Source organism: Caballeronia sordidicola (genome assembly GCF_000729995.1).
Classification (GTDB): Bacteria; Pseudomonadota; Gammaproteobacteria; order Burkholderiales; family Burkholderiaceae; genus Caballeronia; species Caballeronia sordidicola_A.
Window position 1 is genome coordinate 1 of record NZ_JNFG01000021.1, and the last position, 57,055, is coordinate 57,055.

Genomic DNA, 57,055 nt, shown 5'->3' on the forward strand with positions numbered 1-57,055 from the left:
ACCCCTCCCCAAGCGCGAGCGAAAACCCCCGCCCTAGGTGTTTAACCCGACGAAACTCCCCCGTCGTAATAACCCGCTATTACCTTCTTTTCTGTCAACGCTGCATACTGAAGCGACGCTATGACACGAGTTCCGGCATGACCAAATTCCTTCACCTCATGATTCGCGTTGAATCGCTGGATCCATCCATCGCGTTCTACCGAGACGCGTTCGGCATGCGCGAGTCTCATCGCCTCGACTTCGATACCTTCACGCTCGTTTATCTCCGCGATGCGGAGAGCGGCGCCGAGATAGAACTCACGTTGAACAAAGGCACGACCACGCCTTACACGCACGGCACGGGCTATGGCCACGTTGCATTCGCTGTCGACGACATCGAAGCATTCCGCGACCGTCTGCTAAGCCAGGGCATGCAACCAGGCGACCTGAAATCACTGAGCCACAACGGCGCCATCGCCGCACGCTTTTTCTTCATCACCGATCCCGACGGCTACAAGATCGAGGTGCTATCCAGGGAGGGTCACTACGTATGAACTGACGTTGGCGCTGTACACAATATAAAAGGAGACGAATCATGCCCAAGGCAATCCCCATTGCCATAGTCGCCGCCGAGACCGGCAATGCGACCCCCGTCATATCGTCTGCGCGCGTGAGCCGCAGACACTTCCTCCAAGGTTCCGTCGTGCTGACCGGTTTGCTCGTGGCCGGCACGCCCATCGCCCTGCTTGCGCCAAGCCGCGCCTGGGCGGTGGAACTTAGCCATATCGATCAGAACCAGGCCGACGCCATCATGGTGCTCGCGCGTACCCTCTACCCGCATAAGACGCTGCCGGATGCAGTCTACGCACTCGTGGCCAAGGACGTGGATGCAAAGGCCACCGACCCGAAGACCATCGATGTCATCAAGACCGGCGTGGCGAAACTGAACAATGCTGCGTCCGGTAAATGGAACGACACCGCAAGCCTCTCGGATGCGCAGCGAACCGCCATTGTCGAAGCCAACCAGACCGATCCGTTCGTCCTGCTCGTGCGTGGCCAGTGCGTCACCTCGCTCTATAACAACGAAATGGCGTTTGCCCATTTCGGCTACGAAGGTGAAGCGTTCAGCAAGGGCGGTTACGTGTATCGCGGCTTCAACGACCTGACCTGGCTGCCCAACCCACCCGCCGACGCAAGTCCGCCGGTCGCGTAAAAGTCGGGATAGTGGCGCACATCTGATACTGCCGAGGAGGCAAGCATGGCTAAGTTCGACTACAACGACGACTCCGTTGTCGTGATCGTCGGTTCGGGCGCGGGCGGCGGGACGCTGGCGAACGAGTTATGTCAGAAAGGGGTGAAAGTGGTCGTGCTGGAGGCGGGCAAGCGCCAGTCGTCGGCCACCTTCATCAACGACGAATGGAAGTCCTTCGGGCAACTCGCCTGGACCGATAAACGCACCACGTCAGGCAACTGGCGCGTGGCCAAGGACTTCCCTGAACTGCCGGCGTGGATCTGCAAGACCGTAGGCGGGACGACCACGCACTGGGCGGGCGCGTCGCTGCGGATTCATGAGCACGAGTTCAAGGCGCGTACGACCTATGGTTCCATCGATCAGGCGAACCTGCTCGACTGGCCGATCACGCTTGCCGATCTTGAGCCCTACTACGCACGCGCCGAAGACAAGATGGGCGTCACGCGCACGAACGGCGTTCCGGGTCTGCCGGGCAACAACAACTTCAAGATCTTCTACGACGGCGCAACGAAGGTCGGCTACAAGAACTGCAGTACCGGTCACATGGCGATCAACAGCCGGCCGCGCGCCGGGCGTGGCCGCTGCATGCAGCTCGGCTTCTGTTTCCAGGGCTGCAAGTCGGGCGCGAAATGGTCGACGCTCTATACGGAGATTCCCGCGGGCGAAGCCACGGGCAGGCTCGAATTGCGGCCGGAGTCGCATGTGATGCGCATTGAGACGAACGCGGCCGGCAAGGCCAGCGGCGTGGTCTACCTCGATGCCGACGGCAAACAGCAGCGTCAGCGCGCACGCGTGGTCTGCGTCGCGGGAAACTCGATAGAAACTCCACGCCTGTTATTGCTCTCGGAATCATCGAAGCATCCTGACGGCCTCGCTAACAGCTCGGGCCAGGTGGGACGCAATTACATGCGGCATACCACGGGCTCGGTGTTCGGTGTGTTCAAGGAACCCGTGCATTTTTATCGCGGCACGGTGATGGCCGGCATCGTCACGGACGAAGCCGAGTTCAATCCGAAGCGCGGTTTTGCGGGCGGTTATGAAATGGAGACCATCTCGCTCGGCTTGCCGTTCGCCGCCGCATTCCTGGATCCGGGCGCGTGGGGATCGGACTTCACTTACTATATGGATAACTACGTAAATACCGCCGGCATGTGGATTGTCGGCGAGGACATGCCGCGTGAGACCAACCGTGTCACGCTGAATCACGACGTGAAGGATCAGGTCGGGTTGCCGGTTGCCAACGTCCATTACGACGATCATCCCAATGACATCGCCATGCGCGATCATGCGTTCAAGCAAGGTGAGGCAATCTACGCGGCAGCCGGAGCGGTGAAGACGTTGCGCACGCCGCCCTACCCGTCCACGCACAATCTCGGCACATGCCGGATGAGCGCGAAGGCGAGTGACGGCGTCTGCAACAAGCACGGCCAGACCTTCGACGTACCGAACCTGTTTATCTCCGACGGCAGTCAGTTCACGACCAGCGCGGCCGAAAATCCGACACTGACAATCGTGTCGCTGGCGATCCGGCAATCGGATTACATCGCGGACCAGATGAAACGGCGTAGCATTTAGAGGCTTGCAAAATGAGCCGCAGGAGCCGCCGCCCGGCGGTTCCTTCTTCATTGTGAGGAGCTGTCCATGTGCAGGATTTACGCTCAAACCGATCCCATTCTCTATGAATGCCGCGCGCGCTCGGTGCGCATCAGCGGCGTGACGACAACCATCCGGCTGGAAAACCTGTTCTGGCAGACCTTGTCCGAACTCGCCGCCGACAACGACATGACGACCAACCAGCTCATCGCGAAGTTGCATGAAGAGATCACACAGCATTTGGGCGAAACGACGAATTTTGCGTCGTTCCTGCGCGTCACCTGTCTTCGATATCAAGGGCTGAGGGCGAACGCATCGATGGATTTTCGCAGCCACGTGGCAGCGGCGACGACTGACAAGGTGGCGGGCTGACTAATGACAAAACCGATGGCCGGACGAACATGGGCGATATGGTCTTGCGGGGTACTATTCGCGGCGGTTGGCTTGCCGGCGCAGGCGGCGCCGGACGCTGCGGCCGCCTTGTCGATCGTACAGAAGAATAACTGTCTCTCCTGTCATGCCGTGGATTCGCAGGTCGTCGGGCCGGCGTATCGAGAGATCGCGAAGAAGTATCACGGGGACGCTACGGCGCCCGACAAGCTGTTCGCCAAAGTCCGCAACGGCGGGGCCTTCGTCTGGGGAGAAGTCCCCATGCCGCCTAACCCTAATATCAGCGACGCTGACCTGCATACCGTGATCGCGTGGATTCTCGCCGGCGCGCCGGATAAGTAGGCCGCTGCATCAAGTTCAAGCGCGCTGCCTTTCCATGCAGCGCGCGATATTCCTCCCCTGTCTAGGTAAAACCCCTGATTTCGCGCGACCTCCTCACGCACTACTCTCGCGTCACCGTTAAACAGAACGTAGTTCTATTAGACAGAACGACGTCACGACACGAGACGCCCATAGGAGGGTTCAATGGCAAGCGTGCCAATCGATGCGACACACGGGTCGCCTAATTCAAGCACCGGCGTGGGCGATACGACGTTCGGCATCAATGCGCGCATCGACCGGCTGCCGGCGACGCGTTCCGTCTGGATGCTGGTGTTCCTGCTCTCCATCGGCGGCTGGTTCGAATTCTACGACCTGTTTTTCACCGCGTACGTGGGCCCGGGCCTCGTCAAAAGCGGCCTCTATTCCACGACAACAGCGTCCTTCTTCGGCGTCTCGGGACTCGGGGCGTTCGTGGCTGCATCGTTTGCGGGACTGTTCATCGGTACGTTCTTCCTCGCAGGCCTCGCCGATAAATACGGCCGCCGCACGGTCTTCACCGTCTCGCTGCTCTGGTACTCCGCGGCAACGCTGATCATGGCGCTGCAAACCACCGCGCCCTCAATCAACCTGTGGCGGCTGATTGCAGGCATCGGCGTGGGCGTCGAGTTGGTAACCATCGATACCTACGTGAGCGAGCTCGTCCCCAAACATCTGCGCGGCCGCGCCTTCGCGTTCGTGCACCTGGTTCAATATTCGGCGGTGCCCTCGGTCGCGTTTCTAGCGTGGTGGCTCGTGCCGCAAAAGCCCTTCGGTCTGGACGGGTGGCGCTGGGTGGTGATCATCGGCGCGCTGGGTGCGATCGTGGTCTGGGCGATCCGCCGGCGCGTGCCTGAAAGTCCGCGTTGGCTCGCGCAACAAGGCCGCACGGCGGAAGCGGAGACGGTGCTGCAAGCGATCGAGGCCAAGGTCGCTGCGCAGTACGGACGCGCGTTACCGACGCCGGTCGCAACCGTCGAGCCGGCGACAACGAAAGCCGCGTTCCGCGAAATCTGGCAGCCGCCGTATCGCAAGCGCGCGATCACGATGCTCGTCTTCAATTTCTTCCAGGCAATCGGGTTCTACGGCTTTGCATCCTGGGTGCCGACGCTGCTCGTCTCCAAGGGCGTCACGATCACGCATAGCTTGCTGTACTCGTTCGTCATCGCGATCTCGAATCCGTTTGGACCGCTCATCGGGATGGCGATTGCGGACCGGATCGAACGGAAGACGCTGATCGTGTTATCGGCGTTCGGCATCGTAGTGTTCGGCAGCTTGTTCGCCACCCAGACATCGCCGGTCATGCTGATGATCCTCGGCGTGCTGATCACGCTCTGCGGGACGTTGCTTTCCGTCGGGTATCACGCTTACCAGACCGAGCTGTTCCCCACGCGCCTGCGTGCTCGCGCCGTCGGTTTCGTCTATTCCATCTCGCGTCTTTCAGCCATGTTTTCCGGCTTCATGATCGCGTTCGCACTGCGCCACTTCGAAGTGACCGGCGTGTTCGCTCTGATCAGCGTATCGATGGTGATGGTGATGGGCGCGATCGGCATCTTCGGCCCGCGTACCAACAACCGCAATCTCGATGAAATTTCGCAATGAACATGAGGTTTTGACATGACGCTTCCGTTAACTGGCGTGCGGGTGCTGGATTTATCGAATGTATTGGCCGGGCCGTTCTGCGCGTATCAACTCGCGCTGCTCGGCGCGGAAGTGATCAAGGTCGAGCATCCGGAAGGCGGTGATCTGGCCAGACGCCTGGGCGCCGATAAAGACGCGTCGGCGCGCGACATGGGTGCGTCGTTCGTGGCCGTCAACGCAGGCAAGCAGTCGATCACGCTGAACCTGAAAGATGCGCGCGGCAAGGAGATCCTGCGCTCGCTCGTGAAGACGGCGGACGTGCTCGTGGAGAACTTCCGGCCCGGCGTGATGACGCGCTTGGATCTTGGTTACGAGGCCTTAAGCGAGATCAATCCAAAGCTCGTCTATTGCGCGATCTCTGGTTTTGGTAAGGATGGCGAATTTTCGAAGCGGCCGGCATACGACCAGATCATCCAGGGCATTTCCGGCGTGATGAGCGTAACGGGCGATGCCGAGAGCGCGCCTCTACGCGTGGGATATCCGGTCTCGGATACGGTCGGTGGCCTGACTGCAGCGTTCGGCATTTGCGCCGCGTTAGTCGATGCCCGCGCGAATGGTCGCGGCAGAATGCTCGATGTATCGATGCTCGAAGCCACGCTCTCCACCATGGGCTGGGTCGTGTCGAACTACCTGAACGCCGGTGTGACGCCCGCGCCGATGGGCAACGAGAACTTCACCGCCGCGCCATCGGGCACGTTCAAGACGGGCGACGGTTTGCTGAACATCGCGGCGAATGAAACGAAGCAGTTCGTGAGTTTGTGCCGCTTGATCGGGCGGCCGGATCTCTCCGATGATCCGCGCTTTTCCGAGCGCAACACGCGCAAGGTGAATCGTGCCGCGTTGAAGGCGGAGATTGAAGAAGCGTTGGCGACAGACAGCGCGATGAACTGGGATGCGAAGTTTACCGAGGCCGGCGTGCCGGTTGGGCGCGTGATGTCGGTGCCGGAAATCCTCGCGCATCCGCATCTGGTATCGCGTGAATTCGTGCACGAGTTCAACAGCGACGACGCCACGACCCGGCAACGCGTCACCCGTGCAGGCTTCCGTTTCTCCGATGCCGACACCGCGCCCTCCACCCCCGCACCGACCTTGTCCGCCAACACGCGCGAGCATCTTGCAACGCTCGGTTTCGACGACACACAGATCGACGCACTGCGCGCCGAAGGAGTGATCTGAACATGACGCAAACTTTTGACGCCGCCACGCTCGCTGCAGATTACTGGAGCACATCGATCATCGATATCCATCCGGGATCGATCAAAGTTCGCGGCTTTCCGATTCAGGAGCTGATCGGCGCGGTCAGCTTCCCGCAGATGATCTGGCTGATGCTGCGTGGCGAACTGCCGGATAAAGCGCAGGCGGCTTTGTTTGAAGCGGCGCTCGTGGCGTCGGTGGATCATGGCCCGCACGCGCCGTCCATCGCCATCTCGCGCATGGCGACGAGCTGCGGCTTGCCGCTGAATGGCGCGATGGCGTCGGCGATCAATGCACTCGACGATGTCCACGGTGGCGCGGGCCAGCAAGCGGTCGAGCTATACGATGCAATCGTCGCGCTCGAAGACTCAGGCGCCACGTTAAGCGACGCCGTGGCGCAAGGCGTGGATGCGTTCATCGAAACGAAGGGCAAGTATCTGCCTGGCTTCGGGCATCGTTTTCATCCCGTGGATCCGCGTGCGGTCAAGCTGCTCGCCCTGGTCGATGCCAGCGTCGAACAAGGCGCAATCAGCGGACGATACGCGGCGGTCGCACGCGCTATTGAAGCGTTACTGCATCAGCGGAAAAACAAGCCCGTGCCGATGAACATCGACGGCGCAACGGCCGTGATCTACGCGGAACTCGGCTTCGCGCCGGAGTTGGCGCGTGGGGTGTTTTGCTTATCGCGTGCGGTCGGGATCCTGTCGCATGCGTGGGAACAACGCGGGCGCAACGAGCGCAATAAAGGTCCGATGCCGCGTCAGATGGCCTACAAATATACGGGCAAGCCCGAGCGTCATTTGCCTTGAACCTCGGCCGTGTGGCGTTGCGCGTTGCGCAACGCGCGCGCGTCGCCGCCGAGTGCATCGGTTGCACGGGCGGCGCAGTCGAACAACGCGCCAAGGTTGCGCGCAACGAATGCCTGATCGATCCGTGAGCTCGGACCCGCGAGCGTCAACACGCCGCGCACGGTTTGGCGCACGCCGAAGACGGGCATCGACATGCCGGCTGTCTCGCGATCACGTTCGCCCATGGAGACACAGTAAAAGTCGTCGCGAATGCGCTCAAACACTTCGCCTTCAGCGCCGCCGAACGCGAGCAGCGCCAAACCTCCCGACCCGCTTTCCAGCGGCAGCACATCGCCTTCGCGCACGTGATAACGCACCGCATGCGTCGAATCCACACGATGCAAACACACGCGCACAGCTTCGTCACGCACATAGAACGACACGCTTTCGCCGCTGATTTCGGCGAGCTCGCGCATCAGCGGGACGAGGATATCGCCGAGATTTAGACTGCGTTGATACAACGCGCCAAGCATGAAAGTGGCTGCGCCGAGCTGATAGCGGCCGTCGTCGAGACGCAGCAGCAAGCGGTGCTGGATCAGCGCGCCTGCGAGGCGAAGCAGCGTGCTTTTATAGAGCCCGGTACGCGCCGCGAGCTCGGCGAGCGTCAGCGACCCATCGTCCGGCTTGAACGCGAACAGGATCGCGCAAGCACGGTCGATGACGGCAACGCCTTCGCTCTCTTTCGGGCCAGCTTTGATCTCAGGCGTTTGCATGGTTAAGTGACGTGGGCGAAGCGTCTTGTGTTTGTATCGAAGAGGAATTTTACGCGATGCCGGGCGCGTCTCATACGGTTCATATAAGAGGCCGGAAGCCCCCTTCCCTGCGGAACCCGCCTTGATGAATTTCAAAAGTGCTTCGATCGGGCGATGGCAGATGACAAATTTGCAGGCGTCCGGCGGGTCAGATTGTTAGTTGCTTTTTAGGGAGATAGCGCAGCGTGCGGAGCGTTGGAATACGTGGCAGCATTTACGTGTCGAACGGAATTCGCCAATCTCGTGGAGAACGCGCATGGACGACCGGAAGCTCCTGGCACGCACGCCCTCACTCGCTATTGCCTACACCGAGTCCGGACCGGCCGACGGGCCGCCCGTCATGCTGCTGCACGGCTGGCCCGATGCCGCGCGCGCCTGGGCGCCCGTGGCGGCACGCCTCGCCGCAGCGGGTTTTCGAGCGATTGTTCCGGACTTGCGCGGCGCCGGCGACACGCGCTTTCTGTCGGCCGACACGGTACGCGACGGTTCCGGTGTAGCGCTCGCGCAAGACGTGATCGATCTCGCCGATGTCCTGGGAATCGATCGTTTCGATGTCGTCGGCCACGACTGGGGCGCACGCGCGGCCTACACGCTAGCGGCGTTGTTTCCCGGGCGCATTGGGCGTATCGCGGCACTCGCACTGGCATTCCAGCCGAACGGCGCGTTCGAATTGCCCCACTTCTCGCAAGCGCGGAAGTTTTGGTATCAATGGTTCATGGCACTCGATGCCGCTCCCGCTGCAGTCGCCGCCGATCCGAAAGGTTTCGCGCGTTTGCAATGGGATACATGGTCCCCGCCCGGCTGGTTCGACGATGACGAATTCACTCGCACCGCCGCCGCCTTCGATAACCCCGACTGGGTGCCCATCACGCTCAACGGTTATCGGCGGCGCTGGCGTCAGGGCGAAGGTTCCGATCCGGCGTATGCCTCGCTGCGGGAGAAACTGGCGATCATCGACCAACTTTCGACACCCACGCTGATGATCCAGGGCGGCGCCGATTTCTGCGATGAACCGGCTTTATCGGAAGGGATGGAGGGGCATTTCACGGGCGGGTATCGGCGAGTCGTGCTGGATGGTGTGGGGCACTTTCCGCCTCGCGAAGCGCCCGACGCGGTGGCGGATCTGGTGATCGCGCATCTGCGTAGTGACTAAGCGCTGATGTATTGATCCGTGGACAGCATGGTTGCATAGGCGAAGCCAAGCGCTGCCATGAAGGCCGCGTGCACGTGGGCGGCAGGAACCTTGACGCCGTCGAACTCCATATCGAGCGTAGCAACGGCATCGTGTATAACCGTCGCCTTGTAGCCAAAGTCGACAGATGCCCGCGTGATCGCGTCCACACACATGTGGCTCATTGCTCCGGCGATAACCACTTCCTCGATACCATTGGTATCCAGAATATTCTTGAGATCAGTGTCACGAAAGGCATTGATTTGATGTTTCAAGACCACGTGCTCCCCTTCCCTATTAACCACTTGCGGAGCGATCGCGGCACCTTCGGAACCTGCAACGAAAAACGCCGCGTCGCTCTTCGGGGACTCATGGCGAACGTGCACGACGAGATGCCCGGCGGCACGTGCTGATTGAAGAAGGCGCGCCGCATTGGCGGCAGCGGCCTCGATGCCCGTCAATGTCCATTTCCCACCTGGGAAGTAATCGTTCTGCAGGTCTACGATGATAAGTGCGCGCTTGGTCATATCCATCTCCTGGTATTGACGAGAAATCCGATCGTTCTCTGAGACTCAAGAGTAAGCTTTCGCGATTGTTTGGCGAATTGGCAGGACTGACAAAAGACGAGGTAAAACTGACAATGGCAAAGAAAATTGCGCCCGTGGAGATCGCGTTGCTGATATACCCGGGCAGCCAGCTTGCTGCCGTTCATGGGCTGACAGATCTGTTTCACATTGCAGAGCGTTTATTTCAGCGGTCAAAGCCGCCGCAAAAAAGTGTTGGGCACCCCATGCTCAGGGTAAGTCACATTCAGTTCGATGCTGGCAGCTCTTCCCCACCGTGGGCAGATAGCGCCCCTGATTTCGTGATTGTTCCTCCCTCACTCGATGGACTGCCCACCGGCGATGCGTTCGCTCCTATCGTGCAATGGCTGAACGACTGTCATGCGAGAGGCGCGGTGCTGGCGTCCGTTTGTGTCGGGACATTTCTTCTCGCGCAGACCGGCCTGCTCGCGAGGCGCTCAGCGACAACGCATTGGTCGCAGGCGCAGCTCCTTGCTGAGCGCTTTCCAGAGATCCACGTCGATGCTGACAAACTCCTCATTGACGATGGTGACATCCTCACCGCGGGCGGCTTGATGGCATGGCCCGATTTGGGACTCAGGATAGTCGACCGCCTGCTCGGTTCTGCAGCGATGGTGGAAACCGCCCGTTTTCTTTTGGTCGATCCCCCGGGGCGAGAGCAACGCTATTACAGCGCCTTCTCCCCGAAGCTCAATCACGGCGACAAAACGATTCTTGAAGTGCAGCACTGGTTACAGAAGGGTGGCGACGAGCATCCCACCGTTGCTTCAATGGCTCAGCGCGCCGCGTTAGAGGAAAGGACATTTCTTCGTCGATTTCAGAAGGCGACCGGTCTTCGCCCGACAGAGTATTGCCAGCATCTTCGGGTTGGCAAAGCACGTGAGATGCTTGAAACCAGCCAACAATCGTTCGACCAGGTTGCCTGGAAAGTGGGTTATGAGGACGTCGGATCATTTCGAAAAATCTTCATCCGGCTTACCGGACTGTCTCCAGGCGATTACAGAAAGCGCTTTCGAACGCAAAGCGAAGGTGTCTAGCTATAACTCATGCAGTTGCAAGCACACTCGCGTTTGCGCAACAGAGTGGCCGTATCGATCGCAGATACACAGATCGAAACTTTTCATCTCTTTGTTGACGCGACAGTTGAAAACGATTATCGGTCGGAAGCTGAGAGGAAGGGACTGCATTGTCGACCGAACCCTTTTCACGAAGCGAGTGAGCTATGTTCCGCTTTTCCCGGATCAAACATGCGGCTGGCGTTCAATGGGTTCGTCCCGTCATCCTGATTGTGGCGAGTTTATTGGTTTGCGAAGAATCCAGCGCCACTGAAGGGGGATTGGGGCGGCCAGTTGCCGGAGCCAGCGTCATGCCTGACGGCGGCGTCGTTTCACCCGAGCCTCTCACTATTGTGAATCTTAGCGAGATCTATCTCGACGGTTCGATCGGCGCGAATAGAGAAGTGCCCATTGCGGGCAAGACCTCATTGGGCATTGACGGTCAGGTGGCGTTTACCCTCGCGACGCTGATGAAGGTATGGGACACGCATACCGGCGCGTGGAATTTTGCCTCCAGCATCACGCTGCCGTATGTCTGGACCAAGGTCGATGCGTCCCTCGGTGTAGGCGCACGACAAGCAAGTACATCGGACAGAGCCTCGAATCTATTTGATCTTTACTTCACACCTGTCATTGCCGGGTACCACATCACCAAGGTCGATCATGTCGCGTTCAGCTTCAATATCTGGGCCCCGACGGGTCAATACGATCCGAACGCGCTCGCTAACCCGAGCCTGAACAACTGGACATTCATTCCCCAGGTCGCGTACACGCGGATTTTTCCAGAATGGGGTTTCCAGATCGACGCCGTGTTGGGTGTGCAGTTCTACACCCGGAATACAGCAACTGATTATCAGAATGCGCCGTTGCTCACCTTCGACATCATGGCGCTCAAGCACCTTCCGCACGGCATTAGTGCCGGTCTGATTATCGGCACTGTGCAGCAACTGGGGAACGACAGCGGCCCGACCGCGGACAAGCTCAACGGTTTCAGAGGTCACGATCTGGCCATAGGCCCAATCGTGACGTACGACACCAAATTGAATGGCAAGACACCGCTCTCGCTCAGCGCGCGCTGGGTGCCCACCGTCAGCAGCCAGAACCGGCTGTCGAGCACGCGCACCTTCATGGTCAGCGGGGCAATTGCTTTTTGAACTCCACGGTCTGCTTCTGGTGGATGTGCCGGTCAACGGCCTCCTCCCCATCAGCCTCTACAACACTGACGGCTACTACACGTTCACGCTCTCCTCGATAGCTTGCTCGATGATCGATAGCCCTCTATCGACCTCAGCCTCTGCAATGGTAAGTGGTGGAGCGAGGCGGAAGACATCTCCGAGTCCCGGCAACTGGACAATATTCATGTGCAAGCCGAGCTCGAGGCAGCGACGTGTGATGGCGGCTGACAGACCCGGCGCCGGAGTTTTCGCTGACCGGTCGCCCACGATTTCAATCCCGATCATCAGCCCACGTCCACGCACATCGCCTATGCATTCGAAGCGGCGTTGAAGCGTCTCCAGACCATCGCGCAAATGCGACCCCATTTTAGCTGCGCGTTCAACCAGTCCATCCCGCTCGATGATCTCGACGACCTTGAGGCCGACAGCGGCCGGCATGGGATCCGACACATGCGTCGTGTAAAAGAGGAACCCGCGTTCGTATGCCTGACTCTCGATTTCCTGAGTTGTCAGCACGGCAGCCAGTGGCAGTCCCGCGCCGAGCGTCTTGGACAAGGTCAGGATGTCGGGCACTACGTCGTCGTGCTCGCACGCGAACATCGTTCCAGTTCTGCCCATGCCGGTCTGGGCTTCGTCCACGATCAACAGCATGCCGCGCTCGACACACTTCTCCTTTAGCGCGCGCATATATCCTTGCGGCAGTTCAATCAGGCCACCCGAGCTCAGGATTGGCTCAGCGATGAACGCCGCAAGGCTGCCGCTTGACTGCCTGTCGATCAGGTCGAATGCATAGTCGAGTTCAGCCGTCCAATCATAGGCGCCGTTGCGCTCGAACCGTGGCCGGTACGGATAGGGGGCCGGAATGGCAAAGGACCCCACGGCGGCCGGACCGTAGCCCTTGCGGCCGGCGCTGTAAGTGGCCGAAGCCGCACCGCCGGTCATGCCATGCCACGATTGAGCGAAGCTCACTATCTCGTGGCGGCCGGTGACGAGCTTCGCCATCTTGATCGCTGCTTCGTTGGCTTCGCCACCGGTGCTGAGCAGCAACGACCGTTCAAGTCCTGCAGGCGCGATGCCGGCGAGCCGGGTTGCCAGGTCGACTACCGGGCGCGAGAGCATCCCGCTGAAAAGGTGGGTGAGATTGCGTGCGCTTTCGGCAATGACGTCGGCGATTTCCGGATGAGAGTGGCCGAGGATGGCGCTCATCTGTCCCGAGGTGAAATCGAGTATCGCGCGGCCCGTGGAATCATAGACATGACTGCCGCTGGCACGCTCGATAATGACGGGCGAGAATGTACCGCCGTAGCGGATCAGGTGCCGCTGAGCGTTTGACCAAAAGTCCCGATCGGTTTGTGCTGACATGACTGTGTCCAGAGTAGAGGGCGGATGTGCTGCAGGTCAATGTAAGCGAACTAAACCGGTGGGTGGAAATGAAAAGTTGTCATGCCTGCCATTCGAGGAGCTGATGCCATCATGTTGCAGCTGGAATTCGATTTGCTCAGGACGTTCGTAGCAATAGCCAATGCCGGATCGCTTACGCGCGCGGCGGCGGAAGTCGGCCGCACGCAATCCGCGATCAGCATGCAGCTCAAGCGGATCGAAGAGATCGTCGATGGCGCGGTGCTGGTGCGTACCGCACGCGGCGTGGAACTGACGTCGCGCGGAGATCGACTCTTGTCGCACGCCCGAAGGCTGGTGCGAGCGCATGACGAAGCACTGGTCGATGTGACCGGTCGCGGGATGACCGGTTCGATTCGGCTCGGATGCCCCGAGGACTATTGCACAGAGTTCCTTCCGGTCGTGCTACGCGCGATAGCGGCGCAGCATCCGCGGGTTGCACTGGAAGTCGTATGTGCACCTACGCCCTTGCTCGAGAAAATGCTCGATGCACGTCGCCTGGATGTGGCATTGATATCGCTCGCCCCGGAAGGGAATCTGGAACGCGTGATTCGCTGGGAGGACCTGGTGTGGATTGCATCGCAAGACTTCTACCCGCCAAGCGATGGACCTCTGCAAATAGCCTTGTCGGTGCCTGAAACGCTCGACCATCAGGCGGCGCGACGTGCGCTCGAAAGTGCCAATGTCAGCTACCGCGTGGCTTATGAGAGCGTCAGCAAGGATGGGCTGCTGGCAATCGTGAGGGCGGGGATAGCGGTCGCCGTGCTGACGAGAGGAGCGGTTCCTGCGGATTTGCGGATCATGCCCGTTGGCGAGATGCTTCCGCCGCTTCCGCATGTTGGCATTGCCGTCGTTTCGTATTCGGGTACGGCCGATTCGCTTCTTGTAGAGAGCGTGAAGGACGTCATGACCCGCACCTTGAGAACCATGTCCCCGCTTTTGTCCTGACGTATTCCGACGGGCTCAATGCTTGCGCAACCCGTTCGAGCCACCTGCGAACGCTTCGGGCGCACAGCTATAATCGTGCTCAAACGTGGCCAGGGAAGTTTTATCCGTGAAAAAAATCGCTGTTTGTGCGCTCGTTGCGCTTGTACTCACTGCTTGCTCGTCTCCCGAAAAGGAAGCGGCGCAAGCCCAGAAATTCGTCCATAACGAAGCCAGCCTTGCCGACGCTCAACGCAATGCCGCAGTCGATTGCGACGCGGCCAACTGCGACGCCGCCTGGGCGCTTACAAAACGTTATATTGAACAGTATTCCGACACGTCCGTGACGCGCGCAGACGCGGTCGCAATCGACACCGACGTACCCTCCGGTTCGGGTAAGGCCAGCTTTTCGGCGACCCGCGCTGCGAAAGGTGCGGGCTCAACGCTAACCCTCTTTGCGCAGTGCCGCGGTATGTATGGACCGGACAACGCGAAAGGTTCGGACTACGACAAGTGTGCCGAGAAAATCATCAAGACCCAGAATGGATATGTAACGTTTCTCAGAGCACATGCGTCTGGTCAGTAAAGGGCGTTAAGTGTTCGCCACGGCGGCCACTTGTCGGCAGGCAACCATGCCTGGCTTGTCCGTGAGATCAGACCTTCTCGCAGATAGCCTGGATTCACGGCATGGGCGCCGCACACAGCGGGTGTACAGTCACGAAGCGTGCTCGCGGCGCGGTTAATTCGTCTGCGTCACTCGAGCCCTCATCGGAGCCGCTTGCCCATGCAAAATCAAAGTGTGTCCGTCACCTCCGTCGCGTTGCCGGCCAGTTCACGCGTCACGCGCATTTATGCGCATCCGAACCTCGCGGACGCCTACACCATCCGCTTGCCGGACAACGCCACCACCGATCCCGAGCTACTCGCCCGATTCATGTTTTCGCATCAGCCGGCATGGGTTGGAAAGCTCTTGCGAATACGCGACGCGCTCGTTGCCGGGTTTGGCCTCAAGACAGCGAAGGGCCTGGAGGAATCCGCACGCACCGAGCGGGACAAGCACGTCTCCATTTTCAGGATCTACGAGCGCACCGTCGATGAGATCGTCCTCGGCGAGGACGACAAACATCTCGACTTCAGGGTGTCGGTGTTCCAGGAGACGAGAGGAGATGTCGCGGATGGCGGGCGTTACCTGACGGTATCGACTGTCGTTCAATGCCACAATCTTTTAGGGCGTACCTACATCCTGCTGATCAGGCCATTCCATGAAATGGTGGTTCGATCAAGCATGCGCAGCGCTGCGCGTATTGGCTGGCCTAATGGCTCCTGAGCCGGCTCGGGCTTGACGTTTCGCAACACATCGGCGATTGCGCCACAAGATCCGCTTTCGCGGATGCGAAACCATGTAACCTCTCGGTCTTCTTCTTGTCCTGAAGTAGACGATGCGGGTCTTGGCGAGCAAAAAAATCCTGAATATAACGATCGGCGATCGCCCCCGCATCGCAGGCCCACGCCTGCTTTATGCCGCTGCGCTGCTGGCAATTGGCGTGGCTGGCTGGGTGCGCCCCGCCGTCGCCGCTGCACCAGCGTGTCTGGCCGACTCCGGCCCGGTTGATCGTCCCGCCATCGGCCTCGTGCTTTCGGGCGGCGGCGCGCGCGGTTACGCTCACCTCGGCGTGTTGAAAGTGCTCGAAGAGAATCGCATTCCGGTCGACTGTATTGCTGCAACCAGCATGGGCTCCGTGGTTGGTGGACTGTATGCCAGCGGCATGACCGCGCAGGACATGCAGAACCGCCTCGCGCAGATCAACCTTGCCGATGTCGCCTTCGACGTCACCGCCCGCGCCGACCTGCCGCAATCGCAACGGGAAGACGAACGGCTGTATGTGAACAGCCTGTCGTTCGGCTTTGGCACGCACGGCTTCCGGCTGCCGACCGGCCTCGTGCAGGGTAACCGCCTGCAGGCGCTGTTGCAGGACTGGACCTCGGCCATACCCGGGAACGTGTCATTCAACGGTCTGCCGATTCCTTTTCGCGCAATCGCCACTGATCTGCAAACCGGACAGATGGTCGTGCTCGATCACGGCTCGCTGCCGCAGGCCATTCGCGCCAGCATGGCGTTGCCCGGCTTGTTCTCGCCGGCCGAGGTGGACGGACGCACGCTGGTCGACGGCGGCCTCGTCAGCAACCTGCCGATCGAAACCGCCCGCTCCATGGGCGCGAACGTAGTGATCGCGGTCGATATCGGCTCGCCGCTGCGGCCACTCGATGCGCTGGCTTCGCCCGCGGACGTGATGCAGCAGATGATCGGCATCCTGATCCACCAGAACGTCGCGCGGCAACGTGAACAACTGCGCGCGGGAGACGTCCTGATCGAACCGGCGCTCGGCTCGCTGAGCTTCACGGATTTTGCCAACGCGCCTCAAGCGATTGCCGCTGGTGAGGCGGCTGCGATTGCGGCGCTGCCAAAGCTGCGGCATCTCGCACTGTCGCCCGAGCAATACGCGGCGTATCGGGCCTCGCACGAAACTCCCGGAACAAAGCCGGTGCGCATTACACGGATCGAAATAGACTCGCGGGGCGCTGTGCCGCAGGGTCGCATCCGAGACGCGTTGCACGTCAAACCCGGCGACGTCTACGATCCAAAGACGCTCAACAAGGATCTGCTTGCGCTAACCACCGCCGGAGACTTCGAAAGCGTCACGCAACAGCTGATAGAGAATGGCGACGAGCACACGCTCATGATCGACGCACGCGACAAATACTGGGGCCCGAACTTCCTGCTGTTCGGGCTTGGCTTGTCGAGCAGTTCCACCGATGCCGGGGGCTTCCGGATGCACGTAGGTTATCGACGGCCATGGCTGACGTCGTCGGGGCTGGAGGGTCGTATCGACGCGACGGTAGGCAGCGACCTGACGAACATTCACGCCGAGTTGCGGCAACCGTTGTCGAATGCGGCTGGTTACTACATTGCGCCTTATCTGGAATTTCAGCGTCGCTACGCGAACATCTACAACGACGATGGCGACACCAAAGTGACCCAATACTCGCTGCAGACCGAACGCGCAGGCCTCGACTTCGGTCTGCCGCTGGCTACGCTGGGCGACTTCCGTGTCGGTGTCGCTTATGCGCATGCATTCGGTTCGCCGCAATACAACCTGCCGGCCAACTTCTTCGATCCCACCGCGCCACCCTCGGAGCAATTGTTCCCGGACCTCTCCGGGAGGCAAATCAGTGCACGAGCACGCCTCGTGATCGATCAGCTCGACGATCCGCTGTTTGCGCGTAAAGGGTATTTCACGGAACTGCGCATGGAGCACTCCCTGTTCGCCGGCAGTGATAGCTTCACGGAGGTCTACGGCAAGGGACTTGTCGCGGCGAGCTTCGGGCGTCACAGCTTCAACGCGAGCATCGAGGCCGGCGACGATCTGGGCAGCACCACTAACCTCACCAATCCGCTCGGTTTTACGCTCGGCGGTTTCCAGCATCTGTCGGCGTATGCCGCGGACCAGTTGTCCGGCAATTCGATGGTCTACGGCCAGGTCACCTACATGAACCAGCTCGCCGCCTTCAACGCACTGGCTATCCGCGGCCTGTATGCCGGGATGAGCCTCGAAGCCGGCAACGTCTGGGTGCACGACTCGCAATTCGGCAGTGGGCCGCTCAAGCGCAGCGTCACGTTATTTACGGCCGTCACCAGTTCGTTTGGCCCGATCTATCTGGGCGTCGCGTTTGCGCCGGGCGGCAGGAGAAACTTCTACTTCCAGCTTGGACACAGCTATTGAAGCGGCGTTGATTTTCATCATCAACGCCGGCAGTTCAGGCAAGCCCTACCGGCCAGCTCAGCTCGAAACGTGCTCCGCCCAACGTGGCGGGATCGGTGGCCCCGATCCGGCCGTTATGTGCGTGCAGCACCTGACGGGTAATCGCTAGCCCGATGCCGTAACCCGCGGTATGGCGATCGAGCCGCACGAACGCGTTGAAGATATGCTCGCGCTCGCTTTCCGGCACACCCGTTCCATCGTCTTCTACAAAAATCTCAACGTTGCCGTGGCGCACGGACAAACCGACCAGGATCCGTGAGCGCGCATATTTGCTGGCGTTGCGCAGCAGATTGCGCATCGCATACGACATCAGGCGCTTGTCCATCACGACCCGCACCGTCTCGTCGATCTCAACCACCGGCACGATCTGCTTGTCGGCGTACATCAGCGTGGCGTCGGTGAGTTGGCTGTCGAACCACGCGACCAGCGAGGTAGGTTCAAGATTCGATTGCAGCGAACTGTATTCGAGCCGTGCATACGTGAGGCTCATATCGATCAGTTCGTCCAGCTCGGTGACGTCTTGCGCGATGCTCGCCAACGCGTGTTCGTACTCGGCTGTCGAGCTTGGCTGACGCAGTATTTCCAGCGCAAAACGAACGCGCGCAAGCGGCGTGCGCAGTTCGTGCGAGATGCCGTTCGTCAGTTCCCGCTGCGCTGCAATCAAGCGCTCCATGCGTTCGGCGAGCGCGTTGAGCGTACGCGCCAATGGACCCAGGATCACACTATGCGACACCTGCGCCCGCGTGTTGAAACGCCCGCCCGTGAAGTCGATCGCGCGCTCGCGGATGATCACGAGGTCGTGCCAGACCGGCCGCATCCAGCGATATGCGACCACCGCCGGCAACGCACAGCCGACCAGGATCATCGACACGCCGCCGCCTGGCAACACGTCGAATGCACGCCACACCACGCCCGGCGTCAGCACATACGCCAACACCAGCAACAGGATCACGGCGACGAGCAGCGCCAGCCCCAACAGACGAAAATAGGCTCGCAGAAACAGTCTCGACCAGCTCGGGATGCGGTCGGCACGGGTATCGGTCCACGAACGGCGGAAATTCAGCCAGCGCCATTTGCAGTATCGGAAGGCGTTGAGTTTTTGTACGGGAGAGTTCATGGTCACGGACTTGTTCAGATGAGCCGGCGAACCGGGCAGCGGCGCTCGCTCAAGCCAACGTCCCGGTGCGCGGCTCACGTTAGCATACCGGGGCGCTGCACAAAGGCGACGGTGTAGTCGGCGACGGTGTTGCGTTCGTTGTCGAGCGTGATCATGTGGTAGCTGTCAGTCAGGCGCACCAGCGTGACGTCGCGCGTGCCCAGATGCTTGCAGACGAACTCGGCGGACCGGATGCTCGTGACTTCGTCTTCTTCCGAATGCATCACGAGCGTCTTGCACGTGACACGCGACAACGCGCGTTTGACGGCAAAACGCATCCAGTCCACCTGGGCAATCGCGGCGAGCGGCACGTACGGATAATGCACGCCACTGCCTTTTAGCAGATGCCGCCGGATCAGGTTGCGGATGCGCGTGTTCTTGATGCCGAACGGCTCGCCCTCCGGTACGCGGATCAGATTGCGCAATCCCGGTACGCAATACAGCAGGTAACGCAGCGGCTGAAAACGCGACCCGCCCCAACCATCGAGGAAAAGCGGCGGCGACAGCAGGATCAGGCGGCCCTTACCTTTGCCCATGCGCTCGCGGGCGCTCAGCATCACCGCGAGCAATGCGCCCATCGAGATGCCGGCCACATCGACACGTTCGTAACGCAGCGCCAGTTCCTGATACGTCCGGCTCAACAGCTGCATGTAGTCGCGCAGGCTCACGCCGCTCAACTGATCGGGGCGCGAGCCGTGACCGGGCAGCGACGGCAGATACACATCGCAGCCGATCTGTTCGAACTTCCGGTCGAGCGATCCGAAATCATGACGCGTGCCGCCCAGGCCATGGATCATCAGAACGGCGTGTTTTGAAGGAGGTGATGCGTGGGTGGGCATGGCACAGGCTCTTGGCAGAATAAGCCTGCGATGCTAGCTGCGCCGCGCGCACATGATTGTCGAGTTAGACGGGGGATTGTCGAGTTTTGTCGATTCGATCCCAGGCTTGGGACCGTCGCTGCTTAGTCCCACGCGCCCTTGCTGAACTGATATCCCTTGCCGCGGATGGTCTTGATGCGCTGTGGCGTGCCTATATCGTCGTGCAGTTTCCGGCGCAGCCGCGAGATGCCGCCGTCGATGGTGCGGTCAAGGCCGTCGAACTCGAGCCCGCGCAACTGCCGCATCAGGTTGTCGCGGCTCACTACTTCGCCTGCACAGCTCACCAATGCCCACAACAGGTCGAATTCCGCCGACGTCAGCTCAGGCGCACTGCCGTCCGGCAGCTTCACGCTGCGGCTCGCACGACTGATCTCGAACTTGCCGAACGAGAAGCTATCCGGTTGGCCGGCCGAGTTGGCGATGCGGCCCGTCTCGCGGCGCAGTTGCGCCTTGATGCGCGCCAGCAGGATGCGCGGCTCGACTGGCTTGTGAACGTAATCATCGGCGCCGAATTCGAGGCCCAGCACTTCGTCGAACTGGTCGTCGCGGGCGGTCACCATGATGATCACGCCATCGAAGTGCTCGCGTGCCTCACGACAGATCTGGAAGCCATCCTTGCCTGGCAGGTTGACGTCGAGGATCACGAGGTCGGGCTGGCGTTTCAGGATGGCCGGAACCGCGTCGTTGCCGTGCAGCACGACGTCTACGTGGTAATCATGTTTGCGCAGATAGCCGGCGACCAGCGCGGACAGGCGGTCGTCGTCTTCCACGAGCAGAATCCGGATGGGCATGAGTGGTTTCTTTCCAGACGGACTGGTTGGGATGCCGCCCTACCATAACGGCGGCAGCGTACACCATATGGTCAGCGCCATTGGACGCTGCCCGGATAATACTGCGAAGCACCTCATTTATCCCCACTGGCCGAGCATCTCCGCGTGATGCGAAGGATAGCGGATGGTCCGGATCAGGCCCGCATCGCTCGACAAAACTCCACAATTCTCCAGGCAATTCGACATGAAGGCTTAGGGACCATCGCTAGCATCCTTTCGATCGACATACTGAAGGATCTGCCGAAATGCCACTTTTGACCGGTTGGTTTGGCGCAGGTTCGCAATGGCTGGCCGGTCTCGCGAATGCTTGCAGCGCGATTCAGCGCGCCGGAGACGCGCTTTACCCAGGCGCGAGCCGCTTTCACCGCTGGCGGCGCACGCGGTTCTGGCTGCGCTCGCTGATCTGCTGGCGCACGACGAAGGTATGGCTCGAACGTTGTTCAAGTGCGCCGCTGCTCGACCTGGTGAATCGCCACCCCGCCACGCTCGAACGCATGCACCGGCCTTTCCTGCACGGTCGATTTACGCCGGGCGAGCGGCTCGCCGCGAGCCTGGATCACCACGCCCTCACGCAACAGCGCTTGCCGCATCTGGCCAACCGGATCGCGGCTGTTGGACGGGTGACAATCGCCCGCTTCTCGGTGGGACCCGAGGGCTGGCAGGTGTCGCTTGAATCGACCGAACATTTCCAGAGAGAAGGCGACTGGACCTTATGCATTCGTGATGCCCTCGACCAGCGTGTGGTGTCGTGCACGTTCAGCCTTGCTTATCTCGGCGGCAAGGTACGCCGGCCGCGCATGTGCATAGGCTGCGTGCAGGGTCCGGATAAATCGGTGAACGGCCGCGAGCTGTTTCGTGCGCTGACGAAACGCTGGCATGGACTGCGGCCAAAGATCTTTGTGATCTACCTGGCGCAATGCGTGGCGCAAGCGCTCGATGTAGACGGCACGTTCATTGTGTCGAAGCACGCGCATGTGTATGCGAACTGGCGCTACTGTCTGCGCAAGCGCCGGGTTTCCGCCAACTACGATAGTTTGTCGCGTGAATGTGGTGCGTTCAATGACTGGAATGGGTGGTTCGTACTTGCGCCGCCGGCGCTTTATCTGGCCAATCATCAAGGGACGGACTCGGGTAGCGCGGCACGGCGGAAACGCTATGCGCTAAGGGCGGACGTTGCCTCGCAGATCAAGGCGAGCCTCACGCACTGAGGCTTGGTTTTCGTTGGCGCGGGTCGAAGAATCCAGCATTGCCCCCTTAAGTGCCCGAACGCTCAGGAAGGTGTATCGCCGTACTGCCGGCTTAATGTCGCATATCTGAAGGATCCACGATTCGCGGCCGCGCTCAAGATGCTCGGTTCAGGGTGCGCACCGTCGTTCGCCATCGCATGTGGTTGAAACCAAAAAAAGCCCAACCTGGAGTTGGGCTAAATCCATCGGGATCGGAGCAACCCCGCTGGAGGAGGTGCTGTTCGTTGATTCGACATGGCTGACTGAAATCGATAAGCGCACAGGATCGCTGCGCGCTCATCAACCCTCTTCGAACCATCTTCAATGCCGCCAGGGTTTCTGCGCGGCTTGGGCGAGCGGGTAACGCAACCGGCTAATGTTGACTACCCGATGACTTGATTAGTGGCCGAAGTAGATCGACTTTGCGTTGTCGTTTAGCGCGGGGCTCACGACTGCACGAGCACCCGATGCCGACGTGCCATCGCTTACACCGCCGAAGCTGGTAGCAGCGCCGTTTTGCGCAGCGACACGTGCTTCTGCAGCTTGAACATCGGCCGGGTAATACGGGTCATCGCGGCCGGGCTGATAACCCGCCTTTTCAAGCTGGACCAGTTGAGCTTTCACTTCGGCGCGGGTAACAGGCGCATTCGATTGAGCGAAAGACGACACGGCCGGGATAGCGAGGACTGCGGCAACAATAAGCGATTGAACGAGTTTCATGACCTACCTCCGAATCTTCATTTTCTTCGCGAACAACCCTGTTCGCGTTTCAGTGATTGAAGTGTAGGTAAATGCACGCTTAAGATTAAGAGCAGACCACGCAAGTGATTATTGTTAATTTAGGTGTTAACCCTTGACTCTTCAAAAGGCGTCGATACCGTCGCCATACAGATAGCTGACGGTCACCGAACGGCTCTTTTACCGGCGCCACTGCGAATGGGGCCGGCCCGCTCTTCAATCGCGCGCCGAACGGGGTCGCGCAAACCCAGGAAGAAGGCCAGCTCCGCCACAATAAATAGCGGCCCCACCGCCAGGCCGATTACATCGTCCATGAAAGCCGGCTTGCTGCCTTCGAAGTAGTGGCCAATGAACTGAATCACCCAGCCGATGAAAAATAACCCCAGTCCCCAGGCGAGCCACAGCCCCGTTGTTTGCATCGCGAGCAGCCTCCCCGCCCACACGCTCAGCGCGAGCAAGAGAGTCATCAGGATTCCGAATCGTAGGTCGAGCCGAAGATAGAACACGGCTACCGCTGCGGCCAGCAGCATTGCCGGCGATACGCTCATTAACCCCGTTATGCCGACCGCCGGACGCGCCAACAAAGTGGCGACCGCAACCACGATCAGCGGAATGCCAATGAGGTGCGAAGCAATGTTGCGCGAGTCGCGGTGATACACCGCGTACTGTCCAAGCTGGTCAACCAGGGATTTCATGGCAGTACTCTCCGATTCGTGGACAACCGCATTGGCGAGCGATCAAACGCGTTAGCCGCTTGTGAGCGGCGCGCAAACCGTTCGTCCTTTCTGGCTAGCGTACACGCGTTGCCCTCCTTTCCGGCACCTCCATTCCCACCCGCGACGCCTTTCGCCCGTTGACTTTCGACGGCTTCAACACTATATTCTCTATTAATATAAGCTTATACACAAAAGTAATATAGCGGTTTTTTCGAGGTTATAAAGCAATGTTGTTCAGGCAATTTTTTGACAGTCAGTCGAGCACCTACACCTATGTGCTCGCCTCTCGATCAGGTGGAGAGGCGGTGATCATCGATCCCGTAAAAGAACAGCTCGACCAATATCTGCAGGTGATCGAACAGTTGGATCTGCGGCTGGTTCACGCTATTGACACCCACACGCACGCCGATCACATCACGGCGCTCGGCGATCTGCGCGACGCCACGCATTGCACCACGATCATGGGCGAATTGTCGAAGGCGCATTGCGTATCGCAGCGTGTACGCGAAGACGAAATCTTGCGTATCGACGGCATCGAGCTACGCGCGCTCTATACGCCTGGGCACACCGACGAATCGTTTAGCTTCGTCCTGAACCCTTGCGCACCGCAGGCCGTTTTCACCGGCGATGTCCTGCTCATCCGCGGCAGCGGACGTACAGACTTTCAGGGCGGGGACCCGCATCGGTCGTGGGATTCGATCGTCAACAAGCTGTTCACGCTGCCTGACGAAACCACGCTCTACCCCGCTCACGATTACAAGGGATGGACCGCGTCGAGCATCGGCGAGGAGAAGCTCTTCAATCCGAGACTCGCAGGAAAAAGCGAAAGCGAATACGTGGAGATCATGAGGGGCTTGAATCTCCCGAACCCCAGGATGATGGATGTCGCCATCCCTGCGAACCTGGCATGCGGTCAGCCATCGACGCCCGCAAGGCGCCAGGGCTGATTGATGATCCTTGCTTCCACCCCAGTGACACAAGCTATTGCCGCGGCGCTATGCGGCGGTTTCGTGAGCTTTTCCCTCGGCCTCGTCGGCGGAGGCGGCTCGATCCTCGCCGTGCCGCTTATCCTCTACGTGGTCGGCGTTCACAACCCGCACATCGCGATCGGGACAGCAGCGTTAGCGGTCGCGGCCAGCGCCTACATCAACATGATTCCGCACGCGCGCGCCGGACATGTCCGGTGGGGACCGGCCTTCGCGTTCGCGGCAAGCGGCGTGCTCGGCGCGACGCTAGGTTCGACCGTCGGCAAGCTGATCGATGGCCAGAAGCTTTTGACTTATTTTGCGTTTCTCATGTGCTTTGTCGCTTTCCTCATGCTCCGGCCGCGCCCCTCGGCAATGGCCACTACCGGCGCTTATCCCACGCCTTATCCGCGTTTGTGCGGAACGGGATTGGGGGCAGGAAGCTTGTCGGGATTTTTCGGAATCGGCGGAGGTTTCCTGGTGGTCCCGGGCCTGATGTTCGCCGGTCGAATGCAGATCGTCGATGCAATCGGCACGTCGTTATTCGCGGTGGGTTCGTTTGGTTTGACAACTGCGATCAACTATTCGCTGTCGGGCCAGGTCGACTGGCTGGTTGCGGCGGAATTTGTCGGCGGCGGTGTGGTCGGGGGCCTGCTGGGCACTCAGGCTGCAAGTCGCCTCGCGCGCAAGCGTGGCGCGCTGAATCGCGTTTTCTCCGCGATGATTATTTCGGTCGCCGCCTATATGCTTTATCACTCATGGCAGGCGCGATGATTTTCGACCATCTGCATCCAGGGACCTTCATTTTCTCGGACGGCCGACGCCGCACCCGAGCACTAACGGTTGATCAACTGAATGCAGGCAAGTCATGACCCAAGATAACTTCGCTGCCGGAAGTCCCGTCATCGAGCAATTCGGTAAAGCGCATTGGATCGAGGGCGCGGTTCATGTTCCGGACGCGAACGCGACGTACCGAATCGTCTTCTCGGTCAGCGCGCCAGGCAAGAAGCCCGAGGCACCGAATGCGGGACTCGAACGTGTTGCGCGAGCAATCAACTTGTACAGCATGTCCGGGGTGACGCCCGATCGCCTTCAATGCGTCACCGTTATCCACGGCGACGCAACATCCAGTGTCTTGAACGACGCGCAATATCAGGTGATCCATGGAAGCCCAAATCCAAATGCGCGTCTCATTGCTGCGCTGCAAGTCGCAGGCGTTGAGGTATCGGTCTGCGCGCAGGCGCTGATCGGCAACGGCTTTTCTCAGGACGCACTTCTCCCCGGCGTGACGCGCTCGCTCTCAGCGCTCACGACGATTACCGTTTTGCAACACGATGGATACAGCTTGATGCCGCTATAGCCGGCAAGAAGCATGAGGTTGGAATTGAACATAGGCCCGATCGCGTTACCCCTGCAGCCAATGCTTTTCTTGTTGAGCGTAGCGATAGCGTTGGCTGTTGCGCAATTCGTGAGTCGTGGCGATCAGAAGCTTCAACGGGCACTCTTCACCAGCGTTTGGGTCGGGTTGCTGGTTGCGCGCTTGTCGTTTGTCATTCGCTTTTTTCCCGACTTCCAGGACGACTTCGTGAAGATATTCGATATTCGCGATCTCGGGTTCGACTTTATCGCGGGCGTACTTGCCGGGCTTTGCGTGTCTGCACGCTTCTTCTTTCGCTTACCGGCGCTCCGGAAATCCCTGGTCATTGCCGTATCGTCAGGCTTAGTGGTTTGGGGCGCTGCGAATGCTGCCGTCGATTTTTTCAAAACACCCGAGACCATTCCATCGATCGCGTTGATGAATCACGACGGCGAATTGCAAGCACTTACGAAAGGGGATGGCCGCCCGACGGTCATTAATTTATGGGCGTCGTGGTGTGGCCCATGTCAGTCCGAGATGCCGGTGCTCGCGCGCGCTCAGATCGACCACGCCGGCGTCGATCTCGTGTTTGTGAATCAAGGCGAGTCAGCGGGTCATGTCGATAGTTACCTTGAATCGCATGACCTGCATATCCGGAACTCCCTGCTTGATCCGGCGCACGCCGTTGCGAAAGCAGTGGGCGCGATAGGCTTTCCGACCACCCTTTTCTACGATGCAAACGGCCGGCTCTTAGCTAAGCATCTCGGCCCTTTCTCGAAAGCGACGTTCAATCAGGCGCTCGACCGATTTTATCCCTCGCCCTGAGGACGTTAAAAGCGGTAGGTCATCTCGATCCTGGATCCGGATTGACGCCGCTTTGCGGAAAGATCCGGATGATCCAATCGACAAAAGCCTTGATCGCAGCGCCCGCATTTCTGCCGTTGGGATAAACAATCGAAATGGGCACGGGCGCACTTCTCGCGCTCGCCAGCACTTCTTTCAGCCGCCCGGTTTCGAGGTACGGCGACGCAACAAACTCCGACAACTGGATCAGTCCCAATCCTTCCAGTCCGCATTGCAGATACGCTTCTGTTTCGTTGACGGCAAAGCGGCTTGGCATAGTCATGGCGACGTTTTCACCCTCTACATTAAACCGCCAGTCAAGCGGCCGACCCGTAGCATTCGATATGTAATTGACCGACCGATGAGCACTCAACGCCTCGACGCTATCCGGTTCTCCGTACTCCTTGAGATATCGCGCCAATCTTTTGGCCGGTGAAGGCGCCGCGCTGCCGGACGTTGGCCATCGGTAAAGGTTTCAGCCGAACTGTCCGGGCACTTAAACGATGCGCTGCATATAAGCCGGCAGATCCGGCTCGGGCAGCACGGCCAGCACCTTCAGCCGCTGCAACGTACGCTTCTGCCCGGCGCGCAGGTGGTCGAGCAGCGCGTCAGCCGCAGCATCAATGTTTCCATCGAGCAAAGGCCGCAACACCGCGCGATGTTCAACGAGCGTCGCGGGCTCCGGATGCAGATTGAACGCGTTGAAAAACGCGTGGTTCACGGTCAGCGGCATCAGCGCACGGTCGATCGTGCCGAGCAGTTTCTTATTCGATGCGTGCTGAAGACACTCCACGTGCAAGGTGGTTTCGAGCCTCTGAAGGCCATCTGCATCAATTGAACCAGGATCGCGGATCGCGCGTTCGATATCGGCGAAGGCACTTTCGATCATCTCGCGCGACAGCTTCGCATAACTCGCGCGCAGCGCAGCCGGCTCGAGCAGCATCCGCAATTCGTAATCTTGCGCGACCGCTCGCGCGGTCAGCGGTCCGGCAAGCCAATGCGAATACGCCGATTTTTCGACGAGGCCGAAGTCGCGCAGACGGCTCAACGCTTCACGCACCGCACTGCGGCTCACGCCGAACGCGGTCGCCGCTGCGCTTTCGTCGATGCGGTAATGGCCGAACGCAATTGCGATAGACACAGCCGCTTCGAGCGCGTGATAGATGCGCTCGCTATTCGATGGCAATTCCAGCGGCGCCTGGGCCTGTTCGAAGCCAAGCGATGCTTCGGAAAGCGGTGCGCGCAGCGGCTCGGGCGCGCTGCCGTCGGCGCCCGCAACGAGGTAACCGCGGCCTTCGAAGGTATGCAGCAAGCCGTCGGCGTGCAGCATCTCGAACGCCTTTCGCACCGGTACGCGACTCGTGCCGAAGATACGCGCGACCGGCCCCTCCAGCAGCACCAGCCCGGGCGCGATACGGCCCAGCGCGATCGCGCTTTTCAACTGGTCGTGGATCAGGCGATAACGCAGCCGCTTATCGGTGTCGATCATGGCGTCGATCACGGGTTCGGCTGCTTTGTCGGTGCGGGTCGGCTGCTTGAGCGCGGCGCGTGCGCTTCTTGTCATCGTCGGATCATGGTTGCTGCGTCAGGCGCGCATGAATTCGTTCCAGCGGCGCACCAGGTAGTTATGCTCATCCATCACTGAATCCCACACGGCAATACGGCCCATGCGCGCAACGTAATTGCCGCCGTCACGCTGCTGGCCGGCCGTGACAAGATGCTTGCTGGTCGGTCCGGGCAATTCCGCTTCAGCGGGTTTGCCATCGTACCAGTAAGCCCATTCCGCGTCGTTCAGATGACCGCGCGAACGCTCCGGGTTCGAGATGTAGAAGCCCTGCCGCGCCATGGTCGCACCAGCCCAGCCGTCGAGCCACCAGTTCAGATAGTCGTAAGCGGCGTCGAGCACACGGCCACGCGCGACACGCGAGAGCGCCATGCCGCCGAACCACGCGCGATACCCTTCGCGCGGACTCGCCAGCCGGAAGCGCAAGCCGGCGCGTTCCAGCTCCACCGTCGCAGGCGACCAGATGCTCTGAATCGCGACCTTGTTGGTAATCATCAATTGCGCGGCTTCGTCGAAGCTCGACCAGAAGCCGGCGAAATGGCCGCGCCGCTTGAAGTCGATCAACGTCGCGATCAGGCCATCGATCTCTTCAATCGTCAGATTGCCGATGTCAGCGAACTTCATCAGCCCCGCTGCCTCGACGGCAAGCGCCGCGTCGATCGCGCCGATTGCCGCGTCGGCCTGCAAGGCGACTCGCCCGCTGAGCTCGGGCGAGAGCAGCCATGCCCAGCTTTCCGGCGTGGCTTGCAGCGCGGCCGGCAACGCGTCTTCCAGATAGACAAAACTGTCCGCGTTATGCGTGAGCGGCAACATGCTGATGCGCCCGGTCGGCGTTCGCGCAAGCGAGTTGTCAGGCTGCACGTAGAGGCGATCGACCGGCACGCTGCCTGCGTTCGTGCACGCGTGGTCGCCGAGCTGGCCGGTACGCGGCAGTGCATTGATCTCGTCCCAGCGGCGAATCCGCGAGGTTTCGATCGGCTGCAATGCGCGCGCCGGCCACAGACAGTCGATGCTGTGAAACCACTGGTCGTAGACTTCGTAGTTTTCCGGATGCATGACACCTGCGCGCTGCACGGCGGAACCGTCATCGATAATGAAACGCAGTTTGATGCCGAGATCCTGCTCCGCCTGCTTGCGAATGTGCTCCTGTAGCGTGACCGTGGTGCCGAGCACGCGCAATTCGATCTTCGCCGGATGCACGGCGGCCGAGGTGGGTTTGGAGGGCGTCGACTTGGGCTTCAATGCACAGCTTCTTCAAGATGATGTTGGAACCGTGCGTACGACGTTTCTATCGCGTCGCGGCTGAGTCCTTCGGTGATGAACACGAGCTGCGAGCGGCGCCCCGGATTCAGCGACGCCGAGGGCCAGGCGTCCAGATGCAGCACCGGATGAACCAGATGCTGCACGGCGTGTAGCAAGGCCGGCTGGTCGGACCCCGCGATGGACAACAGACCCTTTACGCGCAAAATCTTATCACCGTGACGGTTTAGAAGCATCGTGAACCAGATCGTGAAGACCTGCCAGTCGATGGGTGCGTCGATCCGCATGCAGAAAGACTGGATGGATGCGGCGCCGGTTGAATAACGCTCACCGCGATGCGCAAGCAGACCGTTCATCGTCATGTCTTCGTTTGCCAGACGTTGAGCTCGCCCGAGTCGCCCGATCAGATCGATCGAACTCGCCGATGCGAACAGCATGTCGAGCAAAGCGCGACCGGCGTGTCGATCGATACCCTTTGCGCTGGATACATCGCCGCGAATCAAGATCTCGGCGGCGGGATTGAGTGCCGCGAGCGAGGCCGCCAATTCCGTCAGGCGCGTTTCATCGACGAGATCGGGCTTGGAGATGAGCAACCGGTCCGCGGCCGTCACCTGCGCGAGCCATTCCGGATGCCTTGCTCGCTGCTCGGCGGCGTTCACTGCATCGACTACGGTGATCGTCGCGTTCAGCGCGTAGTGGCTGCGGATCACCGGATCGGCGAGGAGCGTAGCGACGATCGGCGCGGGCGTCGCGAGTCCGGTGGTTTCCAGCACGACGCGCGTGAACGGCGGCACTTCACCGCGGGCTCGCTGCGAAAAAAGTGCCGCGAGCGCGTCCTTCAGCTCGCCCCGGATCGAGCAGCACACGCAGCCGTTATCGAGCAGCACGGTGCGCGCATTCACCTCGCCAATCAACAGATGATCGAGACCGACATCGCCGAATTCGTTGACGAGAACGGCGGTGTCAAGCGCGGCGTCGCCTCGCAGGACATCGGCGAGCAAGGTCGATTTTCCGCTGCCTAGAAAACCGGTCACAAGCGTCAGCGGCAGGATGTCGTAACTGAGGCTCATGGTGTTGCCGGTTCATCGATGAACAACGTCAGCGGATCAAGCGGATGCCCGAGCATGCGTTCGGCTGCTCGCCACACTTGAGCGAAATCGCTCACGAGTTCGCTTGCGCCCGTGGGCGATGACAACACGAACGACTGTCCGTGGAAATCATCGAGTTTCAGCCGGAACGGTACGAGCACACGATTGGCGAACGCCGCCTGAATGAGACGCTGTCGACGCGGATTCGCGCCCGCCACCGGCGCCGTGGTGTTCGACCAATGATTGCCACCACCAAGCAATCCGCACATGCCGCACATGTTTGCCTCTCCTGTTAAATCAGTTAGAGAAATCTCACGGCATTACGTCGCCGGAATTCGGCCCGAGCGTCTGGCCGACGAACAGATTCCCGCCCGGATCCGATGCAAGCAGCAAGGCCGCAGGCGCGACTTCGTCCGCGCGTCCAAAACGCCGCAATGGCAACTCAGCCGACTTGGCCTGCTTCCACGCGGTGCTGATTCCATCGACGAGCGGTGTCTCAATCGGTCCCGGCGCAATTGCGTTGACCAGCACATTGTCGGGCGCCACCTCCAGCGCGAGCGACTTCGTGAAGCCAATCACGCCGGCCTTCGCCGCCGAGTAGTGGGACAACTCCGCGCCCCCTTTAATGCCAAGTTGCGAGGCAACATTGATCACGCGGCCCCAGCGTTGCGCGATCATCGAAGGCAGCGCGCGGCGTGTGCACAAGAATACGCTGCGTAAATCAACGCGCATCATGTCGTCCCACATCGCCGTGGTGAGATCCGTGCAACGCGCCTGCGTCAGCATGCCGGCGTTGTTCACGAGAATATCGATACCGCCGAACGCTTCGATACAGCGATCGACAATACGGTTCGCATCGGCTTCATCGCCGACATCCGCCTGCACCGTTTCGACAGTTGCACCGGATGCGCGGCACGCATCGGCCTGGACCGCGAGGCGCGCAGCGTCGCGATCGGCAAGCAGCAAACGCGCGCCGGACGCAGCATAAAGATTCGCGATCGCCGCGCCAATGCCGCTTGCCGCGCCGGTGACAATCGCGCGGCGGCCATCGAGTGAAAACAAAATGGTCATTCGAAAACTCTCCTTAGCCCGGCCAGCGCACGGTCAGGCCACCGTCGGCGATGATCGACTGGCCGGTGATATAAGACGCGTCGTCGCTCGTGAGGAAGCGGATCAGCGTGGCGATCTCCTGCGGCCGGCCTACCCGTCGCAGCGGGATCGCACGCGCCGCTTCGCGCAGGCCATCGGGGCCGAGCGAATTAACGGCATCGAGCGATTGCGGTGTTTCAATCAACCCCGGAATGACCGCGTTGCAACGCACGCCGCGTGGCGCGAGTTCCATTGCGACGGCGCGGCACAAACCGGGAACGCCCGCCTTTGCTGCCGAATAATGCGCGTGGTGCTCCCAGCCGTAGACACCACCGGCTATTGATGAAATGGCCACCATCGCGCCGTGATCCTCAATGTGCCGAGCGGCCGCGCGAAAGGTCCGCATCACGCCGGACAGGTCCACGTCGAGCATCTCGAACCATTGCTCGTCGCGCATCTCGGTGAGCGAGGCCTGGCGCAGCAAACCGGCGTTGGCGACCGCGTAGTCGAGCCGGCCGAACCGGTCCACGGCCGCTTGCGCGAAGGCTTCGACCTCGTCGGCCGAAGTCACATTGACAGCATGCATTACACACTCGCCACCCGCTTCGCGCACCGCGCGTTCGGTCTGGGCGGGGTCGTGCGGATCGCCGGGGAAATATCCGCCGACGACAGCCACACCGATCTGCGCATACGCCACCGCGAGCGCCTGTCCGATCCCGCTGGCCGCGCCGGTAACAATGGCGACGCGTTGCGGTTTTCCCTTCGATACGCCGGGATTCAAGGTCATTTGATTTCCTCGGGATTGACGTGTTTGGCAAAAAAGATCAGCGCGCCGGACAGAAAACATGGCACCGCACCGAACCAGATCGCAGCGTGCATCCAGTCGCCGCCGTGGTTGAGCATGGCGGTCACGCCGACGCCGGCGAGAATCGCGCCGACAGGACCCATTGCGTGGACGATCGAACTGCCCGTGCCGCGAATGGAGGTCGGATAGCTTTCGCCGATGAAAAACAGCGCGGCCGAATACGGTCCGATCAGGAAGAACAGGCCAAGGCTATAAAGCGCCACGACAATGCCTGTGCTGCTCGGGCCCATCAGCATGCCGGCAAACGCGAGACCGCCGAGCATCCAGCCGATTGCCAGCGTGTTGCGCCGGCCGATCTTGTCGCCAATCCAGCCGTGGCTCAGGTATCCGCAATACCCGACCACATTGGACAGCACGAGAATCAGCAGCGAGTTCTCGAACGACACGTTATGCACGCGCGTCAGCACCGTGGTGCCAAGCACGCTGAACACCTGGATCGCCGACCAGTTCAGCAGAATGCCGCCGCCGAGCACGAGCGTTGCACGCAGTGACGTGCCGCGAAACGCTTCGCGCAGCCCTGCGCGGCTGTGCTGCTCATAGTCCACCCGATGTTCGCCGGCCAGCGTTCGCGCGGCGCTGTCGTTGCCTGCTTCGCGCAGGGTCTTGATACGCTTGTGCAACAGGAATTGCGGGCTTTCCTTCAAGCGCCGTGTCATGAAGAAGATCACGATGGCCGGAAACGTCGCGAAGATAAAACATCCCTGCCAGCCAATGCGCGGGAGCAACAGCGCCGTCAAGCCGGACGCGATCAGCGCGCCGATCGGCCAGCCGCCCTGCACCAGGCTATAGATAAATCCCTTGTTGCGATTCAGACGCGGGTCGTTGGCGGCCGAATACAGTTCGTTGAGATAGGTTGCGTTGACAGTTTCCTCGGCGTAGCCCAGTCCCGACAGCGAGCGGATAAGCACGAGCGGCCACTGCCCGAGCGCCCCACCCACGACCGTCAGCCCTGAACACAGCGCCGCTCCCGCCACTGTCCAAAGGAGACCCGCCTTGCGTCCGGCGCGATCGAGCACCGGTCCTATCGCGAACGCAATCACCGCTGTCCCGATCGCGACGAACGTCGCGATCTCGGCTTGCATGGCCGCATCCCATCCGTAGTGCTTACCAATCTCCGGCAACAGGGTGCCGAATAAAATAAAATCGTAGACGGCGAACACCCAGGCAAAGAACGCCACAATGGTTGCGCGTTTTACATCGACGGGCAGGATCTTTTCCAGCACGAAGCCGGACGCAGCGAGCGGATTTTCTTTCATCATTGCTCTCCCAGAGGGGTGGCGGACAGGGGTTTATTTCCCGCGCGGATGGCGGGCGAGGAAGTCATCGGCAATTTCATTGCAGGTGCAGAACCGCACGCCTTCATGCGAGCGGAAATACTGGATCAGCCGCTCGAGCATCAACAGCACTTGCGGACGACCGGAGACATCCGGGTGGATCGTGATCGGGAACACCGCGTAGTCGTCATGCTCGCGGTACACCCAGTCGAACTGATCGCGCCACATCTGTTCAATGTCACGCGGATTGACGAAGCCATGGCTGTTCGGCGACTTCTTGATGAACATCATGGGCGGCAGGTCGTCGAGATACCAGTTGGCGGGAATCTCGACCAGATCGGTTTCGTGGCCGCGCACGAGCGGTTTCATCCAGGCGCTCGGATGTTTGCTGTAATCGATCTTGGTCCAGGTGTCGCCCACGCGCACGTAGTACGGGTGGAAGTCGTTGTGCATCAGGCTGTGGTCGTACTTGATGCCCTTCTTCACCAGCAATTCATTCGATACCGGGCTGAACTCCCACCACGGCGCCACATAACCGGTCGGGCGCTGCCCCGACAATTGCGTAACCAGTTCGATGCTGCGGTCGAGCACTGCTTCTTCCTGCTCCGGGGTCATCGCAATCGGGTTTTCATGGCTGTAGCCATGAATGCCGATCTCGTGACCCGCGTCTGCAACCGCCTTCATCTGCTCGGGGAAAGTTTCGATCGAATGGCCGGGGATAAACCATGTTGTCTTGATTTTTTCACGCTCGAAAAGTTTCAGCAGACGCATTGATCCGACTTCGCCGGCGAATAGGCCGCGCGAGATGTCGTCGGGCGAATCTTCACCGCTATACGAGCCGAGCCAGCCCGCGACCGCGTCCACGTCAATACCGAATGCCACCAGAATTTCCTTGGCCATCTTTGTTTCTCCTTCGTTTAAAAGTGCAGCGAATAGTCGATGAAAACCACGTGCGTGTGTGTCAACGCGCGGGTGCTTCGAGCGCCGCGGCGATGCGCAACAGCGCGTCGTCGTCATCCTGGGCGCGCATGAGTTGCGCGCTGGTTGGCAGGCCGTCCGCGTCGACACCGGACGGCATCGCGACCGCGGGGGTATCGAGGAAACTGCCCAACATGGTCATCGCGAGCGTCTGCAGGTTCACGCGCGAGAACAAGTCGGGATCGGTTTCGAGCGGCGCGAGCAACGGCGCGACGTGTGGGGTCGTGGGCATGACGAGCGTTGCGCCTGCGGCTTCTTTGGCGAACACCACGATTAAGTCCTTACGTCGCGCGAGGAGTTGCTCGAGGCGGCCGGACGGAACCGTGCGATTCGCTTCGAGGCGGACGCGCACGCGCTGATCAATTCGCTTGGCGTCCGGCGAATCGAGTAACGCGCGATGCATCGCAAACGCTTCGAGTCCACCGAGCCAGCCATGATCGCGAATCAAATCGCGCACGGCGGCCAGCACGGCGAGCGGCTTTCGCTCGATCACCGCGCCCGCTTGTTCCAGACGTGCGACGAGACGTTCGAAATTTTCAGCGACAGCCGGCGTCACCGAATAACGCTCGAACAGATCCGGATCGACGATAAAACGCGTGCCGGCCAACGTGGTGGTATCGGTGGACGATGGCGGCTGGGTTGCGCGCACGGCAGCATCGAACGCAATGCAGTCCGTCACGTTCGTGGCAAGCGGGCCGCACGTGTCGAGCGTCGCCGACAACGCGACCATGCCGTCGCGCGAGTACCGGCCAGCGCTAGCCCGATAGCCGGTGAGGCCATTGAATGCGCTCGGCACGCGGATCGAGCCACCGGTGTCAGTCCCGATTGCAATAGGCACAATGCCCGCAGCCACCGCGACTGCCGCGCCGGATGAGGAACCGCCGGGTGCGCGTCGGCCACCGTCGAGTAAAAGATTTGTCGCCGTGCCGAAGTGCGGGTTGAGCCCAAGTCCCGAGAACGCAAATTCGCTCAAACCCGTCTTGCCGATACACACCATGCCGGCGCGCGTGCCCGCTGCGACCAGCGACGCGTCCTTGTTAGCGTTCGGATGCTCCGCGAATACGGCGGACCCAGCCGTGGTGAGCGTGCCTGCTATATCGAAGAGATCTTTCCACGCGATCGGCACGCCATCGAGCGCGCTCAGCGGTCGGCCTTCGCGCCAGCGTCGCGCGGATGCAGCCGCTTCGAGCCGCGCACGCTCCGCCGTGACGGTGAGAAATACAGTGGGAGCTGCAAGCGCTTTCAGCAGGGCAGCTTCTGCCACCTCGACGGGATCAGCATCCCCAGCCGCATAAGCGCGAGACAACTCAACGGCCGTGATCGGGGAAATGGACATCGCGCCTTAGATCGTCAGAGTTATAAATGGATGTCGTCAACAACATTCATTTTTATTAGACGAGACCAAAAACGGATCGAATAGAGGGGGTTTACCCTGTTTGTATTTGTTTGAAGGGGAGAGGAGACGCGCGGCGTCACCGATCGTTCCGTGCGCGCGAAGACGCGATGGTCACTTTGAGATGGGGATAAGGAGAAACCGCGGGGGAAGCGGCAATTGATCGTGCGACGGGCTAGCCAGCCTGAGGGCTATGCCGAAAGGTCAATATCGGTCGATGACAAGACGGTGCATTGATAGCAATCGTGAACAGCAAGATGAGGTTGTTCGGTATGCCTCGGTGCCGGCGCAGCCGAATTCCATTCCCCTTCGAAGCGCACCGATCAGTGTCTGCCTTCTACGCCTCCACCGTCCGCGCACTCAGGATGCGCGACAGATTCACTTCAATCCAGTCCGCCAATGACGTGACCTGCCGCGCGACTTCCTCCCCCAGCGGCGTCAGCCGATAGTCCACATGCGGCGGCACTTCGTCATACGCAGTGCGGATCACAAAACCATCGGCGGCCAACCACTGCAGCGTCTGCGCGAGCATCTTTTCGCTCACGCCATCCACCTTCCGGCGCAGATCGCTGAAACGGCAGGTCTGCTCGAGCAGCACCATCAAGACGAGAACGCCCCACCGGCTGGTGACATGCTTGAGCACTTCCCGCGACGGGCAGTCCGCCGACAGCAATTCACCACGACGCACCAGATCCGACAACGGCACACCGTCGCCATGCAAATCAACATTGGAGTCCATCGATACTTACCTCGGCGTACGTACTTACGAAAAGTTAGTTTATCCGATACGGTACGGTTTCTGTCGCATTCATCCCAGGAGTTTGATCATGATCGTCGTTACCGGAGCCACCGGCCAACTTGGCCGGCTTGTTATCAAAGCGTTGTTGAAGACCCAACCGGCAAGCGACATTGTTGCCGCTGTACGCAATCCGGAGAAGGCGGCCGATCTCGCCGCGCTGGGCGTGCAAGTTCGGCGTGCCGACTATAACGAACCGGCCACGCTCGACGCCGCCTTCAAGGGCGCCGACAAATTGTTGCTGATTTCATCGAATGAACTCGGCCGGCGCGCAATCCAGCATCGCGCCGCAATCGATGCCGCTAAGCGCAGCGGGGTGCAGTTGATCGGCTACACCAGCGTACTGCGCGCCGATACATCGCCGCTCGGACTGGCCGAGGAACATCGCGAGACGGAAGAGGCGCTGCGCGCGTCCGGCGTACCGTTCGTTTTGCTACGTAACGGTTGGTACACCGAGAACTACGCCCACGGCATCCCGGCTGCGCTCGAACACGGCGCGATCCTCGGCAGCGCGGGCGACGGCAGGATTGCATCGGCGGCACGCGCGGACTATGCGGAAGCGGCAGCGCTGGTAATGACTCGCGACGCCCAGGCGGGACGCGTTTATGAACTGGCCGGCGATTCCGCCTACACCCTCGCGGAACTGGCTGCCGAAGTAACACGGCAGTCGGGCAAGAAGGTCGAATACCGGAATCTTTCCGAGGCAGACCACAAGGCCGCGCTGATCAGCGTCGGGTTGCCGGAAGTCGTGGCTGCGCTGCTGTCCGACTCGGATACCGCTGCATCGAAAGGCGCACTCTTCGACGAGGGTCATCAGTTGAGTCAACTCCTTGACCGTCCGACTACGCCCCTGACTACCGTGGTGGCGGAAGCGCTCGCGGCGTGATCGCAAGTTTCTTATAGCTTGTAGCGATAGTGCGTGTCGTGCAGTCGACGGGATCGACACGCGCAAGTCGTTCAATGTAACGATGGCGTTGCATTGTCCTTATTGTTCTTCGGCCGCCGAACTCAGGCAACTGTCCCCGGCATTGACGCCGGCAGGCTCCGTCCATTCATCTAGCGTACGCACGTCGGCCCTTCAGGTTTCACTACCCCGAGCTCACCTCGAACCGAGGTTTTCCAACGCGTTGACCGCGACAGCGCGCGGTCAACGCTTGCATATGTTCGTATACTTATCAGATGTAGTGTTTTTTGTTGTCAAACCGCCTGTACGCTGGTAGCCTCCCTCCAAGCTATTGAAACGAAAGCATAAATAACTCATGCCGGCTGCTTTACCTACGTCATCCGTTCGCAATCCCGAGAACCGCTCCTCAATCAAGCGGCTTACTCGAGAGCATTTCGCGCTCTATCGCGGATATCTGGATGGGGTTTCGGTCGAGCAACTGCATGCGACTTACGGCGACGCCACCACCGACATCCGGGCGACCCGCCGTCTGATCGGCCTGTTGCGCGACACCCTGTCGGGCGCTGCACGCCGTACCCGCGATGTCGAAGCCACGCATCTTCTGCGCCTCAGACCCGGCAGCATTCCTGACGCACAGCGGCTGGCAGTCAGCGAGATGCCAACGCTGGAGGCCTTTCGTGAATCGGTCGACCCCAACGGTTTCCATAGTGAAGCCGAACTGCTGGAGCTTTATCAGGCGGAATTTCCCCAGGAAAACAGTCTTGGGGTCGATCGGCGTTCAACCCGAAATGCCCGCCTGCGCCGGCGTCAAATCGACGCCCTCGCCCGCATGGAAGCCAGTCTGGTCCAGGCGCCGCAGGCAGACCACCCGGTCGCGAGCTGGCTCGAGCCCGCGATTGCCGGCCGCCTTCAACACACTGGTATACATACGCTCGCCGATCTCCTTGGATACATCGAGCAGCGCGGTCACCGCTGGTATGCAAGCGTGGCGCGCGTCGGGCCAAAGGCGGCTCGCCGGATAGTCGACTGGCTCGCTCTTCACGCGGATTCGCTCCGTCATACGCTGTCCAAACGTGCGCTCACCCCGCGTCGGCGCTTATCCAGCGGCGATCCGGCGCTGCTGCGGCCGCGCCAGAACGGCATCGTGCCGATCGAATCACTCGCTGTACCCGCGGAGATGGACGGATCGGCGGGTACCAATCGGGCTCGAAACCGCAGTTTGCCCTGTTCGCTGGGCACGGATTTGCAGGCGATCGATGCGTGGCTTGCCACTCCGCAACTCAGTCCGCACACCGCCCGCGCTTATCGCCGGGAGGCCGAACGCCTGCTTCTGTGGGCGATCAACGAAAAGAAAAAGGCGTTATCGTCGTTGGACGGCGCCGACTGCGCGGGGTATATCGGGACGTTTTTGGCCGATCCGCAGCCAGCTGCCCGCTGGGTTGGACGCGCGAAAATCGAGCGAACTCACCTGGATTGGCGACCGTTTATTGGCGCCCTCTCCAATCGCAGCCGGGAAACCGCGCGGGCAATTCTTCACGCAATGGGCCAGTGGCTGGTCGCGCAGAACTATTGGGCGCACAACCCGTTTTCGGCTGCCCCGGCGGTGGCGATCGGCGCGCGGATTGACGTTTCGGGGCGCTCGCTTGATCACGGGCAGTGGCAAAGCGTAGTCCAGGCGGCTTCTCGCGACCGGTATTCTCAACGGGAATTGCGCGACTATCTGGCGCTGAATCTTGCCTACTCGACCGGGCTGCGGCGTGCGGAACTGGCGGATGCGACAACCGGCCGACTGATCCGGCCTGCGGCAGAAGACGAGCCCGACGGCGCATCGACCATCGCCTGGCAACTGGCAATCCCCGGAAAAGGCCCTGCGGCGCGGACCATTCCGGTCCCACAGGCCATCATGCAATTGGTTTTTGAGAACTTGCGAGCCCGCGGTTTGCCCGGGGACCCCGCCGCTTGTCCGGCCGACACCCCGCTCCTGGCGCATTTTCGCACCGGCAATTCACTGACCCCGGACGGGATGGGGCAAGTATTCCGGCGGTTGTTCTCCTGGGCCGCTCTTCTCTCAACGCCGCAAAATCTGCTTGATTCCCGTCGCTATTTCAATGCGAGTACGCACTGGGTCCGTCACACCCACTCGCATCACGCACTCGAAAGCGGCATGGATTGCCGCGAGGTTCAGGTCCGCCTCGGCCATGCCAACCTTTCCACCACGCGTCTTTATGTAAAAGCCCGACGCCACGGTTCGCTCGCAGACGGTAGAACCGGCGTTGTGTCGTCGCGCTAACAGCAAGAAATTCCTCGCCGACGCTTGAATCTACAGACCTAAAGCGTCGCAAAGCCCCCGATTTCCCTCAAGTCTTTTCTCACCTTTCTCCTCGAAGCCCAACAACCACGTGGCTTTGCGGCTACCCCGGTTCGGCAAAGTTTACTTGCGTTTACTCCGTATACCTCTTAGTCTTCGGTTACCGTCGGTTCTACCTTTTAAGGGAGAATCCACGTTTTTGGTAGAACCAGAGCCACCGGGAAGAACATGGATATTAACCTTTCGACGCCACCCATCGAAGTGACGCCGGACGACCTCGTCAATTTGGCGGCTCGCTCCGCGAAAATGCTCGAGCGAATTCGCACTCAAATGCTCCAGCCGTTCCCACGGAAGGTTGCCCCGGTGTTCCCGAGCGGCAAACTGCAGGAACTGTGCGGCATCGACAAAGCCCGCTTCTCCTATCTGATCAAGAAAGGGGAACTGCCTCAAGGCACCCAGGAGAAGGCTGGGGCCGCGCGGCAGTTTACGCTCGCCGAAACCATCGAATGGGTCAAGGCGGAACGCAAGCCACGACAACGTCCGGCGGGAAAGGACGGGAAAATCATCGCAATTGGCAACTTCAAGGGCGGCGTGACCAAGACCACGACGTCCATGGTATTGGCGCAAGGTTTGTCGTTGCGTCATGGCCGACGCGTCCTCCATATAGATATGGACCCACAGGGCAGCGCGACCACGCTGTACGGGATCAACCCGCACGCGGAAATCAACGGCGACCAGACTATCTTGCCTCTGATCGAGGCTTACGTCAGCGGCGAAACCTTCGACATGAAGCATTTGCCGATGCAGACGTATTGGGAAAACCTTGACCTGATCCCGTCATCCACGGACCTGTTCAACGCCGAATTCATGCTCCCGGCGCGCGTTCACGCATCGCCGAGCGCAAAGTTCTGGAACGTGCTGAACGACGGTCTCAAGGAACTCAAGCACGAGTACGACTACATCATCATCGATACCGCGCCCACGTTGAGTTACCTGACCATCAATGCGCTTTTCGCGGCAGATGGGGTCATCGTGCCGGTCATGCCGGACACCCTCTCGTTCGCATCGATGGTCCAGTTCTGGTCGCTTTTCTCCGACATGGTCTCCGGGATGAAGCAATTCGGCGAGTCAGCCGATGAAGCTAAGGTGTTCGATTTCATCGACATCCTGGTAACGCGTATGCCGAACAAGGCGAATGCGTCCATCGTTCGCGACTGGGTCATTACGACCTATGGCGAGCGTGTCTTGCCGGTCGAAATCCCGGAAACGGATCTTGCCCGGACGACCACCAACGATTTTTCGACGGTGTACGACTTCCCGAACTATGACGGCAATGCCGCAACGCTTCGACGAATCCGAGTGCCGTATGACCAGGTTGTAGATCTGATCGACAGCAAGGTCTGTTACCTCTGGGACAAGGAGTAAGCATGTCTACAGCAGCGAAACAAAAGGCAAAGGCGGCAGGTATTCGACTGGACGACGATGGCATGGATACGCCTTCCGAACCGGTCATGCCTCGCACCGCGCCTGGGCAGTTGATCGGTCTTCAGGGCCGCGTTCACAGCCAGCAGGCTGAAATTGACAAACTGAAACGGGCGCTGGAACAGCGCGCTCCCGGCAAACTCCCGCTGGATAAGCTTCACGAGATCCCGGGCCGACGCCGACGTCTTACGGCTGCAGAGTACGCAGAGCTTAAAGCGAACCTGACGGCATACCCGCTCGCCCAGCCGATTACGGTGCGCGAACGCCACGACGGCGAGTACGACATCGTGGCCGGTCATAACCGGGCTTCGGTGTATCGCGAACTGGGTCGCACCGAGATTGACGGCATTGTGCTGGACATCGATGCGTCGATGGTTGAGTACGCCGCCTTCTTCTCGAATCTCTTGTCGCCCACTCTTTCGGACTTTGAGAAATTCTGGGGCTTCAAATCGCTTCAGGACTCAACGGGAATTACGAAAGAAGATCTAGCGAAGGCCGCAGGCATTAGCGACTCGCACGTCGGGCGGATCATGAAGTTCGATCTGCTGCCTGACGAGTGCAAGGAACTGCTGGCAACTCGACCCGAACGATTGGGGAGTAACGCAGCAGAACAAATGGCTAAGGCGGTGGCGGAGGGTCGCGTAGACAAAGTAAAAGCGGCGATCGAGCGGCTTTTGGCTGATGACGCATACACCCAGGCGCAAGCGGTTGCGGCAACAAAGCCGGATCGAGCCCCCCGCGAGAAACATGAGCCCCTGATCGTCAAGCGCGGCGCAAAGAAGGTTTGCCAGATTTCAGCGCGAAATGGGGTGGTCGGGGTTTCGTTCTCCGGCAAAGCCGCTGACGAAGCAGAGCAATGGGCAGAACGGATTCACGCGTTCATTGAGTCGGAACTCGAAAAGCAGTGATCCCTAGTAGGGAACTGCTTTAAATCAACGACTTAGCGCGCAGCACATCAGCACCTTGAAGTCTTGAATCTCGACTCAAGACTTCCCTAGTAGGGAATCGTTAAAAATCATGGACTTAGCTCAGCAGTCCGCCAAACGACCGAGAACGATCATGAACTGATTTCAATGCAGGAAAAACAAAAGCCTTCGGCGGGAACCGAAGGCTTTTGAATAATCGGGCTTCGCTGTCGCTTGCCCACCGCTGCATTTCTCCGACGGGAATCGGATAAAGGCCCAACACCTCGAAGTGTAGCGGATAGCGATCGGCAGTCAAGCGTTTCTCTTCCATTTTGAAGAAATGGACGTGTGACATGCTTATCGCGCAACTTTCCGTTGCTGGCGAGGGGGACCTGTACCCTCTTCCACCCTCCGACGACTCCGTCGATATCGACCAAACCGCGCTGGATGAATTTCTCGCCGGTCAATCAAATCTCCCTTGGGTTGTATTCCGGGCCGCGCATCGTGCTGCGAATTTTCCAGCACTCCCTGCTCGAGCTCGTGCCGTGTTGGCCGCACTTGCACGCACTGTCGACGCCAATCGGCCGTACGCCGCCATATTCGCCCGTCGTGAGCTTCTGACCGGACGCGCCATGCAATCGATGCGCACGTTCTATCGAAGCCTGGACGATCTCGAAACAGCCGGTCTGATTGAACGCGTGCCGCAGAAACGCTTCGGGACAGCAGGATTGTTTGGTCGCGCCTATCTGCACCTTACCGAAAAATCCGCCCTTGTCCTTGGGTACGGGGCTCAGGCTTCGGACACCCAATCTTCCATTCGCAAACTTCCTCCTGCTCACCCCGGCGAATTGCCTTCGACGGACGCTGCGACACTCAGCGCACCTGCCCATTCATTTACCTCGCCGTGTGTCACGGTGGCAGACGGAGCTATATATAAGGATCTGTTCCCTAAGAATCAAAAGAGACAACCAGGAGAGCTCCCAGCGGATCTCCAGCGCTTGCTGAGTTTGGGTTTTCGTCAATTTTTGATTTTTAAACTCATGCGAGAAGCGAAGGCGCACGCGAAGCTGCTTTCCGACGTGGTCGAAGCGACCTGGGAACATCTGCGAAATGCGAAGCGCCCGATTAGCTACCTTCGCGCCCTGCTCCGGTCTCCGGTTGACTTTGGACACCAGATCCGCGCCAAGCGACTCGCCGCAAAACGACTGGCCGAAGAGAACGCGCAAGCCGCGAATATCGACACCGCTGTGCTCCAGTGCGCTGGACAGGTATTTATCGATATTGCCAACACCCGTCTCATCACGGTCGCCAGCACAGCCGATTCGATCACCGTCCACGACTACCGGGAAGCACAGCCACGCGTCTCGACCGGCCAGTGGGCAGCAGCGTTCGTCGCCGCGCTGAATGCAAGGGAAGTCGTTCGAGCGACCTCCGACCAGGTAGCTGCATTCCGATTGAAGTGCGACAACAATCGCGCTGTTCAGTCGAAGGCTACAGCGCCAGCCGCAGACGCGATGCCGCGGACGAGAACATCAACGATCAACGATCGCCTCAGCGAAATGAAGAAGATGCTGCGAGCAACGTGTGCAGGCGCCTCCTTGGACCCTCTCGACATGCGAGTTGACGTGAGTTCGGGGCAAGGGTTGAAGGCAAATGGTTGATGGCGCGCTTCGGTCCGCTTTCCTTTGCGACAAGAATGGGAGGCCTTCGCTCACGCAGCACGATGGGCATCGATCGATCGGGATTATCAGCGTGCACCAGGACGTTGCGTGCTATCGGAATTTCAGTACCCCACGATCTGGCGTATTCCCGCTGCGTGTTGGCGCGCTTACGCGTGTCGCGTCGTTTCGCGGGCGAACATCAAGCCGCCTGACGTCGGAAGATGCTCCGCTATACAACCATCCCGAAAAAGCAGATCAAACAGCATGAGCCTTCGCGCGAATTACCGAGGCGCTGGGGCTCACAGCCAGTCCGACAAAATTCAATCAATCGCAACTAACGGTCGATTCATTCCGCATCCGCAACCCGCGCTGCCCAGGGTCCGACAGGCAGCTCGGACGCACAACCCGTTTTTAAAAAGGGGCTCCTTCAGGCTCTCTCAGATTGCTGACGAGGCAATGTACCGTACGGTTGGTCGACGAACATCCCGCCACGAAAGCACGAACGAGCCGGCATACCCTGCGTCAAGCTCAAAATCGCGTGGAACAAAATGACTTCGAAAAGGACTCGAGGATCATGGTGTCCGATAACCAACTCGGCATCCCGATCGCGCGAACGGATCTGCCCGACAATCATTCAATCGAATAAGACCGAGAAACGACAAAGACACGAGCCTGCAACGCCGCAAAACTACCCCCGCGACCATTCTTTTCGACATGCCCCGTCAAGTATCATGCCGGGGTGATCTTTGTCAGACGGGAATACAATAATGACAACCGAAATCGGTTTAGTACGGCCGGAAACGCTGCGTCATCAGGTGGAGAATGTGCTCCGGCAGGCCATCATGTCCGGTCGCTTCGCACCGGGCGCGCGGCTTATAGAACGTGAACTGTGTGAGACGCTGGGTGTCAGCCGGACGTCGGTTCGAGAGGCATTGCGCCGGTTGGAAGCCGAAAAGCTGGTACGTAGCGTGCCGCATAAGGGTCCGGTCGTTGCGATCATGTCGAAGCAAGAGGCAACCGAGCTTTACGCGATCCGAGGTTTGCTCGAAGGTTTCGCGGCCGAAGAGTTCGCTCGAATTGCGGACGACGAGGCCGTCGCGCAGTTCGGTGAAAAGGCGAAGGTACTGCGCACGCAAGCATTGGCCAACGATCAAGCGGGCGTGCTCAAGGCGAAGACCGAGCTCTACGATGTACTGCTCGACAACTGCGGCAATGCGCTGGTGAAAGAGATACTGACGAGCCTGTATTCGCGGGTCAACCTGCTGCGCGCGACTTCGTTGATGCATCCAGACCGCCTTCCGGCTAGCCTTCGTGAGATCGACAAGTTGTACAAAGCATTGAAGGCGCGGGATGCAGAAGGGGCCGGCGCGGCCGCACGACTGCATGTGGCAAATGCGGAGAAAGCCGCCATGCGGATGCTCGACGAAACAGCGGAAGAGCAGAAATAAGTTGTGCAAGTTAAAAGGGACCGGACACCCTGCCCAAGGCGCCGCCAATGAATACGCCCGCGCATTCGTTGCGCCGGCTTCAGGCCGGCAACATCGTGACCAAACTCGCGCATGGTGAATATCGCTTCGAGGATGAAGCTCTTGCGCAGTGGATTCGCGAACAAGGCACCCTGGGAGACGATGCCCCGGTCTGAAGGACGCGTTCTTTAAAGCCTTCGCTTCTCGAACGAACGATCAATGCGCGTCGCGCCTGGAACCGAAATCAAGCACTAGGCGCGGCGTTTGAACCATCCCGTGAGCGACAAGCGGTCGCGCGTCGCGGGCAATACTTCGTGCAGCATGTCGGCGGATAAAAACACGGCGATCCGGCTGCCGACCGGCGAGATGTCGTGCGTGTTCAAGCCATCCGGATGCAGTCGTAAAGCCCCGCCGTGCTCGGGCAGCCAGTCCGCATTCAGATAGACGATCACCGAAACAGTCCGGCTGTCGTCGTGTCGAAAACGGTCGCGGTGCTGCATGTATGAAGCGCCCGGTGCGTAGAACGCAAAGTGGCTTTCGTATTCATCGAGACCCAGGAACAGCTCGCGATTCAACGCAACGCGAAGTTTTTCCATGATCGCGAGATAACGGTCGCACGCGTCCGACTGACCCGCCTCCAGCCACTGGATCCGGTCGCCGCGCACGCCGGGCTGCAGCGATCGCGCCGTGCCCTGGCTGACGTGCGCCGGTGTCAGCTTCCCGGCCGCCGCGAGCGCAGCGCATTCCAGCGCCAGCGCGAGGGTCAGTTCCGGTGGCAAGAAAATGTCCTGCACCGACCAGCCATGCTCATGAACGGCATCGACAATATGACGATGCAGGCCATCTCCGGACGCATCGGAATGCGCCGGCGGTTGCGATCGGATCACTACGGGTTCCTTCGAACGAAGGTGCTGCGTGGAAATTCGGGCGGCCGTCCGAGGTGGGACTTCGGACCAGCGGAAATCGGATATGAGCGGGGTGGGGCTTCAATCTGAGAGGCAGATTTTAACACCGGCTCCTGACTGTTCCCGCGACTGGGGCTCGCGGTGCTCTGGCCCGGTTTGCCCGCGCCTCGGCTCGTTCAACCCGCGGGCATTATCGGCGCATGCGGGTGCTGGATCGCGGGTTCGATTGAGGAGCCATGCAGTACGGCATCGACATTGTGCGAAGCAGTCAGGCGATCCAGCGAGCAGCGTTTAATTCCCTACACCAAAGGCAACCACACTTCCGTCCGAAGCGCTTCCGGAGGAGTGACTTCGGGCCGGTTCAGGTTGACCTCCAGCGGCGGTTCGTCGCGAAGCTGTTCGCCCGATGACGGCAGCCAGTCCCGATACGCCGCCTTCCACGTGCGATGCAACGTCGTATAAGGACCGACGTGGGTGAAAACCGCATAACGGCCGCTCGCGATCGGCTGCCACGTCAGCGTCCCGGAAAGCGGCAGGCCATCGGGTTGCTCGCACTTCCCGCTGCCTGTGGCCATCGAATAACCGAACACCAGGCCGGCGATAAAACGGCAGTGCGGATCGTCAGGACCTTTGGGATCGTCGGGCACTATGCTCATGTAACTCTCCACCTGCTCGCGAAGCCCAGCGCCATTCACTACCTGCATCAACTCGCCAAACGCCTGTTGTGCTGCACGCATCATGTTGTTGTCGACCATGCCGCGCCCCGTGGCGGTCAGCGCGACAATGCCCTCAGGCAAGTGGGTCATTCGAGAGACTTGCATGGCATCGGCTCCTTTGAGAGTAGAGGGAAAATCGGGTTCACGACAACGTGTAAAAAGGTCCTTACACACAAGGACATCGCCTCGACGCACAGCCGTCGGCGTGGTGTCGAGATCGCGTCGCATCGCTTTGGCGAGCGCCTGCGCGGACTCGTAGCCCACCGTCAACGCAATATCCGATACCGGTTCGTGGCCGCTCACGAGCAGCGCACAGGCGCGTCGAAGCCGCAGCAAGGTCACGTAGTTCGCCACCGTGCAGCCGGTATAAGCACGGAACACCCGATGAAAGTGATGGCGCGACATAGCTGCGCAATCGGCGAGCGTTTCGGCCGTCAGCGGTTCGTCGAGATGACTCTCAGCGTGAGCCAGCGCACGGGCAATCAACTCGGCGTGGCGATCGGACATTGGTCTGACAATAGGCGGCTGCATGGACACCATTGTAGAAGGCGATACCCGCGCGACGCGTGTCCCAGCGTGCTCGATGCAGGTCATTCGTGCTGGCGCCGCGAGGCTGGTGATTCCCGTTGTCGAGCTCAGGACCGCGCGGTTTTTCAAGGGCATACGGGCCGCTGACCAAACCGAGGCAGCGCCTCAAATCCGAGCCGCATCAAGCGCTTAGATCGTCGCCAGACACGTTATCCACAGGGTTCTCAACATAAACGGTGAATAACCCGCGCGACGGTTTCATGTCGTCGTTACGCGGCGCAAGCACGTTGCGCCGGACTAGCCCGGAATCGGAAAATGTACGCCGGCCCGCTGCGCCGCGTTCACGATATGCGCTTCAATTGCCCGCCCCGCGTGTTCGCTGTCGCGCGCCTTCAATGCTTCGACAATCGCCAGATGTTCGTGATACGTCGACAGCACCAGTTCCCGCCGATAAAACGGCAACCGCTGGCTTTCTTTCATGATGTCAGCGCTGCCGCGCAGGATCGATTCAATAGCCGTATTGCCCGCGAGACTCACGATGCGCATGTGGAACGCGAAGTCGAGTTGCGCGGCTTCGTCGAGTTCGGCGCAGGTCAGCGCGCCTTGCAGCGAGTCGAGGTTCTCCTCCAGCCAGACGATGTCTGCATCGCCAATAGCCGGGGCCGCCAGCCGCGCGACGAAACCTTCGAGCGCGAAGCGCATCTGGTAAGTATCGGGCAGCGACGCTTGATCGGCAAAACGCCACGCGTGCGCACCGGCCGCTTCTGCACTGTTCACATACACGCCCTTGCCGGGACGGATATTCAGCATGCCGAGCGCTTCGAGCGTGGACAGCGCTTCACGCAGCGAGGCGCGGCTGATCGCCAGTTCCTCCGATAACTGCCGCTGCGCCGGCAGCAGACTCCCCACCGGATAAACGCTCGTCTCGATGCGCTCACGAATAGTCGCGATGGCGGCATCGGTCACGGTGTGCGGAACATTTTTCATAGGGCGGTTAAGAGTGGGGCGGTCTGACCGCCATTGTAGGCGCGACACCGCCAAGCGTCTGCCTCATCGAGATTTTTCGGAAGAATGAAAGCTGAAAACGCCGGGTAAACCGCTATCAAACGGATCTTGACTCCACTATATCGGCTTTCTAATATTCCTCATCAGCAACTGGTCCGACCAGTCTGAACAGTTAGCATAGTCATCAATCCCGTGCCGTGCGACACCGAGGAGACACACCGTGTTGAGATTTCTTAATTCCCTGTTTGGGCGGGTCATGATCGCGCTGGTCGCGGGCATTGTGATTGGCGCGGTGTTTCCCCATTTCGCGCAATCGCTGAGACCGCTCGGCGACGGTTTCCTCAAGCTCATCAAGATGGTGATCGGGCCGATCGTGTTTTGCGTGGTCGTCTCCGGCATGGCAAGCGCGGGCAACCTGAAGAAGGTCGGGCGTGTCGGGCTGAAGTCGGTGGTCTATTTCGAGGTGATGACCACAATCGCGCTCGTGATCGGCGCTGTGCTCGCGTATGCGACCCGGCCGGGTGTGGGCATGAATATCGACCTTCATACGCTCGACGCCGGTTCGCTCGCCACCTACACCGAACACGCGAAAAGCCTGAAGGACACGGCTGGCTTCCTGCTCAAGATCATCCCCGATACGGCCACCGACGCCTTCGCGAAGGGCGACATCCTGCAGGTCCTGGTGTTCTCCGTGCTCTTCGGCGCAGCGCTTTCGCTGCTGGGCGAGAAGGCGCAGCGCGTGACGAGTTTTATCGATGAACTGTCACACGTGTTTTTCCGCGTCATGGGTTTCATCATCAAGCTCGCGCCGCTCGGCGTGCTCGGTGCGATTGCGTTTACGACGGGGACCTATGGCGTCGAGTCGCTGAAGCAACTCGGCATGCTGGTGGCCGTGTTCTACGTGAGCTGCTTCGTGTTCGTGTTCGTCGTGCTCGGCGTGGTGATGCGGCTCACCGGTTTCAGCATCTTCAAACTCGTGCGATATCTGCGCGAAGAACTGCTGATCGTGCTCGGCACCGCTTCGTCGGACGCCGTGCTGCCGCAGATCATGCGCAAGCTCGAATGGATGGGCGTGAAGGATTCCACCGTTGGCCTCGTGATCCCGACCGGTTATTCGTTCAACCTCGACGGCTTCTCGATCTATCTCACGCTCGCCGTCATCTTCATCGCGCAGGCCACCAATACGCCGCTGTCGATCCACGACCTGATAGTAGTCGTGCTGGTGTCGCTGGTGACGTCCAAGGGCGCGCACGGCATTCCCGGCTCGGCCATCGTGATCCTGGCGGCGACGCTTTCCGCCATCCCGGCCATTCCCGTGCTCGGCCTCGTGCTGATCCTGCCGGTGGACTGGTTCGTTGGCATTGCGCGCGCCGTCACCAACCTGATCGGCAACTGCGTCGCGACGGTGGTCGTGGCCGTGTGGGAGAAAGATATCGACCGCGTGCGCGCCACGCGCGTGTTGAACCAGGATGCCGAATTGCTTTTCGTGCCGGCCGATCACGCCGGCGCAAGTCAAGGCCATGTCCACGAACCCGCGCACGCTGTCTGAGCGCCGTGCTCATCGCCATTCTCTGAATCGTTTTAAAGGAACTCACATCATGGCTAGCCCCGTTCTCGACCCCAACGCACCGGCGTTTACCCGCCGCTTCATGAACCTCGCCGATCCGCGTCTTGGCGCCACAGCGCTCTTCGCCAGCGATGAATTCTTCGCACCCAAGGAGCGGATGCTCGACCCGCAGCCGGCGGTTTTCATCCCGGGTAAGTACGACGACAACGGCAAGTGGATGGACGGCTGGGAAACGCGCCGCAAGCGCACCACCGGCTACGATTTCTGCATCGTCAAGCTCGCGCGGCCGGGCACCATTCACGGCATCGATTTGGATACCAGCCACTTCACAGGCAACTTCCCGCCGGCGGCGTCCATCGATGCCTGCACGAGCGACAGCGCTACGCCGCAAGACGATGCTGACTGGCGCGAGATCGTGCCGGCGACCACGCTGCAGGGCAACCAGCACCACTATCTGCCGATCTCCGACACCCGCGCCTACACGCACTTGCGCGTGAACATCTACCCCGATGGCGGGATCGCGCGCTTGCGTGTGTATGGCCAGCCGAAAGTGGACTGGACGCGCGTTGAACGAGGAACGCGAGTCGATCTCGCGGCGATTGAAAATGGCGCTTATCTGGTCGCGGCGAACAACCAGCATTTCGGACCCGCATCGCAAATGCTGATGCCTGGACGCGGCGTGGATATGGGCGACGGCTGGGAGACGCGGCGTCGCCGTGAGCCCGGCAACGACTGGGCGATCGTGGCGCTGGCGCACCCCGGCGTGATCCATGCGATCGAAGTCGATACTGCCCACTTCAAGGGCAATTTTCCCGATGGCTGTTCGCTGCAAGCAGCACGCGTGACCGGCGGCACGGACGAATCGCTTGTCACGCAGGCGATGTTCTGGCCGGTGTTGCTGCCGCAACAGAAGTTGTCGGCGGACAATATCCATCGATTTGAAAGTGAAGTGGCGGCGCTTGGTCCCGTCACGCACGTTCGCTTCAATATGTTCCCGGACGGTGGCGTGTCGCGCTTGCGCCTGTTCGGTGCGATCGAGTAAGAAGACATGAACACGCTTACGCTCGAACCTCTGACGCGCGCGGCGTTTAAACCGTTCGGCGATGTAATCGAACTCGACGGCGCGCAGCATTTTCCGATCAACGGCGGCACGACCCAGCGCTTTCACGATCTGGCGCGCGTGGATGTCGGCCCAGACGAGGGCGGCCGGCCGCTCATCAACGTGTTCCGGGGTCAGCCGCGTGCGCAACCCATCGAGATCTCAATGATGGAGCGTCACCCGCTAGGCAGCCAGGCGTTCTTGCCGCTCGGCGTAGTGTCGTATCTGGTGGTGGTCGCGCCGGCGGGTGAATTCGATGCATCGAAACTGCGGGCGTTTTTCACGCGCGGCTGGCAGGGCGTGAATTATGCGCGGGGCGTCTGGCATCATCCGCTGATCGTGCTCGATGTTGCTGCGGATTTTATCGTGGTGGATCGTGGCGGGAAGGAGGCGAATTGTGAGGAAACCTATCTATTGGAGAGTTTCCAACTGGTAGAGGGAGATCTCGTTTATTCGTCGGCCGCCTGAAGGCTGATAACCGGGCTTGCTGCTTTTGTTCGCGCAGCATGGCCCGGCTTTAAATCCATGATGTTGCTGGCGTCCGCGAGCCGATAAACACAGCGCGCTTCAAAAGCTAGGGCTGTGCAACCGCTACGACGCCCTCTTGCCCGCCATCCCGGCCCGTTGTCGTACCCCACTCGTCCGGTGCCGGACTGGCGCAGACCTGGTTGCGCCCCGCGTTTTTCGCGCGATACAACTGCGCATCGGCCGCGCCCACCAGGCTTTCCTCGGTCACGAGACCTGGTTCGCCCGCGCAATTCACAGCCACTACACCGAAACTCGCGGTGGACCGCACTTCGCGGCCATCCCACGCGCGCGTGGTCGTCAGCTCGAACGATTGGCGCATGCGCTCGGCAAGCACCGTCGCGCCGGCGAGGTCCGTTTGCGGAAGCAGCAACAGGAATTCCTCGCCGCCATAGCGAACCACGCTGTCGATCCGGTGCCGTGTGTGGGCAAACAGCATGGCAGCGAAGGTCCGCAAGACTGCGTCGCCCGCGGGGTGGCCGTGGGTATCGTTGATCTGCTTGAAGTGGTCGATGTCGCACAGGATGACCGCGAGTTTGAGCTTGTACCTTCGAGTGCGCTGGAGTTCTGCGTCGAACAGAACATCGGTCAGGTACCGCCGGTTGAAGCAGCCGGTGAGATAGTCGCGCACGGAGAGGTTGCGCAACATCGCGTGTTGGCAGAACTGGTCGCGGACCAGGCGATTGTGGCGGCGAGCGGTGACATAACCGAGCACATTGGTGAAGGCCAGAAGCATCGACGATGTCAGCAACGCCGACGAGTCGAGCGTCTTCGATACCGCGCAAATGGCGATAAACGCGATCGTCGCGGTCAAGGATATGAGCAAAGCCCAGAGCAGCTTGTTCTGAATGAAGTTGTACACCACGATCAGCAGAATGCACATGGACATGCAGTGCGCCGCCATTCCGGTGGGACGAAGCCAGGTGATCAACATGAAGACAGTGAAGCCGACGACTTCGAACGCGCTCGCGGCCGCGCGCACGGAGGCGAGGGAAACCTGCGGGAAGCTTACGACGCGCAGGCTGATCACACCCGTCAATGCAACGCAGCAGCGCGCCAGCAAAAGCACGAAGGTGGTACGGGAATAACCGAGGGCGGCTATGTCGGTAATCGCGAAAGCGACGTAAAACAGCGTGCAGAAGACCAGCGTGCGCATCAGGGAGGTATGGTTCGCGATCCGGTGATGGCGCTGAAACTCTTTTTCCACTGACGCGTCTTCGAACTCGGACCATAGACGGTCAAGCTTGAAATTCGTCTCTGCGTCGAAGCGTGGAATTTCGGTTGGTTCTGCCATCGCTCGCCATGTCTGATGTCGCGGTTGGGGCCACATCATAAGTCATTTTGGGTGTCGGGCCCGGGGCGTCGACGTCCGGAAGAAACGCAATATCGGCGGGATGAATGGGTAAGTCAGACCCTTACGTCGAGGCCAGTGCCGCCAGCGTGTCACGCAACCACACGTGCGCCGGATCGGCCTGATTGCGAGGCGGCCACGCGGCGAACAACGTAAAACCGCGCGCCTCGAACGGTAGGTCGAAGATATCGAGGCGCGCCCGATAACGCTCGGCAAAGCGGGCGGGCAGCGTCGAAACATAGTCCGTGCGTGCGAGCAATTCAGGCACAAGCGTGAAATGCTGCACCGACAATACAACCCGGCGCTCGCGTCCCAGCGCGTCCAGGTGTTCGTCCATGAAGCCATGAAAACTGCCGCCGCTCGTCGACACCAGCACATGATTCAGCGCGCAATACGTGTCCAGATCGAGCGGCGCCGTCCCGCGGGGATGCCCCTTGCGCTGGACGACGACAAAATGCTCATCGAAGAGTTTGCGGGCTTTCATCGACGCCGGCACCATCCGCTCCGAGCCCAATAACAAATCGATTTCACCGCGCTCAAGGCGGGTCGCCATCGACGGCTGGTCGGCTACGACAAATGCGATCCGCACGCCTGGCCCCGCCAGCGTCGGCAACTGCTCCATGAGCCGCTGGCCGAGCACCGCCGTGGCGTTGTCGTTTGCGGCAATGACAAAGCTGCGGTGGTCCGTATGCGGATCGAACGAGGATTGATGGCGTACGACCGCTTCGAGATTCTTCAAGGCCAGATGCAGCGGCTCCATCAGCTCGAGCGCCCGCGTGCTGCGCGTCATGCCGCGGCCGGTCTCGGCGGGAATCAGCAGCGGATCGCCGAAGATCTGCCGCAGCCGCGCAAGCTGCGTCGAGACAGCCGGTTGCGTCAGATGCAGCCGTTGCGCCGCGCGCGTGACATTCGATTCGGCGAGCAAGGCGTCAAGCGACACCAGCAAATTCAAGTCGATACCGCGAAGATCAATCATGTTGATAGGTCGCATTCCATTAATTGATTTCAAGAATACGTACCCGGAACCTAGAGTTCAACTGTCCAACCAATCCCAAGGGGAATACAGATGAAAGCCTGGATGCTCGATGAACCCGGTACGCCGCTGGCGCTACGCGACATTGCACAACCGGCGCCACGCCGCAATGCGGTGACTGTCCGGATGGAGGCGGTGCCGCTGCTCAGCTACACGCGCGCTCACGTTGAAGGCAAGTTGCCTTATGCGTATCCGCCGGGACCGTTTTCGCCGGGGACAAACGGCGTCGGCCGGGTGGAAGCGGTCGGCGAGGGCGTGATGTCGTTTCGCGTGGGTCAGCGCGTCGCGGTCAACCCGTACTGGATTGCCAATGAAACGGTACGCGAACCGGCGCAAGTGCTCATCGCGCTGACCGGCCTCGGCGCCGACAGCGGGCCGATGCTCGCCGAATTTCCACATGGCACCTTGCGTGAGGTAGCGGAATTCCCGGCATCGACGCTGATTCCGCTCGATGGACTCGACGACCTCCCAGCCGAGCGTCTCGCGATACTAGGCAAGTTCGCAGTGCCGTTCGGCGGTTTGCGGCGCGGCCGGCTGGCGGCGGGTGAAACCGTGATCGTGAACGGTGCGACCGGCTACTTCGGCTCGGCGGCCGTACTCGTTGCGCTGGCGATGGGCGCGAGCAGGGTGGTTGCGCTCGGCAGGCGCGCCGAGCCGCTGCAAACGCTGGTGGAACTCGGGCGAGGCCGCGTGGTGCCGGTCGTGCTTTCGGGCGACGCGGCGCGCGACGTGACGGCCATTCGTGCGGCGTCGGGCGGTGGAGCGGACCTAGCCTTCGATATGGTCGGCAACGCAACCGATGCCAACGCCACCCTCGCCGCGCTAAGAAGCTTGCGACGCGCCGGGCGTCTCGTCCTGATGGGCAGCATGCAGGTGGACTTGCCGATTCCCTATTCCGAGATGCTGCTGAACAACTGGGAGTTGATCGGCCACTTCATGTACACACCCGCCGACTATCTCGCGCTGGTTGCGCTGGCTGCATCGCGTCAGTTGCCGCTTGCGTCCGTCGAATTGAAGACGTTTCCATTCGCGGAGTTGGAAGCGGCTATTGATGAAGCCGGCCGCATGTCGGGCCTGCAATGCACCGTGGTAGGCGGTGACTCGCCCCAAGCGTGGAAGCAGGGCGGCGCCTAGTACAGGTCGGTCTTGAGACGGCCGGGCAATGCGCGGTCGTAGGCGTCGCCGTCGAAGCTGGCATCGCTTACGTTCTTCAGCATGGCGCCGGCCGAGGGCAAGCTTGAGCGGTCGACGTATTTCTCCCCGTTCCACAAGTCCGATCTCACGACCGCCTTCGAACAATGGAAATACACGGACTCCACATGCACGAGGATCACCGTGCGCGGCGGTTTGCCGTTGACGCTGAATGAGGCGAGCAGCTCGCTGTCGTCGGCAATCGATGCACGGCCGTTCACGCGCATCATTTCTCCCACGCCCGGCACGAGAAACAGCAAGGCCACGCGCGGGTCGTGCACGAGGTTCCTGAGTGTATCGATACGGTTATTGCCCGGGCGGTCGGGAATGGCGAGCGTATGGGCATCGAGGATCCGGACGAAGCCCATGGCATCGCCTTTGGGCGAGCAGTCGAGCCCGTCCTCTCCCGCCGACGCCAGCATCACGAACGGCGACGCAAGAATGAATGCCGCATAGTCTTCGCTGATGAACGAAATCTCCTTGCGCAACGACCGCTCGTTTGCCTTGCCGTAGATATCTTCCAGTTGTTCGACGCTCGTCAACATGCTGCGCTCCTTCAATGATCCGGGTTCAGCCCGTACATTAGCAGGCCCGGCTGAACGTAACCTGACTAGTGCGGCGTGACAGGAACAGGATCGAGTCCCGTCTGCGTGACGACCGGCGCCGCTTCCGGCGAGGCGAGATACTCGAGCAGCGCTTTCGCTTCGGCCGGATGTTGCGCGCCCACCGGAATGCCGGCCGCAAATCGCGTAATCGATTGAACCGACTCGGGAATCTTGCCGACGAACGTTACGCCCGGGATGGGCAGCAGTTCACTCACTTGCTGGAAGCCGAGTTCGTAGTCGCCGTTGGCCACCACCGACGCTACCGGAATCTTCGGCACCATGGTGGCCTTGGGCCGGATGTGGTCCTCAATGCCAAGACGCTTGAACAACTCGTTCTGTATGTACACGCCGCTCGCGCTGTCGGAATAGGCGACCGATTTCGCGTGCAGCAGCGTGTCCTTCAACGCCGCAACCGTGCCGATGTCCGGCTTCGGCGCGCCAGCGCGCACGACCATGCCGATGGCCGAATCGGCGAGTTCCACGCGTGAGCCCGGCATTACCTTGCCTTGCTTGATGAGGTCGTCGAGCGCGTAGCCGACCATGATCACCACGTCCGCCGGTTCGCCCCGGGCCAGCCGGTTCGGGATCGCTTCGGGCGCTTTTCCCATGGACGGGCCCAAGGCGGTGTCGAGCGTATTGCCGCTTGCTGTGGCG

The 57,055-nt window shown here is 60.4% G+C and carries 57 protein-coding genes (1 of these 57 cut by a window edge); 31 read left to right on the top strand and 26 right to left on the bottom strand.

The genetic code is table 11. The annotated features are described in order from the left end of the window. The first annotated feature begins 137 nt into the window (after positions 1–137). The 8 genes from FH08_RS0121305 to FH08_RS0121340 all read left to right on the top strand — a co-directional run bounded on the left by FH08_RS0121305 (position 138) and on the right by FH08_RS0121340 (position 7,215). Complete coding sequence (locus FH08_RS0121305) at positions 138–533, top strand: VOC family protein (RefSeq protein WP_031360299.1); 396 nt, start codon at positions 138–140, stop codon at positions 531–533. A gap of 41 nt (positions 534–574) precedes the next feature. Next, positions 575–1,192: a twin-arginine translocation signal domain-containing protein gene (locus FH08_RS0121310; protein WP_051888417.1), complete on the top strand. Its 618-nt coding sequence runs from the start codon at positions 575–577 to the stop codon at positions 1,190–1,192. A 45-nt stretch (positions 1,193–1,237) separates the two neighbouring features. Beyond that, a complete protein-coding gene (locus tag FH08_RS0121315; protein ID WP_031360301.1) occupies positions 1,238–2,806 on the top strand; it encodes a GMC family oxidoreductase in 1,569 nt (522 codons plus the stop codon). Positions 2,807–2,872: 66 nt separating this feature from the next. After that, positions 2,873–3,196: a ribbon-helix-helix domain-containing protein gene (locus FH08_RS0121320; RefSeq protein WP_031360302.1), complete on the top strand. Its 324-nt coding sequence runs from the start codon at positions 2,873–2,875 to the stop codon at positions 3,194–3,196. 15 nt (positions 3,197–3,211) lie between these two features. Further along, positions 3,212–3,556 carry a c-type cytochrome gene (locus tag FH08_RS0121325; protein ID WP_051888431.1) on the top strand — a complete coding sequence of 115 codons (345 nt, stop codon included), beginning with the start codon at positions 3,212–3,214 and terminating at the stop codon, positions 3,554–3,556. A 183-nt stretch (positions 3,557–3,739) separates the two neighbouring features. Beyond that, positions 3,740–5,173, top strand: coding sequence for an MFS transporter (locus tag FH08_RS0121330; protein ID WP_031360304.1), 1,434 nt, complete (start codon positions 3,740–3,742; stop codon positions 5,171–5,173). Between the two features lie 15 nt (positions 5,174–5,188). After that, the gene (locus FH08_RS0121335; RefSeq protein ID WP_031360305.1) at positions 5,189–6,388 is read left to right on the top strand and encodes a CaiB/BaiF CoA transferase family protein; all 1,200 of its coding nucleotides are present in this window, start codon (positions 5,189–5,191) and stop codon (positions 6,386–6,388) included. 2 nt (positions 6,389–6,390) lie between these two features. Beyond that, positions 6,391–7,215: a citryl-CoA lyase gene (locus tag FH08_RS0121340; protein ID WP_031360306.1), complete on the top strand. Its 825-nt coding sequence runs from the start codon at positions 6,391–6,393 to the stop codon at positions 7,213–7,215. Here FH08_RS0121340 and FH08_RS0121345 read toward each other — a convergent pair. Beyond that, on the bottom strand, positions 7,203–7,967 hold the full coding sequence (locus FH08_RS0121345; protein WP_031360307.1) for an IclR family transcriptional regulator: 765 nt from the start codon (positions 7,965–7,967) through the stop codon (positions 7,203–7,205). The two genes, FH08_RS0121340 and FH08_RS0121345, sit on opposite strands and share 13 nt — an antisense overlap. A gap of 295 nt (positions 7,968–8,262) precedes the next feature. Between FH08_RS0121345 and FH08_RS0121350 the strand changes: the two genes are divergently transcribed. Continuing rightward, positions 8,263–9,159 carry an alpha/beta fold hydrolase gene (locus FH08_RS0121350; protein WP_031360308.1) on the top strand — a complete coding sequence of 299 codons (897 nt, stop codon included), beginning with the start codon at positions 8,263–8,265 and terminating at the stop codon, positions 9,157–9,159. On the opposite strand, the gene FH08_RS0121355 is transcribed toward FH08_RS0121350, so the two are convergent. Then, on the bottom strand, positions 9,156–9,704 hold the full coding sequence (locus FH08_RS0121355; RefSeq protein WP_031360309.1) for a cysteine hydrolase family protein: 549 nt from the start codon (positions 9,702–9,704) through the stop codon (positions 9,156–9,158). The genes FH08_RS0121350 and FH08_RS0121355 overlap by 4 nt on opposite strands. Positions 9,705–9,817: 113 nt before the next feature. On the opposite strand from FH08_RS0121355, the gene FH08_RS0121360 reads away from it, so the two are divergent. Together FH08_RS0121360 and FH08_RS0121365 are read left to right on the top strand one after the other, a co-directional pair. Further along, entirely contained in the window at positions 9,818–10,798 is a 981-nt protein-coding gene (locus FH08_RS0121360; protein WP_031360310.1) for a GlxA family transcriptional regulator, read from the top strand. A gap of 185 nt (positions 10,799–10,983) precedes the next feature. After that, positions 10,984–11,970 carry a SphA family protein gene (locus FH08_RS0121365; RefSeq protein WP_081889531.1) on the top strand — a complete coding sequence of 329 codons (987 nt, stop codon included), beginning with the start codon at positions 10,984–10,986 and terminating at the stop codon, positions 11,968–11,970. 75 nt (positions 11,971–12,045) lie between these two features. On the opposite strand, the gene FH08_RS0121370 is transcribed toward FH08_RS0121365, so the two are convergent. Further along, positions 12,046–13,353 (bottom strand): aspartate aminotransferase family protein, encoded by a 1,308-nt coding sequence (locus tag FH08_RS0121370; RefSeq protein WP_031360312.1) that lies wholly within the window; start codon positions 13,351–13,353, stop codon positions 12,046–12,048. Between the two features lie 111 nt (positions 13,354–13,464). Between FH08_RS0121370 and FH08_RS0121375 the strand changes: the two genes are divergently transcribed. The 4 genes from FH08_RS0121375 to FH08_RS0121390 all read left to right on the top strand — a co-directional run bounded on the left by FH08_RS0121375 (position 13,465) and on the right by FH08_RS0121390 (position 18,095). Continuing rightward, a complete protein-coding gene (locus FH08_RS0121375; RefSeq protein WP_235210438.1) occupies positions 13,465–14,337 on the top strand; it encodes a LysR family transcriptional regulator in 873 nt (290 codons plus the stop codon). 106 nt (positions 14,338–14,443) lie between these two features. Continuing rightward, entirely contained in the window at positions 14,444–14,899 is a 456-nt protein-coding gene (locus FH08_RS0121380) for a hypothetical protein (RefSeq protein WP_031360314.1), read from the top strand. A 198-nt stretch (positions 14,900–15,097) separates the two neighbouring features. Next, on the top strand, positions 15,098–15,640 hold the full coding sequence (locus FH08_RS0121385; protein WP_031360315.1) for a DUF2867 domain-containing protein: 543 nt from the start codon (positions 15,098–15,100) through the stop codon (positions 15,638–15,640). Positions 15,641–15,761: 121 nt separating this feature from the next. Beyond that, a complete protein-coding gene (locus FH08_RS0121390; RefSeq protein WP_235210439.1) occupies positions 15,762–18,095 on the top strand; it encodes a patatin-like phospholipase family protein in 2,334 nt (777 codons plus the stop codon). A gap of 34 nt (positions 18,096–18,129) precedes the next feature. Here FH08_RS0121390 and FH08_RS0121395 read toward each other — a convergent pair whose 3' ends face one another. The 3 genes from FH08_RS0121395 to FH08_RS0121405 form a co-directional block, all read right to left on the bottom strand. Next, positions 18,130–19,251, bottom strand: a complete 1,122-nt coding sequence (locus FH08_RS0121395) for an ATP-binding protein (protein ID WP_031360317.1) — start codon at positions 19,249–19,251, stop codon at positions 18,130–18,132. Positions 19,252–19,325: 74 nt separating this feature from the next. Beyond that, positions 19,326–20,129 (bottom strand): alpha/beta hydrolase, encoded by an 804-nt coding sequence (locus tag FH08_RS0121400; RefSeq protein ID WP_063771220.1) that lies wholly within the window; start codon positions 20,127–20,129, stop codon positions 19,326–19,328. A gap of 122 nt (positions 20,130–20,251) precedes the next feature. Continuing rightward, a complete protein-coding gene (locus tag FH08_RS0121405; RefSeq protein WP_031360319.1) occupies positions 20,252–20,959 on the bottom strand; it encodes a response regulator in 708 nt (235 codons plus the stop codon). A gap of 284 nt (positions 20,960–21,243) precedes the next feature. Here FH08_RS0121405 and FH08_RS0121410 point away from each other — a divergent pair, with 284 nt between their 5' ends. Then, complete coding sequence (locus FH08_RS0121410) at positions 21,244–22,206, top strand: VirK/YbjX family protein (protein ID WP_031360320.1); 963 nt, start codon at positions 21,244–21,246, stop codon at positions 22,204–22,206. A gap of 417 nt (positions 22,207–22,623) precedes the next feature. On the opposite strand, the gene FH08_RS0121415 is transcribed toward FH08_RS0121410, so the two are convergent. Together FH08_RS0121415 and FH08_RS0121420 are read right to left on the bottom strand one after the other, a co-directional pair. Continuing rightward, positions 22,624–22,944, bottom strand: a complete 321-nt coding sequence (locus FH08_RS0121415; RefSeq protein WP_031360321.1) for a DUF4148 domain-containing protein — start codon at positions 22,942–22,944, stop codon at positions 22,624–22,626. Positions 22,945–23,126: 182 nt separating this feature from the next. Then, positions 23,127–23,657, bottom strand: a complete 531-nt coding sequence (locus FH08_RS0121420; RefSeq protein ID WP_031360322.1) for a DUF962 domain-containing protein — start codon at positions 23,655–23,657, stop codon at positions 23,127–23,129. 248 nt (positions 23,658–23,905) lie between these two features. Here FH08_RS0121420 and FH08_RS0121425 point away from each other — a divergent pair, with 248 nt between their 5' ends. From FH08_RS0121425 to FH08_RS0121440, 4 genes are all read left to right on the top strand, one after another. Then, entirely contained in the window at positions 23,906–24,625 is a 720-nt protein-coding gene (locus FH08_RS0121425) for an MBL fold metallo-hydrolase (RefSeq protein WP_031360323.1), read from the top strand. Between the two features lie 3 nt (positions 24,626–24,628). Then, positions 24,629–25,417 carry a sulfite exporter TauE/SafE family protein gene (locus FH08_RS0121430; RefSeq protein ID WP_031360324.1) on the top strand — a complete coding sequence of 263 codons (789 nt, stop codon included), beginning with the start codon at positions 24,629–24,631 and terminating at the stop codon, positions 25,415–25,417. 94 nt (positions 25,418–25,511) lie between these two features. After that, positions 25,512–26,003: a DsrE family protein gene (locus tag FH08_RS0121435; RefSeq protein ID WP_035566851.1), complete on the top strand. Its 492-nt coding sequence runs from the start codon at positions 25,512–25,514 to the stop codon at positions 26,001–26,003. Between the two features lie 12 nt (positions 26,004–26,015). After that, complete coding sequence (locus FH08_RS0121440; protein ID WP_031360326.1) at positions 26,016–26,825, top strand: TlpA family protein disulfide reductase; 810 nt, start codon at positions 26,016–26,018, stop codon at positions 26,823–26,825. Between the two features lie 19 nt (positions 26,826–26,844). On the opposite strand, the gene FH08_RS0121445 is transcribed toward FH08_RS0121440, so the two are convergent. From FH08_RS0121445 to FH08_RS0121495, 11 genes are all read right to left on the bottom strand, one after another. Further along, the gene (locus FH08_RS0121445) at positions 26,845–27,264 is read right to left on the bottom strand and encodes a LysR substrate-binding domain-containing protein (RefSeq protein WP_081889533.1); all 420 of its coding nucleotides are present in this window, start codon (positions 27,262–27,264) and stop codon (positions 26,845–26,847) included. A 75-nt stretch (positions 27,265–27,339) separates the two neighbouring features. Further along, positions 27,340–28,407 carry a GntR family transcriptional regulator gene (locus FH08_RS0121450; protein ID WP_051888418.1) on the bottom strand — a complete coding sequence of 356 codons (1,068 nt, stop codon included), beginning with the start codon at positions 28,405–28,407 and terminating at the stop codon, positions 27,340–27,342. Between the two features lie 21 nt (positions 28,408–28,428). After that, positions 28,429–29,580 (bottom strand): ABC transporter substrate-binding protein, encoded by a 1,152-nt coding sequence (locus FH08_RS0121455; RefSeq protein WP_081889538.1) that lies wholly within the window; start codon positions 29,578–29,580, stop codon positions 28,429–28,431. A gap of 65 nt (positions 29,581–29,645) precedes the next feature. Next, complete coding sequence (locus FH08_RS0121460; protein ID WP_031360330.1) at positions 29,646–30,737, bottom strand: CobW family GTP-binding protein; 1,092 nt, start codon at positions 30,735–30,737, stop codon at positions 29,646–29,648. Then, positions 30,734–31,033, bottom strand: coding sequence for a hypothetical protein (locus FH08_RS0121465; protein WP_031360331.1), 300 nt, complete (start codon positions 31,031–31,033; stop codon positions 30,734–30,736). The genes FH08_RS0121460 and FH08_RS0121465 overlap by 4 nt, the downstream gene beginning before the upstream one ends. A gap of 34 nt (positions 31,034–31,067) precedes the next feature. Continuing rightward, complete coding sequence (locus FH08_RS0121470; RefSeq protein WP_031360332.1) at positions 31,068–31,826, bottom strand: SDR family NAD(P)-dependent oxidoreductase; 759 nt, start codon at positions 31,824–31,826, stop codon at positions 31,068–31,070. 13 nt (positions 31,827–31,839) lie between these two features. Continuing rightward, positions 31,840–32,631, bottom strand: coding sequence for an SDR family NAD(P)-dependent oxidoreductase (locus FH08_RS0121475; RefSeq protein ID WP_051888419.1), 792 nt, complete (start codon positions 32,629–32,631; stop codon positions 31,840–31,842). After that, positions 32,628–33,968, bottom strand: a complete 1,341-nt coding sequence (locus tag FH08_RS0121480) for an MFS transporter (protein WP_031360334.1) — start codon at positions 33,966–33,968, stop codon at positions 32,628–32,630. Before FH08_RS0121480 ends, FH08_RS0121475 begins: the two co-directional genes overlap by 4 nt. 30 nt (positions 33,969–33,998) lie before the next feature. After that, positions 33,999–34,883, bottom strand: coding sequence for a polysaccharide deacetylase family protein (locus FH08_RS0121485; RefSeq protein WP_031360335.1), 885 nt, complete (start codon positions 34,881–34,883; stop codon positions 33,999–34,001). A 61-nt stretch (positions 34,884–34,944) separates the two neighbouring features. After that, positions 34,945–36,297 carry an amidase gene (locus tag FH08_RS0121490; protein ID WP_031360336.1) on the bottom strand — a complete coding sequence of 451 codons (1,353 nt, stop codon included), beginning with the start codon at positions 36,295–36,297 and terminating at the stop codon, positions 34,945–34,947. A 394-nt stretch (positions 36,298–36,691) separates the two neighbouring features. Continuing rightward, positions 36,692–37,093 (bottom strand): winged helix-turn-helix transcriptional regulator, encoded by a 402-nt coding sequence (locus FH08_RS0121495; RefSeq protein WP_031360337.1) that lies wholly within the window; start codon positions 37,091–37,093, stop codon positions 36,692–36,694. Positions 37,094–37,181: 88 nt separating this feature from the next. Between FH08_RS0121495 and FH08_RS0121500 the strand changes: the two genes are divergently transcribed. The 7 genes from FH08_RS0121500 to FH08_RS52590 all read left to right on the top strand — a co-directional run bounded on the left by FH08_RS0121500 (position 37,182) and on the right by FH08_RS52590 (position 46,052). Next, positions 37,182–38,036, top strand: coding sequence for an SDR family oxidoreductase (locus FH08_RS0121500; protein WP_031360338.1), 855 nt, complete (start codon positions 37,182–37,184; stop codon positions 38,034–38,036). A 373-nt stretch (positions 38,037–38,409) separates the two neighbouring features. Continuing rightward, positions 38,410–40,344 carry a phage integrase family protein gene (locus FH08_RS48530; RefSeq protein ID WP_051888420.1) on the top strand — a complete coding sequence of 645 codons (1,935 nt, stop codon included), beginning with the start codon at positions 38,410–38,412 and terminating at the stop codon, positions 40,342–40,344. A 246-nt stretch (positions 40,345–40,590) separates the two neighbouring features. Then, positions 40,591–41,787 carry a ParA family protein gene (locus tag FH08_RS0121510; RefSeq protein ID WP_031360339.1) on the top strand — a complete coding sequence of 399 codons (1,197 nt, stop codon included), beginning with the start codon at positions 40,591–40,593 and terminating at the stop codon, positions 41,785–41,787. A gap of 110 nt (positions 41,788–41,897) precedes the next feature. Next, on the top strand, positions 41,898–42,752 hold the full coding sequence (locus FH08_RS0121515) for a ParB/RepB/Spo0J family partition protein (protein ID WP_235210441.1): 855 nt from the start codon (positions 41,898–41,900) through the stop codon (positions 42,750–42,752). A 350-nt stretch (positions 42,753–43,102) separates the two neighbouring features. Continuing rightward, a complete protein-coding gene (locus tag FH08_RS0121525) occupies positions 43,103–44,410 on the top strand; it encodes a hypothetical protein (RefSeq protein ID WP_051888421.1) in 1,308 nt (435 codons plus the stop codon). Positions 44,411–45,177: 767 nt separating this feature from the next. After that, positions 45,178–45,858: a GntR family transcriptional regulator gene (locus FH08_RS0121540; protein WP_031360344.1), complete on the top strand. Its 681-nt coding sequence runs from the start codon at positions 45,178–45,180 to the stop codon at positions 45,856–45,858. A 47-nt stretch (positions 45,859–45,905) separates the two neighbouring features. Further along, on the top strand, positions 45,906–46,052 hold the full coding sequence (locus FH08_RS52590; protein WP_160172487.1) for a hypothetical protein: 147 nt from the start codon (positions 45,906–45,908) through the stop codon (positions 46,050–46,052). Positions 46,053–46,127: 75 nt separating this feature from the next. Here FH08_RS52590 and FH08_RS0121550 read toward each other — a convergent pair whose 3' ends face one another. From FH08_RS0121550 to FH08_RS0121565, 3 genes are all read right to left on the bottom strand, one after another. Beyond that, positions 46,128–46,763, bottom strand: coding sequence for a 2OG-Fe(II) oxygenase (locus FH08_RS0121550; protein WP_051888422.1), 636 nt, complete (start codon positions 46,761–46,763; stop codon positions 46,128–46,130). A 317-nt stretch (positions 46,764–47,080) separates the two neighbouring features. Further along, complete coding sequence (locus FH08_RS0121555) at positions 47,081–48,004, bottom strand: AraC family transcriptional regulator (RefSeq protein ID WP_031360346.1); 924 nt, start codon at positions 48,002–48,004, stop codon at positions 47,081–47,083. 318 nt (positions 48,005–48,322) lie between these two features. Then, complete coding sequence (locus FH08_RS0121565) at positions 48,323–49,012, bottom strand: FadR/GntR family transcriptional regulator (protein ID WP_031360348.1); 690 nt, start codon at positions 49,010–49,012, stop codon at positions 48,323–48,325. A 238-nt stretch (positions 49,013–49,250) separates the two neighbouring features. Here FH08_RS0121565 and FH08_RS0121570 point away from each other — a divergent pair, with 238 nt between their 5' ends. The 3 genes from FH08_RS0121570 to FH08_RS0121580 are packed head-to-tail and all read left to right on the top strand — an operon-like array spanning position 49,251 to position 52,164. Further along, positions 49,251–50,579, top strand: coding sequence for a C4-dicarboxylate transporter DctA (locus FH08_RS0121570; protein WP_031360349.1), 1,329 nt, complete (start codon positions 49,251–49,253; stop codon positions 50,577–50,579). Between the two features lie 49 nt (positions 50,580–50,628). Next, a complete protein-coding gene (alc, locus tag FH08_RS0121575) occupies positions 50,629–51,639 on the top strand; it encodes an allantoicase (protein ID WP_031360350.1) in 1,011 nt (336 codons plus the stop codon). A 6-nt stretch (positions 51,640–51,645) separates the two neighbouring features. Next, positions 51,646–52,164 carry an ureidoglycolate lyase gene (locus FH08_RS0121580; protein ID WP_031360351.1) on the top strand — a complete coding sequence of 173 codons (519 nt, stop codon included), beginning with the start codon at positions 51,646–51,648 and terminating at the stop codon, positions 52,162–52,164. A gap of 106 nt (positions 52,165–52,270) precedes the next feature. On the opposite strand, the gene FH08_RS0121585 is transcribed toward FH08_RS0121580, so the two are convergent. Both FH08_RS0121585 and FH08_RS0121590 read right to left on the bottom strand, forming a co-directional pair. Next, positions 52,271–53,515, bottom strand: a complete 1,245-nt coding sequence (locus FH08_RS0121585; protein WP_063771221.1) for a GGDEF domain-containing protein — start codon at positions 53,513–53,515, stop codon at positions 52,271–52,273. 121 nt (positions 53,516–53,636) lie between these two features. Then, positions 53,637–54,548 carry a LysR family transcriptional regulator gene (locus tag FH08_RS0121590; protein ID WP_051888434.1) on the bottom strand — a complete coding sequence of 304 codons (912 nt, stop codon included), beginning with the start codon at positions 54,546–54,548 and terminating at the stop codon, positions 53,637–53,639. Positions 54,549–54,638: 90 nt separating this feature from the next. Between FH08_RS0121590 and FH08_RS0121595 the strand changes: the two genes are divergently transcribed. Then, positions 54,639–55,739, top strand: a complete 1,101-nt coding sequence (locus tag FH08_RS0121595) for a zinc-binding dehydrogenase (RefSeq protein WP_051888423.1) — start codon at positions 54,639–54,641, stop codon at positions 55,737–55,739. On the opposite strand, the gene FH08_RS0121600 is transcribed toward FH08_RS0121595, so the two are convergent. Together FH08_RS0121600 and FH08_RS0121605 are read right to left on the bottom strand one after the other, a co-directional pair. After that, positions 55,736–56,341, bottom strand: coding sequence for a pyridoxamine 5'-phosphate oxidase family protein (locus FH08_RS0121600; protein WP_031360355.1), 606 nt, complete (start codon positions 56,339–56,341; stop codon positions 55,736–55,738). The genes FH08_RS0121595 and FH08_RS0121600 overlap by 4 nt on opposite strands. A 65-nt stretch (positions 56,342–56,406) precedes the next feature. Then, positions 56,407–57,055, bottom strand: the 3' portion of a protein-coding gene (locus tag FH08_RS0121605) for a substrate-binding domain-containing protein (RefSeq protein WP_031360356.1). The gene runs 149 nt beyond the window's last position; only the last 649 of its 798 coding nucleotides appear in the window; its start codon lies beyond the right edge, outside the window; its stop codon occupies positions 56,407–56,409.

Coding starts and splice junctions, on each gene's coding strand:
- FH08_RS0121580 (WP_031360351.1), top strand. CDS start 51,646: ATGAACACGCTTACGCTCGAACCTCTGACGCGCGCGGCGTTTAAACCG.
- FH08_RS0121345 (WP_031360307.1), bottom strand. CDS start 7,967: ATGCAAACGCCTGAGATCAAAGCTGGCCCGAAAGAGAGCGAAGGCGTT.
- FH08_RS0121435 (WP_035566851.1), top strand. CDS start 25,512: ATGACCCAAGATAACTTCGCTGCCGGAAGTCCCGTCATCGAGCAATTC.
- FH08_RS0121600 (WP_031360355.1), bottom strand. CDS start 56,341: ATGTTGACGAGCGTCGAACAACTGGAAGATATCTACGGCAAGGCAAAC.
- FH08_RS0121510 (WP_031360339.1), top strand. CDS start 40,591: ATGGATATTAACCTTTCGACGCCACCCATCGAAGTGACGCCGGACGAC.
- FH08_RS0121395 (WP_031360317.1), bottom strand. CDS start 19,251: ATGAACTCTCCCGTACAAAAACTCAACGCCTTCCGATACTGCAAATGG.
- FH08_RS0121465 (WP_031360331.1), bottom strand. CDS start 31,033: ATGTGCGGCATGTGCGGATTGCTTGGTGGTGGCAATCATTGGTCGAAC.
- FH08_RS0121525 (WP_051888421.1), top strand. CDS start 43,103: ATGCTTATCGCGCAACTTTCCGTTGCTGGCGAGGGGGACCTGTACCCT.
- alc (WP_031360350.1), top strand. CDS start 50,629: ATGGCTAGCCCCGTTCTCGACCCCAACGCACCGGCGTTTACCCGCCGC.
- FH08_RS0121335 (WP_031360305.1), top strand. CDS start 5,189: ATGACGCTTCCGTTAACTGGCGTGCGGGTGCTGGATTTATCGAATGTA.
- FH08_RS0121415 (WP_031360321.1), bottom strand. CDS start 22,944: ATGAAACTCGTTCAATCGCTTATTGTTGCCGCAGTCCTCGCTATCCCG.
- FH08_RS0121490 (WP_031360336.1), bottom strand. CDS start 36,297: ATGTCCATTTCCCCGATCACGGCCGTTGAGTTGTCTCGCGCTTATGCG.
- FH08_RS0121480 (WP_031360334.1), bottom strand. CDS start 33,968: ATGATGAAAGAAAATCCGCTCGCTGCGTCCGGCTTCGTGCTGGAAAAG.
- FH08_RS0121340 (WP_031360306.1), top strand. CDS start 6,391: ATGACGCAAACTTTTGACGCCGCCACGCTCGCTGCAGATTACTGGAGC.
- FH08_RS0121470 (WP_031360332.1), bottom strand. CDS start 31,826: ATGACCATTTTGTTTTCACTCGATGGCCGCCGCGCGATTGTCACCGGC.
- FH08_RS0121325 (WP_051888431.1), top strand. CDS start 3,212: ATGGCCGGACGAACATGGGCGATATGGTCTTGCGGGGTACTATTCGCG.
- FH08_RS0121500 (WP_031360338.1), top strand. CDS start 37,182: ATGATCGTCGTTACCGGAGCCACCGGCCAACTTGGCCGGCTTGTTATC.
- FH08_RS0121460 (WP_031360330.1), bottom strand. CDS start 30,737: ATGAGCCTCAGTTACGACATCCTGCCGCTGACGCTTGTGACCGGTTTT.
- FH08_RS0121375 (WP_235210438.1), top strand. CDS start 13,465: ATGTTGCAGCTGGAATTCGATTTGCTCAGGACGTTCGTAGCAATAGCC.
- FH08_RS48530 (WP_051888420.1), top strand. CDS start 38,410: ATGCCGGCTGCTTTACCTACGTCATCCGTTCGCAATCCCGAGAACCGC.
- FH08_RS52590 (WP_160172487.1), top strand. CDS start 45,906: ATGAATACGCCCGCGCATTCGTTGCGCCGGCTTCAGGCCGGCAACATC.
- FH08_RS0121590 (WP_051888434.1), bottom strand. CDS start 54,548: ATGATTGATCTTCGCGGTATCGACTTGAATTTGCTGGTGTCGCTTGAC.
- FH08_RS0121565 (WP_031360348.1), bottom strand. CDS start 49,012: ATGAAAAATGTTCCGCACACCGTGACCGATGCCGCCATCGCGACTATT.
- FH08_RS0121360 (WP_031360310.1), top strand. CDS start 9,818: ATGGCAAAGAAAATTGCGCCCGTGGAGATCGCGTTGCTGATATACCCG.
- FH08_RS0121385 (WP_031360315.1), top strand. CDS start 15,098: ATGCAAAATCAAAGTGTGTCCGTCACCTCCGTCGCGTTGCCGGCCAGT.
- FH08_RS0121585 (WP_063771221.1), bottom strand. CDS start 53,515: ATGGCAGAACCAACCGAAATTCCACGCTTCGACGCAGAGACGAATTTC.
- FH08_RS0121595 (WP_051888423.1), top strand. CDS start 54,639: ATGAAAGCCTGGATGCTCGATGAACCCGGTACGCCGCTGGCGCTACGC.
- FH08_RS0121370 (WP_031360312.1), bottom strand. CDS start 13,353: ATGTCAGCACAAACCGATCGGGACTTTTGGTCAAACGCTCAGCGGCAC.
- FH08_RS0121485 (WP_031360335.1), bottom strand. CDS start 34,883: ATGGCCAAGGAAATTCTGGTGGCATTCGGTATTGACGTGGACGCGGTC.
- FH08_RS0121555 (WP_031360346.1), bottom strand. CDS start 48,004: ATGTCCGATCGCCACGCCGAGTTGATTGCCCGTGCGCTGGCTCACGCT.
- FH08_RS0121310 (WP_051888417.1), top strand. CDS start 575: ATGCCCAAGGCAATCCCCATTGCCATAGTCGCCGCCGAGACCGGCAAT.
- FH08_RS0121330 (WP_031360304.1), top strand. CDS start 3,740: ATGGCAAGCGTGCCAATCGATGCGACACACGGGTCGCCTAATTCAAGC.
- FH08_RS0121305 (WP_031360299.1), top strand. CDS start 138: ATGACCAAATTCCTTCACCTCATGATTCGCGTTGAATCGCTGGATCCA.
- FH08_RS0121440 (WP_031360326.1), top strand. CDS start 26,016: ATGAGGTTGGAATTGAACATAGGCCCGATCGCGTTACCCCTGCAGCCA.
- FH08_RS0121425 (WP_031360323.1), top strand. CDS start 23,906: ATGTTGTTCAGGCAATTTTTTGACAGTCAGTCGAGCACCTACACCTAT.
- FH08_RS0121350 (WP_031360308.1), top strand. CDS start 8,263: ATGGACGACCGGAAGCTCCTGGCACGCACGCCCTCACTCGCTATTGCC.
- FH08_RS0121355 (WP_031360309.1), bottom strand. CDS start 9,704: ATGACCAAGCGCGCACTTATCATCGTAGACCTGCAGAACGATTACTTC.
- FH08_RS0121420 (WP_031360322.1), bottom strand. CDS start 23,657: ATGAAATCCCTGGTTGACCAGCTTGGACAGTACGCGGTGTATCACCGC.
- FH08_RS0121450 (WP_051888418.1), bottom strand. CDS start 28,407: ATGACAAGAAGCGCACGCGCCGCGCTCAAGCAGCCGACCCGCACCGAC.
- FH08_RS0121405 (WP_031360319.1), bottom strand. CDS start 20,959: ATGCCCATCCGGATTCTGCTCGTGGAAGACGACGACCGCCTGTCCGCG.
- FH08_RS0121365 (WP_081889531.1), top strand. CDS start 10,984: ATGTTCCGCTTTTCCCGGATCAAACATGCGGCTGGCGTTCAATGGGTT.
- FH08_RS0121315 (WP_031360301.1), top strand. CDS start 1,238: ATGGCTAAGTTCGACTACAACGACGACTCCGTTGTCGTGATCGTCGGT.
- FH08_RS0121475 (WP_051888419.1), bottom strand. CDS start 32,631: ATGACCTTGAATCCCGGCGTATCGAAGGGAAAACCGCAACGCGTCGCC.
- FH08_RS0121495 (WP_031360337.1), bottom strand. CDS start 37,093: ATGGACTCCAATGTTGATTTGCATGGCGACGGTGTGCCGTTGTCGGAT.
- FH08_RS0121540 (WP_031360344.1), top strand. CDS start 45,178: ATGACAACCGAAATCGGTTTAGTACGGCCGGAAACGCTGCGTCATCAG.
- FH08_RS0121400 (WP_063771220.1), bottom strand. CDS start 20,129: ATGCCCACCCACGCATCACCTCCTTCAAAACACGCCGTTCTGATGATC.
- FH08_RS0121430 (WP_031360324.1), top strand. CDS start 24,629: ATGATCCTTGCTTCCACCCCAGTGACACAAGCTATTGCCGCGGCGCTA.
- FH08_RS0121410 (WP_031360320.1), top strand. CDS start 21,244: ATGCCACTTTTGACCGGTTGGTTTGGCGCAGGTTCGCAATGGCTGGCC.
- FH08_RS0121320 (WP_031360302.1), top strand. CDS start 2,873: ATGTGCAGGATTTACGCTCAAACCGATCCCATTCTCTATGAATGCCGC.